The 48,752-nt window shown below is 45.5% G+C and carries 44 protein-coding genes (1 of these 44 running past the window's edge); 24 read left to right on the top strand and 20 right to left on the bottom strand.

The annotated features are described in order from the left end of the window. Positions 1–251: 251 nt before the first annotated feature. On the bottom strand, positions 252–1,559 hold the full coding sequence (tyrS, locus tag IE104_RS14110) for a tyrosine--tRNA ligase (RefSeq protein WP_189419599.1): 1,308 nt from the start codon (positions 1,557–1,559) through the stop codon (positions 252–254). A gap of 180 nt (positions 1,560–1,739) precedes the next feature. Between tyrS and IE104_RS14105 the strand changes: the two genes are divergently transcribed. Both IE104_RS14105 and IE104_RS14100 read left to right on the top strand, forming a co-directional pair. Then, entirely contained in the window at positions 1,740–3,203 is a 1,464-nt protein-coding gene (locus IE104_RS14105; RefSeq protein WP_189419597.1) for a peptidoglycan DD-metalloendopeptidase family protein, read from the top strand. Further along, a complete protein-coding gene (locus tag IE104_RS14100) occupies positions 3,203–4,312 on the top strand; it encodes an anhydro-N-acetylmuramic acid kinase (RefSeq protein ID WP_189419596.1) in 1,110 nt (369 codons plus the stop codon). The genes IE104_RS14105 and IE104_RS14100 overlap by 1 nt, the downstream gene beginning before the upstream one ends. A gap of 34 nt (positions 4,313–4,346) precedes the next feature. Here IE104_RS14100 and erpA read toward each other — a convergent pair whose 3' ends face one another. The 4 genes from erpA to argC all read right to left on the bottom strand — a co-directional run bounded on the left by erpA (position 4,347) and on the right by argC (position 7,099). Beyond that, positions 4,347–4,700, bottom strand: a complete 354-nt coding sequence (erpA, locus tag IE104_RS14095; RefSeq protein WP_189419594.1) for an iron-sulfur cluster insertion protein ErpA — start codon at positions 4,698–4,700, stop codon at positions 4,347–4,349. 59 nt (positions 4,701–4,759) lie between these two features. Then, positions 4,760–5,191 carry a bactofilin family protein gene (locus IE104_RS14090; protein WP_189419592.1) on the bottom strand — a complete coding sequence of 144 codons (432 nt, stop codon included), beginning with the start codon at positions 5,189–5,191 and terminating at the stop codon, positions 4,760–4,762. Between the two features lie 39 nt (positions 5,192–5,230). After that, entirely contained in the window at positions 5,231–5,968 is a 738-nt protein-coding gene (locus IE104_RS14085; RefSeq protein WP_189419591.1) for a DUF6776 family protein, read from the bottom strand. A gap of 84 nt (positions 5,969–6,052) precedes the next feature. Then, positions 6,053–7,099: an N-acetyl-gamma-glutamyl-phosphate reductase gene (gene argC, locus IE104_RS14080; protein WP_189419589.1), complete on the bottom strand. Its 1,047-nt coding sequence runs from the start codon at positions 7,097–7,099 to the stop codon at positions 6,053–6,055. Positions 7,100–7,243: 144 nt separating this feature from the next. On the opposite strand from argC, the gene IE104_RS14075 reads away from it, so the two are divergent. From IE104_RS14075 to IE104_RS14055, 5 genes are all read left to right on the top strand, one after another. After that, positions 7,244–8,992: a chloride channel protein gene (locus IE104_RS14075; protein ID WP_189419587.1), complete on the top strand. Its 1,749-nt coding sequence runs from the start codon at positions 7,244–7,246 to the stop codon at positions 8,990–8,992. A gap of 16 nt (positions 8,993–9,008) precedes the next feature. Continuing rightward, positions 9,009–9,437, top strand: a complete 429-nt coding sequence (gene hemJ, locus IE104_RS14070; protein WP_189419585.1) for a protoporphyrinogen oxidase HemJ — start codon at positions 9,009–9,011, stop codon at positions 9,435–9,437. A 27-nt stretch (positions 9,438–9,464) separates the two neighbouring features. Then, positions 9,465–10,076, top strand: coding sequence for a thiamine phosphate synthase (gene thiE, locus IE104_RS14065; protein WP_189419583.1), 612 nt, complete (start codon positions 9,465–9,467; stop codon positions 10,074–10,076). A gap of 17 nt (positions 10,077–10,093) precedes the next feature. Next, positions 10,094–11,383: a glutamate-1-semialdehyde 2,1-aminomutase gene (gene hemL, locus IE104_RS14060; RefSeq protein WP_189419581.1), complete on the top strand. Its 1,290-nt coding sequence runs from the start codon at positions 10,094–10,096 to the stop codon at positions 11,381–11,383. Between the two features lie 305 nt (positions 11,384–11,688). After that, positions 11,689–13,857, top strand: coding sequence for a carbohydrate-binding protein (locus tag IE104_RS14055; protein WP_189419579.1), 2,169 nt, complete (start codon positions 11,689–11,691; stop codon positions 13,855–13,857). Between the two features lie 482 nt (positions 13,858–14,339). On the opposite strand, the gene IE104_RS14050 is transcribed toward IE104_RS14055, so the two are convergent. From IE104_RS14050 to IE104_RS14035, 4 genes are all read right to left on the bottom strand, one after another. After that, on the bottom strand, positions 14,340–15,422 hold the full coding sequence (locus tag IE104_RS14050) for a response regulator transcription factor (RefSeq protein WP_189419577.1): 1,083 nt from the start codon (positions 15,420–15,422) through the stop codon (positions 14,340–14,342). An 81-nt stretch (positions 15,423–15,503) separates the two neighbouring features. Then, positions 15,504–15,893, bottom strand: a complete 390-nt coding sequence (locus tag IE104_RS14045; protein ID WP_189419575.1) for a c-type cytochrome — start codon at positions 15,891–15,893, stop codon at positions 15,504–15,506. Between the two features lie 228 nt (positions 15,894–16,121). Then, a complete protein-coding gene (locus tag IE104_RS14040; protein ID WP_229837937.1) occupies positions 16,122–18,998 on the bottom strand; it encodes a TonB-dependent receptor plug domain-containing protein in 2,877 nt (958 codons plus the stop codon). Between the two features lie 320 nt (positions 18,999–19,318). Next, positions 19,319–20,035: a glycerophosphodiester phosphodiesterase gene (locus IE104_RS14035; RefSeq protein ID WP_189419573.1), complete on the bottom strand. Its 717-nt coding sequence runs from the start codon at positions 20,033–20,035 to the stop codon at positions 19,319–19,321. Positions 20,036–20,199: 164 nt separating this feature from the next. Here IE104_RS14035 and IE104_RS14030 point away from each other — a divergent pair, with 164 nt between their 5' ends. Both IE104_RS14030 and IE104_RS14025 read left to right on the top strand, forming a co-directional pair. Further along, positions 20,200–20,793, top strand: a complete 594-nt coding sequence (locus IE104_RS14030; protein WP_189419572.1) for a mechanosensitive ion channel family protein — start codon at positions 20,200–20,202, stop codon at positions 20,791–20,793. A gap of 351 nt (positions 20,794–21,144) precedes the next feature. After that, positions 21,145–22,200 (top strand): hypothetical protein, encoded by a 1,056-nt coding sequence (locus tag IE104_RS14025; protein WP_189419570.1) that lies wholly within the window; start codon positions 21,145–21,147, stop codon positions 22,198–22,200. Between the two features lie 68 nt (positions 22,201–22,268). On the opposite strand, the gene IE104_RS14020 is transcribed toward IE104_RS14025, so the two are convergent. Together IE104_RS14020 and IE104_RS14015 are read right to left on the bottom strand one after the other, a co-directional pair. After that, a complete protein-coding gene (locus IE104_RS14020; RefSeq protein WP_189419568.1) occupies positions 22,269–23,459 on the bottom strand; it encodes an amino acid aminotransferase in 1,191 nt (396 codons plus the stop codon). 86 nt (positions 23,460–23,545) lie between these two features. Further along, the gene (locus IE104_RS14015; RefSeq protein WP_189419567.1) at positions 23,546–24,472 is read right to left on the bottom strand and encodes an ROK family protein; all 927 of its coding nucleotides are present in this window, start codon (positions 24,470–24,472) and stop codon (positions 23,546–23,548) included. A 156-nt stretch (positions 24,473–24,628) separates the two neighbouring features. Here IE104_RS14015 and IE104_RS14010 point away from each other — a divergent pair, with 156 nt between their 5' ends. Continuing rightward, positions 24,629–25,318, top strand: coding sequence for a YkgJ family cysteine cluster protein (locus IE104_RS14010; RefSeq protein ID WP_189419566.1), 690 nt, complete (start codon positions 24,629–24,631; stop codon positions 25,316–25,318). A 55-nt stretch (positions 25,319–25,373) separates the two neighbouring features. Continuing rightward, positions 25,374–25,910, top strand: coding sequence for a hypothetical protein (locus IE104_RS14005; RefSeq protein ID WP_189419565.1), 537 nt, complete (start codon positions 25,374–25,376; stop codon positions 25,908–25,910). A 22-nt stretch (positions 25,911–25,932) separates the two neighbouring features. On the opposite strand, the gene IE104_RS14000 is transcribed toward IE104_RS14005, so the two are convergent. The 3 genes from IE104_RS14000 to IE104_RS13990 form a co-directional block, all read right to left on the bottom strand. Then, entirely contained in the window at positions 25,933–27,246 is a 1,314-nt protein-coding gene (locus IE104_RS14000; protein ID WP_189419564.1) for a hypothetical protein, read from the bottom strand. Continuing rightward, a complete protein-coding gene (locus tag IE104_RS13995) occupies positions 27,243–27,977 on the bottom strand; it encodes an ABC transporter ATP-binding protein (protein ID WP_189419563.1) in 735 nt (244 codons plus the stop codon). The genes IE104_RS14000 and IE104_RS13995 overlap by 4 nt, the downstream gene beginning before the upstream one ends. A 94-nt stretch (positions 27,978–28,071) precedes the next feature. Continuing rightward, positions 28,072–28,866: a sulfite exporter TauE/SafE family protein gene (locus tag IE104_RS13990; protein WP_189419562.1), complete on the bottom strand. Its 795-nt coding sequence runs from the start codon at positions 28,864–28,866 to the stop codon at positions 28,072–28,074. A 172-nt stretch (positions 28,867–29,038) separates the two neighbouring features. Here IE104_RS13990 and IE104_RS13985 point away from each other — a divergent pair, with 172 nt between their 5' ends. The 6 genes from IE104_RS13985 (at position 29,039) to IE104_RS13960 (ending at position 34,988) form a co-directional block, all read left to right on the top strand. Further along, positions 29,039–29,350, top strand: coding sequence for a hypothetical protein (locus IE104_RS13985; protein ID WP_189419561.1), 312 nt, complete (start codon positions 29,039–29,041; stop codon positions 29,348–29,350). A 103-nt stretch (positions 29,351–29,453) separates the two neighbouring features. Next, positions 29,454–30,851: an MATE family efflux transporter gene (locus IE104_RS13980; protein WP_229837936.1), complete on the top strand. Its 1,398-nt coding sequence runs from the start codon at positions 29,454–29,456 to the stop codon at positions 30,849–30,851. A 132-nt stretch (positions 30,852–30,983) separates the two neighbouring features. After that, positions 30,984–31,550, top strand: a complete 567-nt coding sequence (locus IE104_RS13975; RefSeq protein WP_189419560.1) for a biliverdin-producing heme oxygenase — start codon at positions 30,984–30,986, stop codon at positions 31,548–31,550. Between the two features lie 5 nt (positions 31,551–31,555). After that, entirely contained in the window at positions 31,556–33,718 is a 2,163-nt protein-coding gene (locus IE104_RS13970; RefSeq protein WP_189419559.1) for an ATP-binding protein, read from the top strand. Positions 33,719–33,981: 263 nt separating this feature from the next. Then, positions 33,982–34,671, top strand: a complete 690-nt coding sequence (aqpZ, locus tag IE104_RS13965; protein ID WP_189419558.1) for an aquaporin Z — start codon at positions 33,982–33,984, stop codon at positions 34,669–34,671. A 62-nt stretch (positions 34,672–34,733) separates the two neighbouring features. Beyond that, the gene (locus tag IE104_RS13960; protein WP_189419556.1) at positions 34,734–34,988 is read left to right on the top strand and encodes a DUF2164 domain-containing protein; all 255 of its coding nucleotides are present in this window, start codon (positions 34,734–34,736) and stop codon (positions 34,986–34,988) included. Positions 34,989–35,709: 721 nt separating this feature from the next. On the opposite strand, the gene IE104_RS13955 is transcribed toward IE104_RS13960, so the two are convergent. The 3 genes from IE104_RS13955 to IE104_RS13945 all read right to left on the bottom strand — a co-directional run bounded on the left by IE104_RS13955 (position 35,710) and on the right by IE104_RS13945 (position 38,329). After that, positions 35,710–36,402 carry an HAD family hydrolase gene (locus IE104_RS13955; protein WP_229837935.1) on the bottom strand — a complete coding sequence of 231 codons (693 nt, stop codon included), beginning with the start codon at positions 36,400–36,402 and terminating at the stop codon, positions 35,710–35,712. An 81-nt stretch (positions 36,403–36,483) separates the two neighbouring features. Continuing rightward, on the bottom strand, positions 36,484–37,275 hold the full coding sequence (locus IE104_RS13950; protein ID WP_189419554.1) for a TIGR01458 family HAD-type hydrolase: 792 nt from the start codon (positions 37,273–37,275) through the stop codon (positions 36,484–36,486). 157 nt (positions 37,276–37,432) lie between these two features. Further along, the gene (locus tag IE104_RS13945; protein ID WP_189419552.1) at positions 37,433–38,329 is read right to left on the bottom strand and encodes a LysR family transcriptional regulator; all 897 of its coding nucleotides are present in this window, start codon (positions 38,327–38,329) and stop codon (positions 37,433–37,435) included. Between the two features lie 119 nt (positions 38,330–38,448). Here IE104_RS13945 and IE104_RS13940 point away from each other — a divergent pair, with 119 nt between their 5' ends. Further along, positions 38,449–39,060, top strand: coding sequence for an NAD(P)-dependent oxidoreductase (locus tag IE104_RS13940; protein ID WP_189419550.1), 612 nt, complete (start codon positions 38,449–38,451; stop codon positions 39,058–39,060). Between the two features lie 93 nt (positions 39,061–39,153). Beyond that, on the top strand, positions 39,154–39,753 hold the full coding sequence (locus IE104_RS13935) for a cysteine hydrolase family protein (RefSeq protein WP_189419548.1): 600 nt from the start codon (positions 39,154–39,156) through the stop codon (positions 39,751–39,753). A gap of 8 nt (positions 39,754–39,761) precedes the next feature. Here the strand turns inward: IE104_RS13935 and IE104_RS13930 are convergent, their stop codons facing one another. After that, positions 39,762–40,436 (bottom strand): YoaK family protein, encoded by a 675-nt coding sequence (locus tag IE104_RS13930; protein ID WP_189419546.1) that lies wholly within the window; start codon positions 40,434–40,436, stop codon positions 39,762–39,764. Positions 40,437–40,603: 167 nt separating this feature from the next. Here IE104_RS13930 and IE104_RS13925 point away from each other — a divergent pair, with 167 nt between their 5' ends. Continuing rightward, positions 40,604–41,089, top strand: coding sequence for a nuclear transport factor 2 family protein (locus IE104_RS13925; protein WP_189419544.1), 486 nt, complete (start codon positions 40,604–40,606; stop codon positions 41,087–41,089). A 77-nt stretch (positions 41,090–41,166) separates the two neighbouring features. Here the strand turns inward: IE104_RS13925 and IE104_RS13920 are convergent, their stop codons facing one another. Continuing rightward, positions 41,167–41,739: a TetR/AcrR family transcriptional regulator gene (locus IE104_RS13920; RefSeq protein WP_189419543.1), complete on the bottom strand. Its 573-nt coding sequence runs from the start codon at positions 41,737–41,739 to the stop codon at positions 41,167–41,169. A gap of 102 nt (positions 41,740–41,841) precedes the next feature. On the opposite strand from IE104_RS13920, the gene fabF reads away from it, so the two are divergent. Next, on the top strand, positions 41,842–43,128 hold the full coding sequence (gene fabF, locus IE104_RS13915) for a beta-ketoacyl-ACP synthase II (protein ID WP_189419541.1): 1,287 nt from the start codon (positions 41,842–41,844) through the stop codon (positions 43,126–43,128). Between the two features lie 99 nt (positions 43,129–43,227). Beyond that, positions 43,228–44,280: a histidinol-phosphate transaminase gene (gene hisC / locus IE104_RS13910; RefSeq protein ID WP_189419539.1), complete on the top strand. Its 1,053-nt coding sequence runs from the start codon at positions 43,228–43,230 to the stop codon at positions 44,278–44,280. A gap of 72 nt (positions 44,281–44,352) precedes the next feature. On the opposite strand, the gene IE104_RS13905 is transcribed toward hisC, so the two are convergent. Then, positions 44,353–44,976, bottom strand: coding sequence for an STAS domain-containing protein (locus tag IE104_RS13905; RefSeq protein WP_189419537.1), 624 nt, complete (start codon positions 44,974–44,976; stop codon positions 44,353–44,355). A gap of 457 nt (positions 44,977–45,433) precedes the next feature. Between IE104_RS13905 and IE104_RS13900 the strand changes: the two genes are divergently transcribed. Together IE104_RS13900 and IE104_RS13895 are read left to right on the top strand one after the other, a co-directional pair. Further along, positions 45,434–47,731 (top strand): sensor domain-containing protein, encoded by a 2,298-nt coding sequence (locus tag IE104_RS13900; RefSeq protein WP_189419535.1) that lies wholly within the window; start codon positions 45,434–45,436, stop codon positions 47,729–47,731. Positions 47,732–48,049: 318 nt separating this feature from the next. Further along, positions 48,050–48,752, top strand: the 5' portion of a protein-coding gene (locus tag IE104_RS13895; protein ID WP_189419533.1) for a YIP1 family protein. Its footprint extends 5 nt past the window's final position; only the first 703 of its 708 coding nucleotides appear in the window; the start codon lies at positions 48,050–48,052; its stop codon lies off the right edge, out of view.

Here is a 48,752-nt window from a genome sequence, read left to right as displayed (position 1 = left end):
TTTTGCCTCTCGCTTTCGAGTTACCCCTGAAGCGAGGCGCGCATATTACGCTATTTTTTCGATTTGTAAACCCTTATTTTCATTCGGTTTTTACAAATTTCGCCGCTCAAGGTTTTTATCCGGAGACCAAAACCGCCTGCTCGGCGAGGGCGCGAACTATAGGCACCCTCCCATTCCAATGCAAGCTTTTTCTGCGCGGATTTTTACTTTAGTTGCGATTTAGAATATTCGCCAACCATAACGAATATTTTTTAAGCAACATCAAACAAGTGATACTTTTTCTTACCCAATTTCACTAAATAGAAGCGCTTGAAAAAAGCTTTTTCAGCAGAGAAGGAAATTGCAGATTGCATGTTGTCGTCAATAGATTTTGCTTCACCATTAATGAAAACCGCATTGCGAACCAAGGCATCTTTAACTTGCTTGCCGGATGACGCCATTTCAACATCAGCCAGAATTTGAGTTAAGGGTATTTCGTCGATATCGGCACGCTGCAATTTAGATGAAGGAAGACCATCCTGTTGTAGCTGTTCGAAATCTGATTCACTTAAACCAGCAAGATCATCACTAAACAATGCCTGGGTGATGCGTTGCGCAGCAAGAAGCCCATCTTCACCATGAACCAAACGGGTCATTTCTTCAGCGAGAATTCGTTGAGCCTCGGGCTTGGCTGCGCGCGCAATATCTTCTGCTTCTATCGCAGCAATTTGGGCGACACTTAAGAAGGTGAAGTAACGCAGGAATTTGTACACATCAGCATCAGCAGTATTAAGCCAGAATTGGTAGAAAGCATAGGGGGAGGTTTTAGACGAATCCAACCACACGGTACCCGTTTCGGTTTTTCCGAACTTGGTGCCATCAGCTTTAGTCACCAAAGGCATAGTCAGACCAAATACATGACCGCCATGCATACGACGAGTGAGATCGATACCGCCGGTGATATTACCCCACTGATCACTACCACCAATTTGCAGGGTGCACTGATTGCGCTCATACAACTCGGCAAAGTCGTATGATTGCAGCAACATATAGGTGAACTCAGTAAAAGAAATACCTTCACCTTCGCGCTCAATACGCTGCTTTACCGATTCCTTATTAATCATATTGTTAATAGAGAAGTGCTTGCCCACATCGCGCAGGAAGCTAAGTACATCAACCTTACCGACCCAATCAAGGTTGTTTACAACATCCGCCGAGATGGCACCCTTATCGAAATCAATAAAACGGGAAACCTGGGTGCGCAACTTATCAACCCATGATGCAACCACATCTGGTGTATTCAACTTGCGCTCTTGTGCTTTGAAACTGGGATCTCCAATCAGACCTGTTGCACCACCAACTAAAGCGATTGGTTTGTGGCCGGCCAGCTGGAAGCGCTTGAGCATTAACAAAGGAACGAGACTGCCTATATGGAGACTATCGGCAGTTGGGTCGAAGCCACAATAAAGGGTGCGACTTGCAGAATTGAGATGCTCAGCTAAAGTATCGCCACCAGTTGTCTGTGCGATTAAACCGCGATCTTGCAATTCTTGCAGGAAATTCGTGTCAATTGTCGTCATAAATCACCGATAAACAGCCTTAGAACCAAAAAAGCAGAGCACCATACCGGATGTTGTGTAGAAATCACACCCCATACATAGACAAGTTACAAAATATGAATTTTAAAGGTGTCTTTAAAAATTTTTTCTGCTATAAATATCTGTCTGATAACGAACATATGCCGAGTTAGCCTTTTAGTTATGCATCCAATAATAAAAACCTCTAAGAAAGTGCTATGCACCGCTTTAGAACAACTCCCGCGTGGCCATTTGGTTGCGGCGAGTTCTTTGGTTGCAAGCTTATTGGTCATATTGGCGTTAAATCCAGAACAACCTCTTCCGCAAGAATCCTTTGAAGTTACCACCCAAGATATTATCACCGACACAGAATTAGCTGATTCGCTGCCTGATACAAGTCTTCTCCTGGCAAAACCATCAAATCAGACTCTTGCTACAGCCATCAATGGCTTGGCATTTTCAGACATCAATAGCATTCTCAAACCCGAAGCTGCTGTTGCTGCTAAAGAAGCCAAACCGGTCAAGCCAGCCATGCAGGAGCTCACTATCAAGTCAGGTGATAACCTATCCAGCGTATTTGCGCGCATGGGGCTTAATGATCGAGATATTTACGAGCTGTTTGATGGTAATAAAAGTGCTAAAGATTTACGAAGCATAGCGCCGGGACAGAAATTCGAATTTCTAGTGGACACGCAAGGCAAACTGCAAGAACTCAAATACTATAAAAACAATTTAGACTCGCTTAAATTTACCCGCAACGAAACCGGTTTTACCAGCCAACAAATTTCGTTAAAGCCTGAAGTTAAACGCACCTTCCGCGAAGGCACCATCAATAGTTCCCTGTTTTTGGCAGGTAAGCAAGCTGGACTCCCGAATACCCTTACTATGGAACTCGCCAATATTTTTGGCTATGACGTAGACTTTGCGCTCGATATCCAAAAAGGTGACCAATTCAAAGTCCTGTTTGAAGAGCAATATCTCAACAACAAAAAAATCGGTACTGGCGCTATTCTCACTGCCGAATTTACCAATGCTGGCAAAACCTACCGCGCAGTACGCTATACCAATAAAGATGGAGTAACACGCTACTACACCCCTGATGGCAAAGGCTTAAACAAGGCTTTCTTGCGTACACCGGTGGATTTTGTACGTATTAGTTCTGCATTTAGCTTGTCTCGTCTTCACCCAGTATTGAATACCATTCGTGCCCATAAAGGTACTGACTATGCCGCTGCTATAGGTACGCCGATTCGTGCTACCGGTGACGGTAAAGTGATTTTCGCTGGCCGCCAAGGCGGTTACGGCAACCTGATTGTTATCCAGCATGGTCAAGGTTACGAAACCCGTTATGGCCATATGAATAGTTTTGCGAAAGGTATCTCTACCGGTTCACGCGTTAGCCAAGGCCAAGTGATTGGTGCTGTAGGTAAAACAGGTTTGGCGAGCGGCCCGCACTTGCACTATGAATTCCACGTCAATGGACAGGTACGCAACCCTGTTACCGTACAACTGCCACAATCTATGGGCATTGCCTCCAACGAAAAAGATCGCTTCAATTCAGCAACCCAAACCTTGGTTGCGCAATTGCAAAGCTCTGAGCGCAATAGCCGCTTGGCCTTGGGCGAGACCAAAACTAAATCCAACTAATGAGCACTGAGTATTATCTTGGTCTTATGTCTGGCACCAGTGCTGATGCCGTAGATCTAGCGCTGGTCGATTTTGCAAACAACCAAGTCCAACTTGCCGCAACCCATTCCCTGCCTTTACCTTCCGATATTCGCCAGCAGATTCACCATCTTGGCAACCCCGCTGATAATGAAATTGATCGTATGGGCGAGTTAGATCGTCAATTGGGCGAAATTTTTGCGGATTCAATTAATCAGCTGTTAAGCACAACAGGCATTAGCCCAAACCAAATTCTGGCGATTGGCAGCCACGGCCAAACGATTCGCCATCGTCCTCCCGGCACAGTGAAATATCCGTTTACCTTGCAAATTGGCGACCCTAATACCATCGCAGAACGTACCGGCATTACCACGGTTGCGGATTTCCGCCGTCGCGATATGGCAGCTGGTGGCCAAGGTGCGCCGCTTGTGCCGGCCTTTCATCAGGCAATTTTCCAGAAACCAAATATAGATCGAGCTGTAGTGAACATCGGCGGCATGGCCAACATCACCTGGCTACCACGCTCGGGGAAAACGCTTGGTTTCGATACCGGCCCCGGCAACGTGCTTATGGATGCCTGGATATTGAAAAATCTGGGAAAAAGCTACGATGCCAATGGCGATTGGGCTGCGTCAGGACAAGTAAATAAAGAACTTCTGGAAGATTTTCTAGCCCATCCTTTTTTTGCGCAGACACCCCCAAAAAGTACCGGGCGCGAGGCATTTAATCTGGCTTGGTTGGATAATCGATTGGCTCAAAAGACGCTTTCACCTGCTGATATCCAGGCAACACTGCTTGCGCTGACGGCTGAGTCTATCGCCAAGGACATCAAGCATTTGACGACATCCGCCTGTGAGGTGTTCATCTGCGGCGGCGGTGCCTATAACCTGAAATTGATGGCGGAGCTTGCCCAGCGGCTGCCGCAGGCCACAGTCGCAAGTACCGCGGCTTTGGGAATTGCACCACAATGGATTGAGGCTATGGCTTTTGCTTGGCTCGCTTACCAGACCATGAACCGCAAGCACGGCAACCTGAGTGCCGTGACCGGCGCTAAACGTGAAGTGGTATTAGGGGGAGTTTATTTCGCGTGAATTCTAACTACCTAGTTATTGAAGTCTTGCGAATTTAGATAGAGAAGGATGAACCGCAACCGCAAGTACTGGATGCATTGGGGTTTTGGATAACAAATTTCGAGCCTTGCAAGCCCTCTTCGTAATCCACTTTGGCACCTACCAGATAGGGATAGCTCATAGCGTCCACCACCACTTTCACGCCATCTTTTTCAACAATTGAATCGTCATCGGCAACGGCTTCATCGAAGGTAAAGCCATATTGGAAGCCAGAGCAACCACCACCCGTCACGTAAACACGCAGCTTGAGATCAGGATTATCCTCTTCCTCCACCAGGCTTTTCACCTTGGCAACGGCGCTATCCGTCACATAGACAACTTGAGGAACAAAAATTTCTGCGGTGGTCATCAACAACTCCAAAAAACGAATACTGCGTCGGTAATTATCCCTTTACCCGACTAAATTAGTCAACTATTAACAAGGTCCGGGTTACCGGCTTTAATAAACTCAACCTGAGGTTCACGGCTGGAAGCTTGTGCTTTAACGGTGGAGTACATCTGACCTATAAGCTGCGCGCCCTTTACCATCTCAATGGATTGATAATGGATTGAGCCTTCGACTACAGCTTTGGCAGCCAGTTCGAGATGCTTACTCGAATAGATAGTACCGCGCACATGACCATTGATAATGGCATTGGACGCATGGATTTCACCCTCAACCAAACCAGTCTCAGTCACGATCAACTTGGCGGGCTTGCCCTCTTCGGTATAAATATTTCCCTTGAGCGTGCCTTCAAGATAAAAGTCGCCACTGAAATAAATATTGCCCACCACCTTGGTCGCTGCGCAAAGCAGTGAGTGATGGCTGGCAAATGCCTTTTTCTTTTTGGAGATAAGCATAGTGACCTCTCTAGTTAAAGTTGGGCTCTAGGTTGTGCTCTATTTAGGTTCAAAGACCGAGACCGGCCAATCCAGTTCAGCCGTAATCAGCGGTGGCGCTTTCTTATCCATAGCCTTAACCACTAACTCCACACTTTGTGGCGTGAAATCAGCAGGTAAAGTCATATCACCTTCCAGGGTTTGGAAATATTTAAAATTGAGTGGAATGCTGGGCGCGGTAACTTGCGATGACACCTGATAAAGCGACAGCTGCAAACTCTTGCCACCCTGCTGGCCAATAATCCTGAACTCAAGTGAACCAGCAAAATCGGTCTCTTTAGTGGAAAGCTTTTGCACTGTCAGGCTATAGCTGAAATGGCCTTTTTCCTTGAGGGGCAAGACCGTAAACACACCAAAGCTTATGCCTAGCGGATTGGTTTTAACGCTGGGCGACAACAAGTCTTTATACACTTTTAAATCGCGTTCGGAAGCGTTGAGCTGCGCCTTTTGGGTCATCACTACTTGACGTAAATCTTCCATGGATTGGCGATCTATCTCCGCGCTAGTGCGCAACTGGGTCAGCTCTTGGGTTAGCTTGTTGGTAGCTTGTTCTTGCTGGTTATTGTGCGAGTTCTCCTGAGCCTGATACTTCTGCTCAATCGAATGAATGCCAAAAAGGTAGCTGGCATAAACACTCAACACAAACACCAACAGCAGCAGACCAACGCGCAACGCGCGAGCCAGCGGGCTATGGGGAATAATTCGCATAGGTGTGACTTTGCTACCTTTAACTGCCACGCGATCACCTTAATGAAGAGCCAATCTTATTGTTAAAATGTAAAAGGGCGATAAATCGCCCTTTTTTACCACTAGCGACTGAAATTACGGCAGCAATGCAACCACATTCAGCCCTGCCGTCTCTTCAAAACCAAACATGATGTTCATGTTTTGGATCGCTTGGCCAGACGCACCCTTGGTCAGGTTATCAATAACCGACAAGACCACAACAGTATCGCGATTTTGTGGGCGCAACACTGAAATGCGGCAAACATTTGAGCCTTTTACACTTCGCGTTTGTGGCAACACGCCTGCAGGCAATACATCCACAAATGGCTCATTGGCGTAACGGGCTTCGTAAAGCGCCTGCAAATCAGGCAAGTTCTCTACATTCAAGGCTGTTGCATAGAGCGTGGCATGAATGCCGCGAATCATGGGCAACAAATGTGGAACAAAGGTCAAACCAACAGGTGCTACGCCTGCGGGTTGGATATCACGCAAGCCCTGCTCAATCTCTGGTAAGTGGCGATGGCCGGCAACGCCGTAGGCTTTAAAGCTATCCATAATTTCAGTAAGCAGGTTATCAATTTTGCCCTGACGCCCTGCACCACTTGCACCACTCGCTGCGTTAGCGATCAAACGAGTTGGGTCGACCAAATTGTTTTCCAGCAAAGGTAAGAAGCCCAACTGGGTTGCAGTCGGGTAGCAGCCCGGGCAAGCAATCAATTTAGCGGTTTTGATAGCGTCGCGGTTTACTTCTGGTAGGCCGTAAACAGCTTGGGCGACCAACTCTGGGGCGCCGTGGGGCTGGTTGTACCATTTCTCCCACAGCTGAACATCGCGGATACGGAAGTCAGCAGAGAGGTCGATAATACGGGTTTTGGTCGCCATCAAGGCTGGCATCATGTTTTGCGCTACACCGTGCGGCGTGGCGAAGAACACCACATCCAGCTCGCCCAACACAGCTACATCAGGCTCGGTAAACGCCAAATCAATATGACCGCGCAAGCTTGGGTACATATCTGCCACTTTCACGCCGGCTTCTGCACGCGACGTAATCACAGCCACCTCAACCTGAGGATGATTGACCAACAACCGCAGCAACTCGACTCCGGTGTAACCTGTACCGCCAACAATACCTGCCTTAATCACTTGCAACCCCTTAATTTACTTGAATCTATTTGCGCGCATTTCATACCGCGCGCTATTTGCATAACGATAAATCTTTGGGCTATGGTGGGAGCCCAAAATAGCGCTCTATGATAAGAGCCTTAACGCCAAACCGAAAGCAAAAATATGAGCCAAATGACGCCACCCGAGACATCCCCCTCGCTAAAACACCGTTGGCACTTGGCCAGCGAGGGTTGGCGCGACCAATTGTCGGGTTTGGACGCACTCCCCCAACTCACCATCCTCGGGCTTTTGACCGGGATTTTGGCGGGAATAGTGATTGTTATTTTCCGCTTGCTGGTCGAAACCCCACTCTCTATAGGATTGCCCGGCCACAGCGAAAACTTTGAAGGCCTAAGTAGCACATGGCATTTCTGGCTGCCCTTTTTAGGAGCCACAGCCTTCGGATTAGTTCTGCAGATGGTCGATAAAAAACATTACACCGCGAGTGTTGGCCATGTAATCGACCGAATCCACAACCATCAAGCGCGCTTGCCCTTGGGCAACTTTATCAACCAACTCTTTGGCGGGGCCTGGTGTTTAGTGACCGGGCAGTCTGTAGGCCGCGAAGGCCCTGCGGTACATTTAGGTGCGGGCAGCGGTAGTTTACTCGGCCAATGGCTGAATCTGCCCAATAACAGTTTGCGTTCATTAGTGGGTTGCGGTGTGGCAGCAGCCATTGCGGCGTGCTTCAACACCCCCTTGGCTGGTGTTATTTTCGCCATGGAAGTTGTGGTCATGGAGTACAGCATCACCGGGTTTATTCCGGTGATTCTCGCGGCGGTCGCCGGCACCATCATCAACCAGCTTGTCTTTGGTTTCTCAACCGTTTTCCATCCGCCGCAAGTCGCACTCAAAAGCTTGTTTGAGCTGCCATTTATGGCACTGGCCGGATTTATAGTCGCCGCATTTGCTGCATTGTTTATTCGCTTACAGGAAGCGTCCTGCCGTTTATCAATCGGCCGCTCCATAGCACTGCGCTTTGCTATAGCGGGATTGATTGCCGGTTGCGCATCCATCTTCGCCCCCCAAATTATGGGCGTCGGCTACGACACTATTGATAGCGCCCTTGCGGGCAATATGGGGCTTTGGCTGTTGTTGGGTATTCTGGCGGCCAAGTTATTGGTCACAGGTGTAAGCCTGGGTGTGGGAATGCCGGGTGGTGTGATTGGCCCCCTATTATTTATGGGCGCCTGCGTGGGCGGCGCAGTGGGGATCATTGCCCAGATGATCATGCCCGATTCTGCCAGCGCTATCGGTTTTTACGTGCTGCTGGGAATGGGCGCAATGATGGGTGCCGTATTAAACGCACCACTCGCCGCCATGATGGCAATTTTAGAACTGACCTATAACCCCAACGTTATTTTCCCCAGCATGCTAGTCGTTGTAGTTGCCTGCCTCACAACGCGCTGGGCGTTTAAGTGCGAAGGTTTGTACCAAACTTTACTCGCCGTTCACGGCAAAAAAAGCAGCCTCACCGCACACGAACAATTATTAAGCAGCACGGGCGCGCGCAGCTTGGTTGATAGAAAAATCAAAATTTGTTCCGCCCAAACAACGGCATTACAAGCTCGAGAATTACTTGCAGTGCATCCGCATTGGATTGTTTTACTTGAACAAAAACTCTTATTACATCCAACAGACCTGGCAAATTATCTCAGCGACAACGCCGCTCCCGCTGATACACTGCTAGACCTATTAGCAATTCCCGCGCGTCGGTTGAATATGATTGAGCTGGAAGACCACACCAATCTGTATCAAGCCTTGATCAACATGAACAATGCGCAGGTGGATGCAGCTTTTATCAAGAGTTCGCAATCATCCGGTTTAGGGGTGATAACTCGCGAGAGTATTAACAATTTCTACAAGCTTTAATGTGGCAGTTTTTACTATGACATTTCTTTGGATCAAAGCATTTCACATTGTCGCCGTTATCGCCTGGTTTGCGGCGATCTTTTATTTGCCGCGATTATTTGTGTATCACACATTAAGCGAAGACGAAGTCAGTCGCGAACGCTTTAAAATTATGGAGCGCAAATTATTACGCGCAATCGCTAACCCCGCACGCAGCGTAGTTTTTATTTTGGGCGCATGGATGAGTTATTTAAACTGGGATTATTACTCCCACGCCAAATGGTATTGGTGCAAATTAGCCCTGGTTGCCTTAGTCAGCATCTATCACGATATGTGTGCCTATTACGGAAAGCAGTTGCGGGAAGACAGATGTACCAAGAGCGATAAGTTTTTTCGTATCTTTAACGAAATCCCCGTGTTTTTATTAGTTGGGATTGTGATTATGGTTGTGGTTCGGCCTTTTTAATTTTTTCAAATCGTACGTATTTATTAAATGAATTACCTCTACGCTATTACCGACTCAACACTCATGCCAGGCGAAGCATTATTTACTGGTGTTGAATCAGCATTAAAAGGCGGTTGCATGCTTGTGCAGTATCGCGACAAATCAAATGACGCTGCGAAACGTTTGCATGATGCAACTCATTTATTAAACGTGTGCAACCAATATAACGCACAGCTGATTATTAATGATGACGTACAACTCGCCCATCAAATAAAAGCTCACGGCGTACATTTGGGCCAAGGTGATGGCGACGTAAAAGCAGCGCGCACATTATTAGGTGAAGCGGCTGTCATAGGCGTAACCTGTCACAACTCATTGGCGTTGGCAGAAAAAGCAATTGCCGACGGTGCAACTTATATTGCGTTCGGGCGTTTTTTTTCATCCAATACAAAACCCGATGCCCGTCCTGCCCCATTAGGATTACTAACGGAAGCAAAAAAACAATTTCCTAATACCATGATTGCCGCTATAGGTGGAATCACCCACGAAAATGCAGCCTCAGTTACAGATGCTGGCGCCAATCTAATTGCTGTCTGCCACAGCTTATTTGCCGCACAAGATATAGAAGCACAAGCAAAATTATTTATTGAACGCATTTAATTTCACAGGATTTAACCATGTCTCGCTCCGAAGAATTATTTTCCCAAGCACAGCATTACATTCCCGGTGGTGTTAACTCACCCGTACGCGCTTTTCGCTCCGTCGGTGGCACACCAATATTTTTTGAAAAAGCGCAAGGTGCTTATGTATGGGATGCCGATGGAAAACGCTACGTTGATTATGTGCAATCCTGGGGACCAATGGTGCTCGGTCACGCCCACCCGGAAGTCATTAATGCTGTTATTGAAACAGCGAAATTTGGTTTAAGTTTTGGTGCGCCAACTGAACGAGAAACAACACTGGCAGAAAAACTGTGCTCGCTTATTCCCAATATGGACATGGTACGTTTTGTTAGTTCAGGCACAGAAGCAACCATGAGCGCAATTCGTTTGGCACGCGCATTTACCAAACGCGACAAAATTGTAAAATTTGAAGGCTGCTACCACGGCCACTCAGATTCTTTGCTAATTAAGGCAGGCTCAGGCGCACTCACCTTAGGTGTACCCAGTTCGCCCGGAGTACCCGCCGTTTTGGCAGAGCACACAATCACTCTTGACTACAACAACATCCAGCAAGTACGCAATTATTTTTCCAATCATGGCAATGAAATTGCCTGCATTATTGTCGAGCCAGTAGTAGGCAATATGAACTGCGTGCCACCTATTCCCGGATTTTTAGAATGCTTGCGTGAAGTGTGTGATCAATCTGGCGCCTTGTTAATTTTCGATGAAGTGATGACCGGTTTCCGCGTCGGCCACAAAGGTGCGCAAGCTCACTACAATATCAAAGCCGATATTATTACTTTAGGCAAAGTGATTGGCGGTGGAATGCCGGTTGGCGCATTTGGTGGACGTCGCGATGTTATGCAAATGATTGCTCCGTCCGGCCCGGTTTATCAGGCGGGCACCTTGTCGGGCAACCCGGTTGCTATGGCTGCTGGATTAAAAACATTAGAGCTATTAGAGCAATCTGACTTCTATAAAAACCTGAGCGCACGTACCACACAATTGGTGGAAGGTTTACAAAAACTGGCCGATGAAGCAGGCATCCCCTTTACAACAAATCACGTGGGCAGCATGTTTGGTTTCTTTTTTACCAGCGAGAAAAAAATTACCAACTTCAAACAGGTTATGGCTTGTGATATCCCACTCTTCAATAAATTTTTCCACGGATTACTAAAACGTGGCGTGTATTTAGCGCCCGCCTCTTATGAAGCAGGCTTTATGTCTGGCGCACATACTGACGAAGACATCCAAAACACCCTGCAAGCAGCTAAAGAAGTTTTTGCTGAACTTATCGCTGGCTAACCTAAAGCCATAAGTTTGTCATAATTTTCTTGTATGTTAACCGCAAAAAATAAGGGAGTATTTTTTGCGGTTTTATAAAAAATAATTTAAATACCAAAAAACTATTTAAAAACGATTAAAGCGCTAATAAGCTTTTTATTATTCTTAAATGCGTATAAACAAAAAAATTACCATTTCAAAATATTGCTATTTACCAACGTCTATTTAACTCCTTCCGCACAAATATCTCTTACACTTGTAGTTGCTTCTGATCCAATTCCGATACCTTTTTTACAGGATGATTTTATTAAGACGTGGGGGATACCATGTTTAAGAAAAAAGAATCAACTCGTTTAGGTGAGATTCTCGTCAGCAAAGGACTTATTACACCTGAACAGCTGGCGATAGCCACCCATGAACAAACCAAACGAAATCGCTTATTTAACGTAACCGATGCAAAAGCGCCAAAAGGCGTAATGATCGGTGAGATTTTGGTTGAATTTGGGTTTATTGATCAACTCGAATTAAAACGCGGACTGAACTGGCAACAGCGTTTACGCCATGTATCCATCGCAATGGCGTTATGCGCTCCATTTATGGTTTTTGCACCAACGGGTGCGAGTGCACAAACCGTTTCATCCTCCTCAAAGAGCAGTAGCGCGTCAACAAATTTCAATCCAGTTATCATTCAAGCCGAAAACTACGCAACCATGGGGGGAGTCTGGAATGAATCTACCACTGACGTGGGAGGGGGCAAGGACACCGGCAATATAGATACGGCTGATTGGATGTCGTATACAAATTCACCGGTTGATATTCCAGCTACAGGAACCTATAAAATCACTTATCGCGTAGCTAGCTTAAATAAAGCTGGCATTTTAGCGTTGAAAGAGGCAAGCACTGAAGCAATCCTGGATACAGTTCCACTCCCTATAACAGGAGGTTGGCAAACTTGGGTTGACGTGACTAGAACGGTTACCTTAGCGCAAGGTAGTCATAGCTTTAAGCTCGTAGCAATAGCGGGAGGATTTAATCTTAACTGGTTTAAAATTGAGCTGGTGAGCGCGTCAACAGTATCGTCGAGCGCGGCCTCATCTACAGCACCAAGTGCCACCAGCAGTACCGCCTCCTCCATCAGTTCTGTCCCTAGCAGCACGGCATCGTCAGCCAGCTCAAAAACAAGTAGCGCCGCGTCATCTATAAGCTCAAATATTAATACCGCTACGTCATCCACAAGTTCAAACACTAGTACCGCTGCGTCATCCACAAGTTCTAGTACAGCAAGTGTAGCCAGCGTGCCGCCATGGATAATTGAGGCTGAAAATTATACAAGTATGAGTGGCGTCTGGAATGAACCGACAGCTGACGTTGGCGGAGGAAAAGATACAGGCAATATAGATACAGGCGACTGGATGTCTTATGCGAACACCAAAGTTAACATTCCCACTACGGGCCTTTATAAAATAACTATGCGAGTCGCAAGTCCAAATTCAACCGGGCGTCTTGCGCTCAAGGAATCTGGCACAGAGGCAACATTAGATACCATATCTATTCCCCTCACCGGCGGTTGGCAAACGTGGACCGATGTAACACGGACAGTATCTTTAACCCAAGGTGCACACAGCTTTAAACTTCTTGCAGAAGTAGGTGGGTTCAATATTAATTGGTTTAAAATCGAACCAATTGCATCCCAAACAGCACTCACGATTCAAGCTGAAAACTATTCCGCTATGAAAGGAGTTTGGAACGAATCGACAACTGATGTTGGCGGTGGCCAAGACACCGGTAACATTGATGCTCTGGATTGGATGGTTTACTACAACGTGGACGTATCAATTCCTACAACGGGAAATTATAAAATCACCTATAGAGTCGCTAGCCCTAATGGAGGAGGAAGCTTTACCCTAAGCGAAGCAGGAACAACCAAAATTTACGACACCATTCCTGTGGCTAAAACGGGAGGCTGGCAACAATGGGCAAATGTAGAACGCGTAATCCAACTTCCTGCCGGAAAACATAATTTCGGTATTAACGCGATTATCGGAGGATTTAACCTAAATTGGTTTAAAATTGAACCCGTAACAAGCACGGCCTCCTCCAGTTCACAAGCCTCATCTGCAGCATCAAGCATAAGCACATCCACCCCGGCAAGCTCTTCGAGCTCATCAAGCTCATCTCCATCCACCGTTACAAGCTCAAGTAGTTCATCCCCAACTACCACCAACGTCGCCGTTACGGTGAAGGGTCCAGTGGGATTAAGTTGGGATGCGCCTAGTCAGCGAGAAAACGGCAATCTTCTAGACATTACAGAAGTAGGGGGTTATGAAATTCGGTATAAGTTAGCGAGCGCCGCCAGTTACACCTACATCACAATTAATGATGCTTGGACTAGCCAATACAATTTCACTTGGCTGGAGGGAGACTATATCTTTCAAATCGCGGCATTTGATAAAAATGGGATATACAGCAACTTTGTCGATATTCGTCCAAAGTGATTTGATCAAGTCATCTGAGTTAGCTAGTCAAGTTTAAGGCAAAAAAAAGCGGGCCTCTCGGCCCGCCAAACGTGCAACCCCGTTAGGGATTCTTTTGAGGTCTTGGGGTACACCCAAGCTTTAACTGTTGGTCGCCTTCGCGGCCAATATCAATTCTGGAAGATCACTCATTTGCAACATAAACCGCTCGCTGGCATTTCAGTGCGATCTGTTTGCGCAACCATATCTTAATAAAAAAACGAGCCGTAATAACTTCCTGTTGCCAAGCCCGTTAATCGTTACAATTTCCTTAATAGCAACGTGTATTTCGACTTAAAAAGTTAGTCAATTTACAAGGGGAAGTCATACAAAACACTTAGCCAACAATATTGCACGAATACAATGATTGCGCTAACAGGACAATATCAAAAAAAAGCACCAGTGCCAATTGCAAATGGTGCTTTTTACATTTCCCAACACACATTTTTAAAAAATGTGATCGGCTAGAAAAAATCAACGTCGCTGGAGAAAATTTCGTCAGCGAGCTCCGTATTTGAGCCTTGGTTAGAACTGCTGGTCAACAATGCCTGGATTCGCTCCTGCTCCTTTTTCATGCCGTCTAATAACGCTAATGAAGAAACTAACAGCGCCTTTGCGTTACCCAATTCAGCCTGATCCACTATATCCAATGCTTTATGTAAATCGGTAGACAAGACTGAGATGGATTCAGATACGTATTGGTGCTGCGCAACCAGAGCCATTTGCGCACTCAGTGCGCCCACCTTCCCGTCGACAGTGCCTAGTATCCATGGAACAGCATCTTTGATTCTTCCATAGCGCTCAGGGTCTGACTCGGGCATATTTTTAATCAATAAGGATACGCGCTTGAAGTTGCAAAAGGTACGATGGCCAAAATCGCAGAATCGCCCTTCCTGATGAATCGCCAAAAACATATCTTTTTCAAGGAGAGACAATTCGTATTTGTTGTGAGAATAAAACTGCGGGCCAGAATCGCCCATAAACATAACTGAGGTTTCCAATCCGAATTCCGCCATAGTCTGGAACAAACCTTCGGCTAACTTATCAAAGCTGTCCATGGCGTAAGTTCGTTCGGCAAAACGCACGGACCGACCTAAATCCGCACTGCTATTCATAGCTTCAAATGCGAGCACCTGGGCACCAGTGGCTTTTTCATCAAGGGTCTTTTTTTCGCGATAAAGTTGCACGCTTCGCGCGGCTTTGGCGTTGAGCAATTCCGCTTCACAAGGTTTGATAAGGTAATCATCCGCCCCTAGCTGAAAGCCAGCAATTTTTTCTTGCAGACTGGATTTCGCTGACAGGAAAATCACGGGAATATCACGGAGTTCTGGGTCGGCTTTGAGCTCAGCGCAAACTTGATAACCGTTTTTGACAGGCATTTCTATGTCGAGAAAAATCATATCTGGCCGCCATTCACGCGCCAGTTTCAACCCTATAGCACCATCGTATGCAGCCACAACATTGTACTTATCCTGCAAGCTCGCCAGTAAAAAAGCTTGCCAGGTTTTGTCATCGTCGACGACTAATATTTTTTGACGTTCTGTCATATCTAATTCCTCGCCCAACCCTAGTCTGTAAAGTGTAGGCAGGGCTTTTAACAGGCGCTAGAAATATTCAACATTTCCCCCTTAATGATTAGAACCGGCTTGTGCCTCTTGTTGTGAAATAGTTTTTATATAACGAGTGAGCTGCCAAATTTCGTCTTCCTTCAATATATTTTTCCACGCTGGCATAACACTTGTACCCGCTTTAATTCTCATCGCAATCAAACCTTCGGGCTTGTTTTTCAATTGGCGCAAATTAGCCGGCTTTGAAGCCAGACTCGACGCCGCAACACCATCGCCGCGCCCTTCACTGCCGTGACATAACTGGCAATGTTGTTCGAACAGGTTTTTACCCGCCGCAACCACCTCAGGCGTATTAGGTAAGGGATTGGCAGTCATCGACATTTTTACAGGGTTATTTGGAAAGCACGCGACTAGAGTTAGTAAAAGGATTATGAAAATTACAATACGCATAGAGTTTCCTTATGTGAGCAACCAGAAGATTACTGGTGCTTGGAAACATTGTGCCGCGAGCAGACTGCTTACAACATACCTATGGCGGTATGGGGGTTATTCATCTATGTATAGCTCGGTTATCCATAAGGTTAAATAGGCAAAAAAAAAATCGCCACCTTTTTACAAAGATGGCGATTTGGATTTATCTAGCCTCATCTTCCTTAAGTGAGACCTGTTGGTTTGCAATTAGAACTGGAAGCGCAAACCTACGCGATACATACGACCAATCAAATCATAAATCATTGGGTTAGCAACAGTACCTGTACCAGGTGATACAGCTGGATCTTTATTCAACAAGTTGTCGATCTTGCCGTACAGAGTAAAGTTGTCAGTCAACTTGTAGTTAGCACCCAAATCGAAACGCAAGGTGCCGTCCATATGGTTGAATGCTGCTGTCGGATGAGTAACTGTACTCACTGGGCAGCCAGTTTGACACACAATCACTTCGTTGTTGAAAACACCATCGCTGATCCAGTGTTCGGTCAAGCTAACACCCCATTTGTCGGTATCCCAGCTTTGAACAGCCATTACTTTCCAATCTGGAGTACTACCAACGTTCACACCTGCCGCATCGGTAGGAATGGTATTCGGTAGACCAGATTCAGTGATGAAGCTGATATTGTGGGTTCCCAACGCACGCAAGGTCAAAGTGCCATCACCAATAGTCATACGGTAAGACGCTTCAATGTCATAACCTTTAGTGTGCATAGTTGCCAGGTTAAACGGCTGCAGGCGAACGTAGTTGGTGTTCGGCACAGTACTAGTCAGCAACATGGCTTTACACAGATCTTGGTTACCTTCTTTACACAAATCAACTTCTTGTTGAGCGCCCAGAGTACCGATTACGTCGTCAACTTTGATATCGAAATAGTCGAAAGAAAGGCTCAAGCCTGGCGCCCAATCTGGTTGAGAAAGAACAATACCAAACTCGTTGTTGCGCGCTTCTTCTACACGTAGATCAGGGTTACCCACGGTGCGTTGCTGAACAGTGATATTGGTACCGTTGTAGTTAACGGTACCGTTAATCACAACCTCGGCAGCAAACAGTTCACTCAAGTTTGGTGCACGAACGTCTTTTGAGCTTACCGCACGGAAACGAAGACCGCTTACAGGCGTTTTCCAGGTTGCACCCAGCTTCCAGGTATCTACATTACCTGCAGTACTGTAATCAGTACCGCGAACCGCCATGTTGACGTTAGCTTCACCCATGGTATCGGAATCGAGAATGGGCACGTTTGCTTCAAGGTAAGCTTCTTTTACGTCGTACTCGCCTTTAGCCCAGTGATAGTTACCTGCAAACCAGTGGTTACCAATTGGGTTTGTTAACACTGGGTCAGCTGGATAATCCGCGTTATTTGGGCTTTCTGGACGGTTACCGTTACCGTATGGATCACCTGTTACGATGTACTGCTCTTTACGGTATTCCAAACCAGTCGCGATACCGATTGGGCCCGCCCATGAAGAGAATGGCTCACCCGAAATGTTGAAGCTGGCTACGTTTTGCATTTGTGGAGAATGCTGATGCGGGCCATTTTCCGGGAATACATAAGCGTAAGAAGCTGCTGACGGTGCTACGTTGCCAAAAATGTTCATTGGCACACAGCCGGCTGCTCGCGCCGCAGTGTTGCGACAAACGATAGTACCGTTTGGCCCAGCGACGGCATCAATAGCCGCGTTGTAGCGGTTATTCAGCATAATGTCGTGAACTTTAAGGTCAGTTACGTTTCTGCCGTATTGATAATAAGTGTCATAACTCCAGTCAGTATCAAATGCACTGAACTTGCCGTTAGCACCTACTACGATACGCTCTTGCTCACGCACTGGGTGAACGTTTTGGCGCGGTTCGATTTGCGCGTTCACAGTACCGTATTGGAATGAAGTAATGTTGTTAGCCGCGCAAGCTGCTTTAACGGAAGCAGGTAGATAAGGGTTGTCGCACTGCATGGTCAAGTTAGCGTTTTTAGCCGCACCCAAAATTGGGTAGTTAACTGACGTAACACGCGCCTTGTTGATAGTGGCGTAAATTTCGTTGTTTTCGTCCACATCGAAACCAATACGGGCATAGCCTACGTTACGCTCAATAGCCGATGCCAAGCTTTTGCCACCGCTGTTCAAACCGCTTAAATCACCACCTTCACAGAGGTTAGAAATACAGTTTTTACCGTATTGGAACTGGTATGGCTCACCGTTTTCACCAAAAGCTATACCTTTCAAAGGGCCAGCGGTAATCAAACCATATTTCGCATATTGATTATTTTGCGCACGGTCTATCAAATAACGTTGTGGCTTGCCGTCAGTAGTTTCACTAATTTGACGGTTTGCAATTTCAGCACCGGTGTACCAATCACGACCACCTGGACCTTCCAAACCGAAATCACCTGGCGGAATACCGTCTTCTTTACCGTGTTCACCGCTCAATTGAATGTGCAATCTGTCATCCATGAAACTACCGCCCCACGCGATTTGACCGAGAACACCTTCGTTGTCAGCGTAGGTTGATTGACCAGCCTGGATATTACCTTTCACGCCCTCAAAGCGTTTATCGGTAATGAAGTTCACCACACCACCAACAGCGTCAGAACCGTAAGATGCAGAAGCACCACCGGTTACCACATCTACGCTCTTGATCAACAATTGTGGGAACTGGCTTACGTCGGTAACGCCAGTCACGTTAGCGCCAACAACACGTTGACCATCCAACAATGTCAAGGTGCGGATAGTACCCAAGCCGCGGAGACCGAAAGAGCTCAACCCTTGCAAACCACTACTGGTACTGTAGGTCATCGCCTGAGTACTGGCGCTACCTTGCAATGATGGCAATTGAGCAATAGCCGCGAATACGTTGGGCTGTGCAGACTTTTGAATATCTTCAACAGTCATTGAAGTTGTTGGAGTAGGCTGTGTAAAGCTACTCGAAACAATACGTGAACCTGTAACAGTTACCTCTGTAACTGCGGTGTCATCTGCTTTTTCCTGTGCGAAGGCCTGAAGACCAAAGGACAGAGTCGCTAGTGCCATACAGGCAGGCAAAAGCTTACGCTTGAATTGTATTTCTGCATTCATCTCATAATTCTCCAAAATTTTTATTGTTAGTTCGCGCCACCTGTTTCCAGATGTTTGCGCTACCATTCGATGGCCAAAAAAAGGGGCTCTCCCTTATCCATTCGATCAAACCCCAAAACAGCATTCAAACTGGAAACACAACCTCGATAAATTGCAAAAAATCGGATGACGCTAAAATCCTCTTTAGCGGTTTATCCAAAAAATCGGCAATTACCATACCCCTTAAATGGTTGCGCTACCAAAACAATATCAAAAAAAAACCTCCAGACCAAGCACTTCTGAAAGGTTTTTTGTATGATTATAAACAAAGATCTTATAAATCAGTGAGTTAACGTAAAGTTTTGTAAGCGATCCGGCTTGTCGGTGAACACTCCGTCCACCCCCAATTGGGCTAACCAAGCCCAATCATCCTCGTGGTTAACGGTATAAACCCAATTTTTCAGGCCTCGTTTACGTGCATCGTCAATCAGGTTTGGGGTAATAAAACTAAGGTGAGTATTAAAAGCGTAAGCCTTAAGAGGCTCGCAACACTGCGCATAATCGAGCGGAATACCTTCAATCAAGGCTGCGCGTTTAATTGCGGGTATCAGCTGTAAGGATTCAAACAATTGCTGATGATCAAAGCTGGACACTATGTAATGATCAAGCCCCAACTGATGATCATGCGCAAAAGCCTCAAGCTGTTGCTTCAAGGTCGGCACGCAATTCAAACCTTTGATTTCGATATTTAACAGAGCGCGATCTTTTACCAGAGCCAAGACATCACGCAAAGTGGGTAGTAATTCGCCATTTTCCAGTTTTTGTTCGCGCAGATAAGCCAAGGGCAAATCGGTGATAATCCCCTGCCCCGACACCACACGCCCCAAGCGGCGATCGTGAGTGACCAGCAGCTCGCCTTCAACCTGGTAAATGTCGATCTCGACAGCATCGACCCCTGCATCCAAAGCACGCGCTATTGCAGCAAGGCTATTTTCGGGAAGCGGTTGATTGTTCATTAAGGGGCCGCCACGATGGGCAATGCAGGTCATCTTTGACATATAATTCACAACACATTCAGATTAAAGGTTTTATACTGCACGCTCATTTCGCGCAACTGCAAAGAGTATGGCAGCGCCACCCGGCTTCAGCAATTCCCGTTTAAAAGACATTCAGAGAGTAGAGTTTTTCCGTGTTATCCCTATATACCATTGACGAAAAAATTATGAGCGAAAGCCTAACCACAAAACTCTTATTAGCATGTACTTGCATTGTGGTGTTTTATTTAGCGTCACGATTATTAGACAAAATCATTCACGATGTGAGTGTGCGCAAAGCACTGGGTGACGGACGAGTGCCTTACATTACCAAACTGATGAATATCGGTATGGTGTTTTGTTGCATAGTCATCATGTGTTTACTGCTTGGCCTCGGCTATAGCGAAGTCTCGGTTTTTCTATCGTCGATATTCGCCGTAGTCGGCGTTGGTTTATTCGCGCAGTGGTCAATCCTCAGCAACATTACCGCGAGTATGATTATTTTTTTCGGCTTCCCTTATCGTATTGGTGATCGCATTAAAATTGCCGACAAAGACGATGACATGTGTGGCCTAATTGAAGAAATCAGTATGTTCCATGTGATACTGCGCCGCGACGATGGCAATTTAATTACCTACCCAAACTCAATGCTGCTGCAAAAAGCTGTGATTAAGATTGAACAACCTTATGCAAAGCCCGTTGAAAATGAAACTGATGAAATCGAAGCCGTAGAGAAACCTGCAACGGATTATTTTAAAGGCCTGAAAACAGTGCGCGATTAATCAATATTGAATAAATACTAAAGGCGAGCTAAATGCTCGCCTTTTTTGTTTCCATGGGATGTGATTATCATTATGACTATGTTGTTAAACAATAGGCTGCAGGTGATTGAAGATGCTCCCAATAAAAAACATATCATGGGACATCATATTTGATGATATGAAATGATTGCGCATGATTCGCATCATTTAAATTAAATGCCCCGTCCTAAAACTCTCATCATTTGTAATGCTTTTTTGCTATTTGTCCGAACTTGGTACAGCGTATTTTACGCATTGCATTGCTCTCGCTATATTTCGCGCGGGAAAACCCCGGTGGTTATTACAATAAACAACAATTTTCACGGATGCGCTATGAAAAAAAACCAAATTAGCTTTTGCCTACTCTTCGCTCTCTCATTATCAGTTACCGCCTGTGGAGGCGGAGGTGGTGGCTCATCTACGCCTGCCCCTACACCTTCAGAAACAAGCAGCTCGTCGCCGTTACCATCAAGCAGCAGTTCTTCCACATCCAGTAGCAGTTCTTCGTCTAGCAGCAGTTCAGTTGCAAGCAGCTCATCATCTGCCGTGCCAGACAAAGACACTGAAAACCAAATTCTCGGCGAATATCACACCACGCATACTATTTATACCCTGGAGAATTGCGGAAAAAATATCAGCTTGGCAACCAATGCCACCAGCCTATTTGCCGACTATGATTCAGCCAAACAGAATCAAGCGCTAGTTAATCTAACGGGCTGGAACCATGTAACAAATGGTAGTGCGACTGAATGGAAAAACACCAAGCTGGCAGCAAGTGATTACAATAACCCGAGTTCAGGGAAAGCCAACAGCGAGTGTAATAATGTGGACACCTTGAATATGGTGTTGGTAAAAAAATATGCAGATTGGGATCACCAGCACGCTAACGGCTTTGAACATCACATAGCGACCAAAAACATTACCTTTGGAAAAGTGGATTCGATCGTTGTGGATTTAAAAATTAATACAGCAAGAACTTCCATCCCCACACAGAAAACATTGCTTGACACCTATAGCACTTACACGGCAGAAAGTAATATTAAAAATGTGGATGCCAGTAAAGTGAATATAGGTTTTACGCTTTATGATGGCGCATCACTAAATGCTGCCGATATTATTGAAATCGACCAAGCGCTTTATGGCGATAAATGGATTAGGGTGGTAATAAAAATGGATAGCATTAATTACTATTCCGAAACCAACTACGTTCGAACACCCAAAAAGGCGGAAGATTTAGCAAATGCCGTGATTAAGGGCCTATTGGTAGTGGGCGAAACAAAAACAGGAAATGTTCTGCGCGGCAATATATCCAACTGGAGCGCCAGCGTACCTGAGACATTTAAAGAAATGGATGTTAACGTCAAAAAAATCGAATTTGTATTGAAATAAAAAAAGCAATAAAAACACAATAAAAAAGCCCACACCAGAAAATGATGTGGGCTTTTTTATTTAAACGATTAAAGCACAGACACAATCGCCTTGCTTACATAGTCCATTTTTTCTTTAGTCAAACCCGCCACACTGATGCGGCTTGTGTCGGTCATATAAATACTAAAATCATTTTTTAGTTTGTGCACTTGCTCAACACTCAACCCCAAAAACGAAAACATGCCGCGCTCATTGGCGATAAAACTAAAATCGCGTTGCGATTGCAATTGATTTAACGATTGCACCAGGTCCACCCGCAAACCGGCGATACGTTCACGCATAGTCGTTAACTCATCGCTCCATACTTTAGTTAATTCGTTGCTGTGCAAAATAATATCAACCAATGCAGCACCGTGGGCAGGTGGCATGGAATAGATTGAGCGAGCAACACTTAATAAATTACTCAAACCTGCGTTAGCTTGTGATTCATCAGCAAAGACAAAACTCAAGGCAGCAGTACGCTCGCGATACAAACCAAAATTTTTGGAAAAGGAAGTTGCAACGATCACTTCTGGCAAACGCGCAGATAACATGCGCAAACCGTAGGTATCTTCTTCCAACCCTTCGCCAAAGCCTTGGTAAGCCATATCTACAAATGGAATTAAGCCATTGGCTTCACACAAATCTGCAACTTGATCCCATTGGGCACGCGTTAAATCTGCGCCGCTGGGGTTGTGGCAGCAAGCGTGCAATAAAACCAAGTCGCCGCGCGGCACTTGTTTTAATGTATCCATCATTGCGGTGAAATTAATGCTGTGCGACGCGTAATCGTAGTAAGGATATTCACGCAGTTTTAAACCAGCGCTGCCGAGCAATGGAATATGGTTCGCCCAGGTTGGAATACTCACCCACAAATTTGAGCCGGGTTTGGCGCGTTGAATTAATTCCGCTGCAACACGTAGCGCACCGCAACCGCCCGGCGTTTGTACGGTACGGACGCGGTTAGCCTCAACAGCAGGATGGCCTTCACCAAACACAAGCTTGGTAGAAGCTTCGTTAGCACCGGGGTAACCCGCCGGCGGTGTGTATGCCTTACTCGTTTCTTGCTTGAAACGAATTTTTTCTGCTTCTGCAACCGCCGCCATAATCGGCGTTACACCCGCATCGTTTTTATAAACGCCCACGCCCAAATCCACCTTGGATGGATTGGTGTCTTTAGCGTAAGCAATACTTAAACCGAGGATTGGGTCATTAGGCAATAAAGGCAGAGTTTCAAACATGGCGGAATCCAGATATGAGTGGCTTTGAAAGTGCGCGATTATACACAGACAAAGCAACTCGACCCTAGACATACGCCTCTAAATGGCTAGGAATTACGCGCTTCCAAATAAGCTCTTCGTGCCAAGGACAGCGCTCCGGTTATACCTGCGTTTCCCCCTAATACTGTAGGAATAATGTAGCTATTCATATCTTTTAACACCACATCGTGGGCGTAACCATTAAGCATGTGCTTAAGGTTGGCGCGGATTTTCGGGTATAGGAAATCGCGCGACATCACGCCTCCACCAAAAATGATTTTTTCCGGCGCATACATCCACGTCAGGTTTACGCACATCACCGCCAAATAATAGGCCTCTATATCCCACGCCAGATGATCCGGCGGCAGGTGTTTGGGATGCGTTTGCCAACGTTTGTGAATAGCGGTTCCCGATGCCAGCCCTTCCAAACAGTGGGTATGGAACGGACAACAACTATCGAAGTGATCATCCATAGCTTGCGGAACCATCATGTGCCCCACCTCAGGATGACTAATGCCCTGCATCAACTTTCCGCCCGCAAAAATACCCGCGCCTATGCCGGTTCCAACCGTCACATAAACAAAGTTTTCGCAATCCAACCCCGCACCTTCAGTAAACTCGCCCACCGCCGAGCCATTCACCTCAGTTTCAAGTTCAACCAAGATATTGAGTGATCGCTTGAAATAGCCGATAAGATCAATTTGCGACCAGGCCGGCCTGGATGTTTTGGTGATATACCCGTAGGTGGGAGAACGACGATCCAAATCCAACGGACCAAAACTCACTACCCCTAATGCAGCAAGCTGGCCAAATGCGGGAGCACTTTGTAAGAAAAAATCACGGACAGCAGCCAAAGTAGTGTCTGGGGAGGATGTCGGAATCTCTGTGCGCGCTTTAATAAACCCACGTGAATCTGCCAGCACACAAATAAACCTGGTTCCACCCGCCTCTACCCCACCAAACAGCGGCTGTGCATTGTTTTGCGACTGACTCATAGCTACACCTCATTAACTAGCTTGCCTAGAGTGTAGAACATTGAGCCAAAACCACAGAAATTAAAACATGTACAATTTACCGGACGCCTAGGTAAAAATACTCTCCATAGGCTGTGCTATTTTTGATCAGCAACATTTACGCATTGGGTAGAAGACATGACTGACGTATATGAACAGGCCGCCGTAGGTGAATACGAGCGCGCCGTAGTAGACATCAAAAAATTAAAAACGCCCATCGTGCCCCTGCAAAAATCCTATCAACGCTTCGATAAGATTATCGCTAAATCTATTGAAGAATCCCCCACCAAACCGGCCTGCAAAGCGGGATGCTTTTATTGCTGCTATTACAAAGTTGAAGTGAAAGCACATGAAGTGTTACTCATTCGTGAACACATGCAAAAAAATCTTGCGCTGGAATTACGCAACGAGATTTTAACCAGTGCAAAAGCTAACGCTGCTCTTATTAGCACGCTAACGCCCACAGAGCATTTATCCACCAATATTAAGTGCCCTTTTTTAATTGCCAACCAATGCAGTATTTATGAAGCACGCCCTTTCCGGTGCAGAAGTTTTCACGCGGTACAAGTGGATGCCTGCGAAGCCTCTCATGCAAACCCGAGCGACTTTAGTATCGCAACAGAATTAATTGAAGACGTATCGCATTACAGCGATGCACTCTCACAAGGTTTTGAAGCAGCCATTATGGATTCCGGTTTAGATCACCGTACCTACGATTTAAATACAGCCCTGCTGGAAGTTTTTGCGGATGACAGCATTGAAAAACGCTACAAGCGCGGAAAGAAAGCGTTTAAGACGGCGATTGAGGTTATAGATACAGAGGAATAGGCTTATCCAAGTCAAAATTTATCCAGCACAGCTACAAATTAATTGGTAAATAAGTATGGCAAGTATATACATAGAAATACTTAAGTTTGGTAAAAACCAAATAAGCACAAAAGAATCCGGTTTTAAAAAAGAGGAACTTACTAATCACCTTAAAGTACTTGGGTATGGAGATAACGATCTAGTTAATATTCAGTATTTTTTAGATAACGCATTTGTCTTAGATACATCGCCACCCAACCTTTATAAGATTAGGCTCACAGCCCTCGAGTATCTGATTGATTATGACGAGCTTGAAGAAGCAAGAAATTCCTCAAGGTCTGCTCTTAATTTCGCAATGGCAAGCTTAATTATCACAATACTAGGTTCTGTGGGGGCAATGTATATGTCTCATATTCAAATTAATTCAGATGTAACAATCAACAGAAATCAATTTGATCTTCTATCATCAGATTTGAAAAATATTGGTTCTACTTTAAAAATCACCAATGAGAATGTTGATCATGTTTCAGCTGAATTAAAAGGATTAAGAGGTGAAGTAAAAACTGAAATATTACGAATGGAATCGACACCAAAATTAACTCCAAAAAACTAACAAGCGGCCGCAGCCTCAACAATTATATGAGTTTTTTAATTATATCTAGCTTTAAAAATAGTTTTCGTGCTGAATACAAAGAAAAAATAGCTGCAACACCAAACCAAAGTATCAATGGTTGGCGGTGAACGTTTGCCAATGCGATAACACTAACAACAATACCCATAAATATAAGCAACACATAAAATGCAGCTCGCTGTGTCAGTTGGCCTTTTAAGGTTAATATTATTTGCTCAAGAAAAAGCATCATAAACCATAAGAGAGTACTAACGCCTAAAAGCCAAAGCGCCGTTATTGGATAAAGGCTCACAACAGGCACGCACCATAATGCAAAACAAAAAGCCATGGCCCATCGTTCTCTTGCCAATACTTTTTGTGCTATTTGATTTATTTGCGCTCGGCTTCCCCCAACACGCAACCAAATAAAACGTTTTTTTGCACGAACGCTAAAGGCAAAATGAATCTGAACCATTACACCTGTCATCAAACCTATCAATATGAACTGTGGATATTGAAAGAATTGCGCTACTGAATACTTACCTGTCAGCACAACTGAGCAAATCAATGCGATTGGGAGCAAGAATGCTGTGAAGAACGCGCGAAAAAAGCGCGAGGCATTACCATCTGACATTCCAAGCAAAATGCTGCCGACTGCTGTCACACCCGATTCTTGAAAACTACCATGCATCCCCGGTAGATATTTTGTTAAAGAGACCGTTTTTTTGGTGTAAAAGATCGGCTTCTTAATCATTCCAAAAAAATAAATGAAACAACAAAGGCCCACTATTGCTATCGCAATAATTACTGATAACAAAAGCCCAATTGGTATCGCACTGAATTTCTGACTATTAGCTACACAAATAATTAACAGTAACCATAACGGATAGCGTAAGTATCCCGGCAAGAAACCAAAGAGGCTTGCAATCAGAATTAGACTAGATAACGATAGCCATTTTACTCCTATCGATATTTTTTCCAGCTGAATGAGCTGGACCAGATTTTGTTTTTCTAAAAGTATTACGCCAAGAAGTAAAAATATGGATAAGGACGCTAGCGCCATCAGATAACTAACGATGAGATATTTTCTAAAGTTAGGTAATAATCTATGTCGCCTAAGGCTGGCAAGCTGACGAAAATGAGGACCGGCAAACATGAGAGTAAATCCAACCAAAAATGCGGTACCTGATGTAGTAAACAATTCCGCATGGTTTGTGCCTTGCTGAAAGAATCCCAACACCATAAGCAAAAAACCAATGGTGATCAAACCTTTTTGCCCTGGAACCGCATCAAAAAAACTTTTATATAAAACCCATGTGGAAGTCGTAGTTATTTTCATACATGCATCGCCTTGCGATACACCTGCTCTAAACTTGCGGTATCTGATAAACCGAAAGCCTGACCAACTTGTTCAACAGGACCTTCCCATTGCACTTTCCCATCTTTTAATAACCACAGCGTGTTAATGAATCCTTCCAGGTCTGCAACTATATGTGATGAAATAATCAGCGCGCGTTGCTGCACAGACACATGTTTGGTGAGTTGTTGTAAAAACAACGAGCGCGCAATGGGGTCCAGGCTGGCAACAGGTTCATCTAAAACAATTAACTCCGGTGATATAGCTAATGCATGAACAATGGACAACTTTTGTTTTTGGCCGCCAGACAATTGATTGATTTTTTTATTCTTATCAATGTCCCAACCAGCCAGCAGTTCTTCTACTAAATCATGATTCCATTGCGTGTAAAAGGAACTGTATAAACTTAACGAGTCCTTAACCGACATGTTTTCTGGAAATTCGTCTTGCTGAGGTACATAAGCTATTTTTTGCTTTTCTGTTGCGGATAACTGATCAACATCAACACCCCATAAATTAACTTTACCCGATGTAAATTCGCAGAAGCCGAGCATAGTTTCCATTAAGGTCGTTTTGCCAGAACCGTTATGCCCCAAAATGCCAATAACTTGCCCAGGGTGAACGGTCAAATTCACATTATTCAAAACAGTTTGCTGCGCCTTTCGCACACAGAGGTTTTCAATTTTTACCGTGGGGTGAAGTTCGTTATTCATCAATCATCCTTTGAGTAAATAAAGGCTTCTTCAAAGCCAGAACAAATAGAATTTATAACATATCTGTGGCGTTGTTATCTAAATCATGTAAAAGCTATTTTATGAATAGCGACACCACGCCCATCAAACTTACGCTTAGCAAGCTAACACCAAGTACTCGATAGAAAATTTTCGGGTCACCATCCACAATTTTTTGGTGGAAGCGCAATCCTATTAAATGGCCAACGGTGGCACAGGGCAGCAACCACAAGTGATGAATCAATTGCAAATCAACACCTGCAATTAAGAAGGCAATCATTTTGATAACAACTAAAATAAACCAAAGCACAAAAAGTGTATCGCGCAGTTGGTATTTGGAAACATGGGTGCTGTACACAGAAATAATTAGGGGCGCACCTATAAGGGATGTGCCGCTGATATAGGCACCCAGCATTAAAAATAATTTATCCAGCAGCGGGTTAGTGCTTTTAAACGGCTTATTTAAAATGTAGGTGACGGCATAAACAGAAACAATAGAAAAGATAATACCTGTCATTACGCTTGCGGGAATTGTGAGCAAACCCGCCACGCCAATTAATTTAGGCACAATCATAATTTTCATGGACTTTTTTAAATAAGCCCAATCAATAGTGCCGCTCTCTACTCTCTCGTTGGCTCCAGTCAAACTTTGTTTGCGATGTTTCTGGTAATTTTGCCAAACGGTAATTGACGAGAAAAATAATAGATGCACCGCAATGATCGGCAGATACACCAAAGGACGATTATCAATCAATAACAAAAAAGGCAGTGACATAACCGCACCACCAAAGCCCAAGCCCGAGCGAACAAATCCACTCCACACAAATACCAGTGCTATCAACACATATTGATAATTTTGTAACTCAGCCATAACCCACTCTTGCGTAATTGTTGTGCGTTTTCGATGTAATTGCACAAAGAATGTGGATGCTACGCGAGAACGCGAACGGAGTGAAGTTTAGTATGTCAATCAAGAAGCGCTGTTGTTGCAACGTGAATTAACAACGGATCTGCAAACGTCAATAAATTAACGAGGAATTTTTATGAGCAACCGTATGTCCCGCCTGCTAGCCGCCATGACCTGTGCTGCTTCCCTAAGCGTTTATGCAGCCGAAGAACCAAACCAACCGGGCGGAAATGACCGCCCGCGCCAGCCGCCACAAGCTGCACTGGACGCCTGTAAAAATTCCGTCGAAAGTGCTACATGTCAGTTCACCGGCCGCGATAACGAAATTGTGTCTGGCACCTGCAAAGCACCACGGCACAGTGAAAACAAATCACCCCTTGCATGCCGCCCGGATCGTAAAGATTGGAAACCCAAAGATGGCGCCGAAAAAGATCACGTCCACCATTAATTTCACGTCATAGGCTCCCGATACAACATGTCGCGAGCCTTTCTTTTTTACGTTAATCCTATATATTGCCAGGCACCTTCAGTTGTACGCTTTGGTAATTTTTGTGATTTCATCTCCTTCAACATCATCTCCCAATCTCATTACGCAAACACTGCAAGAGTGGAAAGCATTGGCGCTACTCGGTGGCCCCATTATGGTTGCGCAACTCGCACAAATGGCCAACGGTGTGGTGGACACCATGATGGCAGGCCATGCGAGCGCACGTGATCTTGCAGCCGTGGGAATTGGCACGGGCATTTGGGGGCCTGTGCTCTTGTTTTTTATTGGCGTACTCAGTGCGCTACAACCGCTGGTATCTGGTCATCGCGGTGCAGAAAATCATTCACGCATAATGCCTATTACCTGGCAGGGTTTGTACATTGCCTGCGTGGGTGCAATTTGTATGGCAATTATTCTCACCCACGTGCGCCCGATTTTTGTTTTGCTGGGATTGGATGCGCAGACAACGGATATTGCGCAGGGATATTTAGATGCGCTCGCCTGGGGAATTCCCGCCGTATTATTGCTCAACGCCCTGCGCGGCCTTACCGACGGTATGGGGCATACGCAAATTATTATGGTGTTTTTCTTAATCAGCACTATTTTAAATGTGCCATTTAATTATTTATTTATTTTTGGTTTTTCTATTGGCGATTGGCAATTTCCGGCGTTGGGCGGCGTTGGTTGCGGCTGGGCGACAACAGCTTCCAACTGGATTGCAGCCATCGCATTGTTATTTTATTTAAACCTCAACAAAGATTATAAAAATTTCCATTTAATTGGCGATTGGGCAAAACCTGATTGGCTGGAAATAAAACATATACTCACACTGGGATTACCTATCGGCTTCGCCATGTTTGTTGAAGTGAGCATGTTTTGCATGATCGCTTTATTTTTATCGCCACTAGGGCCCAACGTGATCGCTGGTCACCAGGTTGTACTTAATGCTATTTCGCTATTTTTTATGGTGCCCTTAAGTTTGGGCATGGCATTAACTCTTCGTGTGAGTTTTTTAATCGGAGCAGAAGAACATTTTAAAGCGCGTTTGTTAGCGCGCAGCGCAATTTTTCTTGCGTTGGGGATCTCGTGCATTAATGCACCGATTTTATTTTTTGGCCGCGATCTGATTTCATCGCTGTATACCAATGAAGTAGAAGTACAAGTTATAGCTGCGCAACTATTCGCACTGGGCGCAATTTTTCAAATTGCCGATGTAACCCAGGTCACCATGATTAACGTATTGCGCGGCTACAAAGACACCAAAATTCCTATGTTCATTATGTTATTTTCATTTTGGTGTGTGTGTTTGCCGCTGGGTTATGTACTTACCTTCACTGACTGGTTACATGAACCTATGGGTGCTGCTGGTTTTTGGACAGCACTTATCGTGGGATTAGCTTGCGCAGCAGCACTTTTGACGACAAGAGTCTTACGATATAAACCCGCTCAAGCCAATGATTAATGGCTGGCATCTAATATCCCACTATTTGATTGCATTTACCTATGCAAAATGTTCTTATGAACGCTCACTAAAATAAATTTAATAGCTTTTAGCGCCAGGAGCAGGCTTATTAATTTAGACCATGCTCAAGAGGTGCAGAGCCAAGCTCTCACACCTAAATTAGCGCTCACCCGTTTGCGTGCAGAGACCAAAAGTCGTCACCAGATTTTGGACAGCTCCATGCCTTTGGCGAACCCAAATGCAGACTGGCAGGACTACCTCGAACACTTGCAATTGCTTTCCGCTTGGCTACAGCCCATTGAGAATTGGTTAATTCATTTTTCAGATGGTCCACAAGGCCCACGCGCACCAGATTTTATTTGTTACACCGATATTATTCGTAAAGATTTAGCTAACTACATGGCTCCGAAATTGCAACCTATCACCTGGATGCAAGACAATTGCGCAGCTTATCGCTGGGGCGTTAGCTACGTGATTGAAGGCTCCCAACTCGGAGGCGAGTTTCTCTACAAGCGTCTTGCAGACAGGTTAAAGCCACACGAACTTTTTTATTTGCAAGCAAAACAACCAGGGCGCTGGCCAGCATTTTTAAATTGTTTGGCTACCGAACTTACAACACATGAACACATCGATTTAGCTTGTGCAGGTGCCAGGGATGCATTTGACGCTTTATTAATGCTACTCCCGCATCGAGAATAATTTTTATGAACGGCGTCCAAGAGTTACCCACACTGGCGAATTGCGCAAGCGAACCCATACACATCCCCGGTTCAATTCAACCGCACGGAGCCATGCTCGTTCTCAATCTCGCGCAAGAGCTTATAGGCTGGAGTGCAAATAGCGAGGAAATGCTAAACCTGCAGTTGTGTTTAGGCGCACATATAAATACGTTGAAACTAGATGAAGAAATTTATTTAAGTCTACAAGATTTTTTGGGTGACCTGGAAGAAGCCGGTAGCGCGCCCGTGGCAGTGGAAACAGCAATTAATCAGAAAATTTTTGATGTTGTTATACACACTTATTTGGATCGCGTAATTATTGAATTTGAAACACGCGAACAAACTTCCGATGAAGTTGCCAGCTTTGCACTTAAAGCGCATCGCGGAATTGATCGCCTTAAACGTCAAAAATCGATTAATACTTTGTTGCAAATGGCCGTTGAGGAAGTGCAAAAACTTACCGGCTTTGATCGTGTTATGGCTTACATTTTTCGTCACGATGACAGCGGTGATGTAGTCGCAGAAAAACACTCTCCCGGTCTTCATTCGTATCTTGGCCGACGTTATCCCGCGAGTGATATTCCCGCACAAGCGCGTCGCCTTTACACGCTCAACACGCTGCGCCTCATTGCCGATATTGGCTACACACCTGTGTCACTGGTTGGAAAAACCGACGAAGCACCGCTAGACATGAGCTATTGTGTGTTGCGCAGTGTATCGCCTATTCATATTGAATATCTTCGCAATATGGGCATAGGCGCGTCCATGAGTGTGTCCATCATTATCAATGGGCGCCTGTGGGGAATGCTTGCCTGCCATCACATGTCGCCGCGACAAATTCCCTACTCTATTCGCATGGCATGCGATGTACTTGCGCAAATTATTGCCGCAACTGTTTCGAATATTCAGGAGCACGAGCGAACCGAAGCTACACGTTTCGCCACTAGCGTTCGCACTGCTTTAATGGAAACACTCATAGACGAAGACGACATTACTCATGCAATAGGTTTGCATGCACAAGGATTAAAAAATGTTTTAGGTGCGGATGCTCTTATCGTTGCCCAGAACAAAAAAATGGAAGTGTTTGGCGATATCCCTCAATCGCTCGCTGAAAATATACTCGAAAATTTACCTACTGATAATGAAGACTTGGTATTGTGGCAAGCGCGTAACCAGTGGCCAGAAAATTTGCAAGAGCCTATTAAAAAATGGGTGGGCTTATTAGCCTTACGATTTGACCCCTCAAGTAACGGGTGGTTAATTGCACTTCGCGTAGAGCAAATTGAAACAATTAATTGGGGTGGCGATCCGGAAAAAGATATGAAGCCCGGCCCGCTCGGCGCACGCTTAACACCTAATGGATCATTTGAAGAATGGAAACAGGTTGTGCGCGACACATCTATTCCCTGGGATTCAATACAACTGGATTCTGCGCGTGAATTATTGAACGCACTTTTGCGCTCCAGCAATCGCCGCCACGCCGAAATTGATCGCGCTCGCACGCAGTTAATGGCTATTTTAGGTCACGACTTGCGCGACCCCTTAAACAACATCAACATCGCGGCGCACTTGCTTGAACAAGCCAGCGGTGAAAATAAAATGGGCACAATTATTCGCAACTCCAGCAGCCGCATGCAGCGCTTGATTGAACAAGTGCTCGACATGAGCCGCATAGGAACAGGAATTGGTTTGTCCATTAAACGCAAAGATATAGATGTTGCATCCATGATCAGGGATCTAATCAGCGAAACACGTTTGGGTTACCCCGGGTCTGACTACCAAATCACCATGCCAGATTCACTTATGTGGCACCTTGACCCTGATCGGCTCGCACAAGCTGTTGGCAATTTGCTAAGTAACGCACGTCATCATTGCATCGCAAACACCGGGATTCATCTGAACACCAAACATCATAATGACAATTTAATTATTGAAGTGCGCAACGAAGCTCCTGAAATTGATCCAGAAGTGGTAGAACGATTGTTCTCGCCTTTTAAAAAATCTTCATCAACTCGCGGTCGTACAGGATTAGGGTTGGGCCTGTATATTTCGCATGAAATTATCAAAGGTCACGGCGGTGAGCTGGTTTATGAATACCAGGAACCGCATGTTGTTTTTCGTATTAACCTTCCCATGCATGCTGCTTAATGTCGATTGATCAGGGCCGCTTTTTCAGCGGCCTTTTTCTGAGTTCCGTTCGTCTCTTATCGTCTGGCTACAAAGAATTTTTAAACCCTAAAAGCACTGATTCAAACTGATAACTTCTTCTCCTACAACCTACTAGGCAAGGCGTCAAAATCCGCCTATAGTCAAACCGTTTTTATCTGCTTCACGCAGAAATGGAAACAGTTAAAGATTGCCAAACGATAGATTAATAATGTCGGTGCATCTACGAATGCAAAGGAGCTTTTATGAAGAAGTATGTTGCAGAATTATTCGGAACTTTTTGGTTAGTGTTAGGTGGGTGTGGCAGCGCAGTTTTAGCGGCAGCATTTCCGCAAGTCGGTATAGGTTTGCTTGGCGTTTCACTCGCTTTTGGCTTAACCGTTTTAACCATGGCTTTTGCGATTGGCCATATTTCAGGCTGCCATTTAAACCCGGCAGTTTCCATCGGCCTTTGGGCAGGCGGGCGTTTTCCAGCTAAAGAATTATTACCTTACATCATTGCTCAAGTTGTTGGTGGTGTAATCGCTGGTGCGGTTTTATTTGCAATTGCCAGCGGTAAAGCAGGCTTTGATGTATCAGCAGGCTTTGCCTCTAACGGTTTTGATACGCACTCACCCGGCGGTTACTCCATGCACGCCGCGTTAATTACCGAAGTGGTAATGACCATGATGTTTTTAATCGTCATTATGGGCGCAACCGATAAACGCGCACCACAAGGCTTGGCACCTATCGCCATTGGATTGTGTCTCACCTTGATTCACCTTATCAGTATTCCCGTTACCAACACATCAGTTAACCCTGCACGCAGTACGGGTGTTGCCGTTTTTGTAGGCGATTGGGCGGTAGCGCAATTATGGTTATTCTGGGTGGCGCCGATTGTTGGGGCTGTGCTCGGCGCGGTAATTTATAAATTTATTGGCAGTGAAAATAAATAGAAATGTGTGCGAGCCGGGTGAGTCTCCGGCTCGCGTTTTAAAAATCAAGATATTAAACGATTATGGCTAAAATAGAATTTTCAAAACCCGAAAAAGAATTGATCACCCGCAAAGTACAAATGTATTTTAGGGAAGAGCTGGATCAGGAACTTGGGCAATTCGATGCAGAATTTTTGCTGGATTTTTTTGCGGAAGAAGTTGGCGCTTATTTTTATAACCGTGGCGTGAGGGATGCGCAGGCGGTGATTGAAGCTAAAGTTGCAGATATTAATGATGCGCTTTATGAAATTGAGAAGCCTACAGAGTTTGTGCGGTAAAATTTTATTAGTATCTTAAGTCGCACCCGCTTCATACCATTTTTATCGACTCTATTTCGCCTGCTGGCGAGTCACTTTTGTTCATGAAAGCCATCCATGGCTTCCACCCTTCGGGCAGCTTCGCTGTGCAAAATTACTTTCCTGTAATTTTGTGTTTCGCCAAAGAAAAGTAACCCAAAGAAAAGCGACCCAGCGAGCACTGTTTCCTTGCTCGCTTCAGAAATTTTCTGTCGTTCCGACGAGCCATCCATGGCTCGACGTCACTAAAACAAACTTCCTGTTTGTTTTACACCAAATTTCTTCCAGTGCTCGGGTGCTCACATGGGATAGTAGTGCCACTTCCTGATACGAAAAATAAACCTATTTTTAACTGCCACAATAAAGCTTTTGCTTTTGCTTTTGCTTTTGCTTTTGCTTTTGCTTTTGCTTTCAATTATCCCATGCGAGCGCCCCGAGTATCGCAGGAAAATCGGTGGCAAGCGCACAGGACGTGCGCTTGAGTTACGTCGAGCCATGGATGGCTCGTCGGAACGACAGCGATTTTCTGAGAAACGCAGGATTAGGCGCGAACTGGGTGCCCTTTCTTTTGGTTACTTTTCGTTGGGCAAGCAACGAAAAGTGACTCGCCAGGAGGCGAGACAAATCTTCAATAAAAATCAAAAGCTGGATCCCCGGTTCCGCCGAGGATGACGACTCTCAAATACGAAACAACAATTGGAAGCTAAACATTCGGAATCTCCAACGAATGAAACACCCGTTCCCTCAATTCCCCCGGCGTCTTCGAAATAATCTCCTGCGGAATCTCAAACTTCTTCGTCAATCTTAAAAAATTCTCAAACCCGTAAGACACCATAAACGGATGCATCCCCGTATTAATCGCCGCCACATAATCTTTATTCTCATCCCCACACACACCTGCGCGCGCCGGGTTTACGCCAAATTGCTCGCGCACCGCGCGAAAATGTGGTGTCTTTTTTTCTTCCAGTGGTACATGAATAAGAAAATCAAACTCAGCGATATTAATATCATGCCGCGCAAACAATTGGCGCAAGGTTTCCAAGGGCTCGTTAGTAATATTGCGAGTGATCATGCCCACTATAACGTCCGGTGAAGCGATCAATGTGCGAATAAATTCAGGAATGCCAGCATAGAGTGCAGCTTCATTGCGATATACATCTGTAAGCGTATCTACAATTTGCTTGCGATTACTTTTGGTAATATTTTTACGAAGATTGGAGGGGAATTGTTTTAGGCCACCCAAATATTTAAAGATGTTATGACGTTTTTGAAAACTTTCTTCATCACCCAAATCCATTCCATGGTGAACAAAGGCTTTTTCAATGGCATTGTAAGCATCAATGGTGGTGCCATCGGCATCCAGAATAATCAGTTTTTTGTTATTGCTGTAAATCATTCAAGCCGCCTTTGTTGCCACCTTACCCAAATGCTTCCCAGTATAAGAAGCAATTGTGACAGTTTTGCAAAAGGCGTTAAATCAAGAAGCAGCCAGCACTTCTGGCAAATCGGCAATACTTGCCAGTACCCAATCGGGCTTTACGGAAGATGCATCGAAATAGGCTTGTCGGAATTTTCCGGTTTTAACCAAACAACCTTTCATCCCTAATAGCTGCGCACCACCAACATCGCTGTCTATGTCATCGCCGACCATGATGGTTTGCGCGGGGCTAACCCCCACTGAATCCAACACGCGTTTAAAAAAATCTGCGTTGGGCTTACCCATAATGAGCGCATTTTTACTACATACATATTCGAGGCCGGCGACAAAAAAACCTATATCTGCTTTTAATCCGTCTTCTGTTTGCCAAAAGCGATTTTTATGCAAAGCAATGAGTTCTGCCCCGCCGTGAATGAGATTAAAAAGTTTGTTAATCAAGGCTAAATCCCATCGCTCGCCTATGTCACCCAAGACAACAAAATCTGGATTCACATCATCGTATTCAAATTCGGCAAAATCCGGCTTTATGGCGTCTGCTACCACCGGCCAAATACGCAAGGGGCGATTACGCTTTTGTTGGATTGCTTGTAACTCCAGCTTTGCACCTATGGGCGCACTGATAAGTTCTTCTGGGGCCAAACGAAAACCTAGTGAAATCATTTGCCCGAAAAGTTCTGCATGGGATTTGGTGGTGGTATTGGTGAGAAAACGCAGTATGAATCCTTGTTCGCGCAGGTGGGCGATGCTTTTAACGGCACCGGGTATTTCCTGATTGCCCACAAACAAAGTACCGTCGAGATCGAGAAGAATTAGTTTGTGCTGATTGGCCATAGGTATCTCCTTAGATTAACCCAACATCTCTGACTCAATACCTTGAAACTATAGCTCCATTTCAACTCGCAAGATAAAAATCCGGCTTCACAATTTCATTGCATGATGCGAGCCACGTGCAATTCAATGAACATGCGCCCCAATTCAAAAAAAGGCGTCAGGCATAGCGAGCTTTTAATGCTTCAATTAAAACGCTGACTTTTTGCGAGCGTTGGACAGATTGCGGATAGACCGCATAGATTCCGCCGCCGGGTAGGGACCACTCGGGTAGCAATCGTACCAGCCGACCTGCTGCAACCTCTTCTCTTACGAAAATATCGGGATGTACCATCATGCCCGCTCCAGCCAAGACCGCAGCCTTAACCGCAGACGCGGTATTCGCCATTACACTTGCGTTAAAACGCAGGCTTTGGGATGACGAACCGGCCTGCGTAAAAGTCCAATAGGTTGGGTTAGGCAACACAGAAAGCCCCACAAATGGCAGCTCCGCAACATCCTGTGGCGAGCGCGGCATTTCTCCTTGCAACACTGAAGGATGAGCAACCAGCCAATCCTCAAAGTAAGCAATCAAGGCAGCGCGATGGCTGGAATCTGCCAAGCGACCGATACGAATTGCCACATCAATTCCGGCACTCACCATATCCACGCGCTCATCACTGGACAAAATTTCAATGCGTAACTCTGGATGTTGCCTGGCAAGTTCAGCAGTCAAAGGGGCGATAACGCTAGCGCCAAAATCAATGGACGTGGATATACGCAGTTTGCCGCGCAATTGCTGGGTATTGCTGCTCGCTTGGGTAATCGCGTTCTCGGTATCTAACAGGATTTTCTGGCAAGCCTCGTAAAACAAGGTTCCTGCCTCAGTGAGATGCAAGCGCCGCGTCGTTCGCACCAGTAAATGGCTGCCGATTTCCGCCTCCAGCTTTTGCATATGGGCACTCACCATGGTTTTTGCCAAGCCCAAACGTTTGGCCGCTGCCGTAATAGAACCGGTCTCCACCACAGCAGTAAACACCACCAAACGGTTTAAGTTGATATCGAATAATTTGCTCATTGCGCCATTGTCCACTTTAAAAGAACAAAGAATTAATATTTAGCCATCTTATCAGAACAATAAATCGGGCCGATACTGACCTCGCTGAAGTAAACATCAATCTCAACGAGGAATAGATCATGAAAATTGCAATCGTCGGTGCTACCGGTTTTATCGGCCAACATATTTTTAACGAGGCCGTATCACGTCAACACGACCTAACCGCACTGGTACGCAACCCAACCAAAGTGGCGGCATCAGCAAAAGTAAAAGCGCAGCAGCTAAGCCTGCAAGATTACGCAGCTTTGAGCGCAGCACTCGCCGGCCACGACGCTGCGGTATTGAGCGTGCACTGGGAAGAGCAAGACCTGCACAAAATCATCAACGCGGTAAAAGCTTCCGGGATTAAGTACGTGCTCTTTGTCGGCGGCGCAGCAAGCCTCGAAGTCGCACCCGGCGTGCAATTGTTTGATACGCCAGAGTTTCCCGACATGTGGAAAGCAACCGCCGGAGCAGCACGCGATTTGTTAAACATACTGCGCGGCGAAAAAGAATTGAACTGGGTTTATGCATCACCATCCGCATTTATCGAACCTGGTGAGCGCACCGGAAAATTTCGTTTAGGCAGCGAGCAACTTTTAGTAAACGAAAAAGGTGAAAGCAGAATTTCGAATCAAGATTTCGCGGTTGCCGTGATCGACGAATTAGAAAATCCATCGCACCAGCAGCAACGTTTTACGGTGGGTTATTAATATTTAGCAAGCGAATCGTCATCCTCGCAGAAGATGACGATTCCCAAATGAATTTTTATCTAAATTGTTATAAGTTTTCTTAGGAAACTAAAAATGAACAACAAAACTTTTGTAGAAATGTTTGGCTTCGATCATCCGGCTGCTCGCTTAAGCGAAGCTGTGGTCATTATTATCGATATGCAACGCGAGTATCTCGATGGATCCGTGCCCGTACCCGATTTACACGCCGCCGTAAAAGGTGCAGCAGAATTAATTGCGCGCGCTCACCAACATGGCACACCTGTGATTCACGTGCTTAACAAAGGTCCAAGCGGAAATTTATTATTTAATGAGCAAGGCCCCTACTACGCCGAACTACCGGAGATAGCAGCTAAACCCGGTGACCAGATTGTTGTAAAGCATTTACCCAATGCCTTTGCTGGCACAAATTTGCAAGCGCTGATTGAAAACACCGGGCGCAAACAATTAATTATTGCGGGCTGCACCACACACGTTTGTATTTCTGCCACAGCGCGTGCTGCTTTGGATTTAGGTTATAAAAATACCATTGTGGCCGATGCAACTACTAGCCGTGATCTTGATGATGGATTTGGTAATAGGATAGCCGCCACTGTTGTAAAACAAGTTGCCTTAGCTGAATTGCGCGATGCATTTTCAGTAATTGTTAAAAGTGCAGACGATTTGTTGATATAAACTGAACTTTAGCTGGAAGAACTTTGTATTAGCTTTTGTCGGCACACAAAATAAATACCTGCCAAAAGCGCAGCTAGCGCGGCAGGAATTAACATCGCATAAAAAGTTAAATGAGTAAAACTGATTGCACCAATCAAACCGCCAACAATAAAACCCGTTATGAGAATTAAATAAAGTATTACGCGACGTTTGTCAGGGCTGTGCCCACGCAACCACAACCCAATAATAATGCCCAGATCAGTAAACAACCCCGTCACATGGGTTGTTCGCATGAGTGCGCCACTAAAAGTGCTCGTCATAGCATTTTGCAAACCGCAAGCAGCCGACGCCAAATAATGCCCAAGGTTGCTACTCAAATTTAAAAAATACATCGACAAGACTAACAACAGAGCAACGCACAACAATGCAAACCCATAACGACGGCCATAACGCAATGATTCATTGCCAATCGCAAAACCACTCAGCCCCGCACCTACAACAAAGCTGAGAATAATCCAGCCCAAATGAATCACTTCGGCGTAATTTGCTTTCGCCAACTCCACACCCAACAGTGACGAGCTTCCCGTAAGATGCGAAACGCCTTGATGGTTAAAACCCAAAAGCGCTATAGCATTGACACTGCCAGCAATAAACGCGAGCACGAACGCACTCGCCTCAACCCATTTAGGTAATTTGCTTATCATAAAAACTACCAATCAAAAATTTACACTAGCATTTGCAATTGCTATGCCGACAATCAACCCGGCTCACAAATGTCATTATCTGAAACAATACTGTTAACAAGCTTATCAAAGTGGACTAGTATCAACCGCCCTCGCGGTAATCTACTCTCGATTTGAAAGGAATTTTTATGCACAAGTTAATCCTCGGCCTTATTGGCACCTGCGCTTTATGCATTTCATCACTTGGATTTGCTCAATTGCCCGTAACAGCCAATCCAGACCACACCGCCATGTTGGCTAGCAAAGATCCAAAACTCGCCGCTAACAAAAAATTGGTTTACGACTTTTGGCGTGAAGTATTTGAAGCCGGCCATTTGGAACTAGCGCCAAAATACATGACTGAAACCTATATCCAACACAATCCTACTGTCGCAACCGGGCGCAAGGCATTTGTAGATTTTTTTGGTCAATTTAAAAAGCCGCAAGCAATTGCAGATAAAGTTAACGCACCTCTGGTATCCATCACCGCCGAAGGTGATTTGGTCACCTTGGCTTTTGTTAGCGAACGAAAAGATCCTAAAGACCCGAGCAAAACTTACACAACCACCTGGTTTGATATGTTCCGTATTGAGAACGGAAAGATCGCAGAGCATTGGGATCCGATGGCTAAATAAATTCACTGTTAAAGCTGTGCCCGTAGCATTTATGGGCACAGCTTAAGTTCAAACCACGCTTTAGGATTTGATCACTATCAAGAAATTTCCTTCGCTTTTTTTAGCACCAAAGTCAGCACCTCCTGCGAAACCTCTTCATCATCCATTGCCCGCGCGATAGTTTGTGCACCAACCAACATGGACAAGGTTATCAAAGCATTTTCACGTGCTTTTTTCTTGTTGGCTGCGGGGATAATTTCAATTAATGCGGATGCCAAACGTTTCGCTGATTGCGTGAACGCAGAGCGCACCGTTGAATTTTGGCGAGCTGCTTCGGCACCTAAGGCTGCCATAAGGCAACCTGCACCTGGTTTATCACGGTGTTCAACGGACAGGTAATTTTTTAGGAACGCATGATATGGCGAGTCTTTCGATTCTTTTCGGCGCGCTTCACCGGCTTGCAATAATTCATCGACTGCACGTTCACAGGCTTGCGCCATTAAATCTTCTTTGGAACTGAAATGGCCATAGAAGCCACCATGGGTTAAGCCAGCGGCTTTCATTAAATCAGCCACACCTATGCCATCAAAGCCTTTTTCGCGAAACAATTTTGCGGCTATGGTAATTATTTTTTCGCGGTTCTCTGCCGCCTGCTCTCTGCTGACTCTCATCAATAGCTACCCCAATACAAATACTGATTGACAGTATACATGATGAACATCATATAATTTTATAAATGACGATCATCATTTAAATTAGCAAAGGGCCAAGCTATGAGCACTTATCAACACCCCACCCGCATTGTAATTACCGGTATGGGAATAGCCTCGCCTTTGGGTTGTGGGGTAGAAAATGTATGGCAGCGATTGCTATCCGGTCACTCTGGTATCAGGCGTTTACCCGAGGATATAGCTGCGGATTTGCCAGCAAAAGTCGCCGGACTCGTGCCCGACATTGCTGAAGATGCCGAAGCTGGGCTTGATCCAGATAAAGTCGCATCTCCCAAAGACCAACGCAAAATGGATCGATTTATTTTGTTTTCACTGGCGGCGGCTGAAGAAGCTTTAGCGCAAGCCGGTTGGAGTCCGACCACTGGTATCGAACAGGAAAGCACGGCAACAGTCATCGCCTCGGGTGTTGGCGGTTTCCCCGCAATTGCGGATGCAGTGCGGACCGCAGATAGTCGCGGTACTCGCAAACTGTCACCCTTCACAATCCCCTCATTCTTAGTGAATTTGGCCGCAGGGCATGTCTCCATCAAATACGGATTCAAAGGCCCGATTGGTGCGCCCGTTACCGCGTGTGCGGCCGGCGTACAAGCTATTGGCGATACTGTCCGTATGATTCGTGCAGGTGAAGCAGAGATTGCGTTGTGCGGTGGAGCCGAGGCAACCATTCACACCGTAAGCCTTGGCGGTTTTGCTGCTGCGCGAGCGCTCTCCACAAACTTTAATGATATGCCCGAGCGAGCATCGCGACCCTTTGATCGCGACCGGGATGGTTTCGTGATGGGAGAAGGTGCCGGGTTACTGGTCGTGGAATCTTTGGAGCATGCACAAGCTCGCGGAGCAAAACCCATTGCCGAAATCATTGGTTACGGCACCAGTGCCGACGCCTATCACCTCACATCCGGAGCAGAAGATGGCGATGGAGCCAAACGTGCCATGAGTGCAGCCTTGCGCCAGGCCAGGTTAAAACCTGAAGAGATCCAACACCTCAACGCCCACGCGACCTCCACACCCGTTGGGGACAAAGGTGAGCTAGCCGCTATCAAAGGCATTTTTGGCGAGAACAGCAGTTTGCTTGTTACTTCTACAAAATCGGCCACCGGCCATTTATTAGGAGCGGCAGGTGGTATTGAAACGATTTTTACCGCGCTAGCATTGCGCGACCAAATCGTTCCACCAACCTTGAACCTGGAAAATCCCGACGAGGCTGCAACCGGCATAGATATAGTTGCTGACAAGGCTCGACCTGCAGAAATTGAACATGCGCTCTCTAACGGGTTTGGTTTCGGCGGCGTAAACGCGAGTATTTTGCTTAAACGTTGGTTAGATTAATTGCTCCAAGCCTGTAAGAAAACGGGCGCTTGCGGTTATACTGCTCGGCCTTTTCACCCGTTCTTGCTGTTCGGTTTTTAGCTGCTTTGAGGAGCAATCATGTCGAAGTTTTGGAGTCAGGTGGTGCGCGAGCTGGAGCCTTACGTGCCCGGTGAGCAACCGCAAATTGATGGTTTAATCAAATTGAATACTAACGAGAGTCCTTACCCGCCCTCGCCAGAAGTAATCAAACTGATGACCCATGACGCCATCGACCGCTTGCGCCTTTACCCTGATCCAAATTCCAAAAAGCTAAAAAATACCATCGCGAATTATTACGATGTTACCGCCGAGCAAGTGTTTGTTGGCAACGGTAGCGATGAAGTTTTGGCGTTGCTTTTTATGGCATTTTTTCAACAAAGCAAACCTTTGTTGTTTCCGGATATCAGTTACAGTTTTTATCCGGTGTATTGCAAATTGTTTGGTATTGAATACAAAACACCTACGTTGCGCGACGACTTTACTATCAACTTTGATGATTATGCGAGCGAGAACGGCGGAATTATTTTCCCGAACCCCAACGCACCTACCGCAATTGGAAAACCGCTCGCAGAAATAGAAGCATTGCTACAAAAGAATACTGAATCGGTGGTGGTGGTGGATGAAGCCTACATTGATTTTGGTGGCGAAACGGCAATCAGTCTTGTCGATAAATATCCAAACTTATTGGTCGTGCAGACTTTATCGAAATCTCGCTCTCTCGCCGGTATGCGCGTAGGTTTTGCAGTGGGAAATGTCGATTTAATTACCGCGTTGGATCGCGTTAAAAATTCATTTAACTCTTACCCGCTAGACCGCCTTGCTGAAGCAGCCACCATTGCAGCATTTGAAGATGATGCTTATTTTAAAGCCTGCCGCGATAAAATTATTGCCACTCGCGAATGGACAGTAAAGCAATTGGAAGCCCTGGGCTTTAATGTATTGCCATCACAAGCCAACTTTGTTTTTGTCAAACCATCCAAAAATAACGCAGCCGAACTCGCGCAAAAATTGCGTGAACATAAAATTCTGGTTCGCTATTTCGGCGCTGCTCGTATCAACGAGTTTTTGCGGATTACAATAGGTACGGATGAACAAATGCAACGTATGGTTGAGGTGTTGAAAAGCGCTTAATATTGTCATCCAAAACAAAAAAGCCCGAGCTGAAAACTCGGGCTTTTTTGTTTTGGATAACGCAATGTCGCACTAATTTTCGGGCACACCTTGAATGGTGAAATATTTATCCATCCCGGTCCACTGCAACATTTGCCATACATCTTTATTGCAATGGCAAAGTTTTATATCGCCGCGCTCAGAACCTTTTTGCTCTTTAAACAACAGCAACATACCTAAGCCTGTAAGAGTTAAAGTTGGAGCCTCAGTTAAATTAAATTCAAATTGACCAATTCCAGAGCGCTCAGTCTCCTCAATTAAACGGCGCCATTCGGCGCGCAGGTTTTGATCCAGGCTTCCACTAATATTGATTCTTAATCCATGGCCACTGTTAATGGGTAGCCAATCTATAGAAGGCAAAGTGGAGTCTGAATAACTGCTCTCAATAATCGCTTTTTTAGGCACAGGCCCCGGTGTAACAGGCACGGTTTTTGGCCGAGCAGGTTTTGGGGGCGCAACGTGGGGGCGCGACACCTTTGGTGGGCCGCCAATTGGATCGGGGTAATCGCTTGCAACCAAATCATCCCATGTGCTGGGTTGCTTTTGGGTACTCAAAACGTCGTCAATCAAGGTCCCACGAGCTTTTTTGGCTTGCGCCGCCTCGTCGTCTGCTCGTGCTATACGCTCTTCGCCCATAAAGGGCACTTTACGCCTCATTTGGCGCCTCCAACCTTAACCATCGTTATTAATAACTATTATTGCCAGGTCATTTCCCAGCCAAAATGGCATAGGGCTGCCTCTAGTATAGATAAGATTTACAAATTGGCATGCAGATTGTTTTTTGAACAAGTGTTTCCCTATGTAACCGAAACACCCAGGTTTTCTTTTTATTACAGACATCATAATGTTTTTTGTTTATGATGAGGAAAAGCTATATGTGCACTGATGCGCATTATGCAATAAGAAAGTGGATGTAAGGCCCCTGATATAAGCCTTGAATGAGTTTGCAAGGCAGCTAGGCCGCCAACGTGCTTTCGGACGAAAGCAGTCAGTTGAGCTAGCACAGTCCCCGGCGTAGGGATTTCCTGTGCTCGCGGCTATCACTATTTATGTATTAAGTGATGAGGGCTGGCAGATCCCCTGCCGCCCCGATAATCATCCCTAGTGGGCAGCTATGCAAAACAAAAATAATGCGGTGGAGTTAATAAAAAAGTTCCAGCAACTTTTTACCAATTTGAATCACAAAGAAATCGCGGAGCGATTGGTTAAATTAGTTGTTGCGAAAGCCGTTATCAGCCGCGCCGTTTTGGTAGTGGAGCGCGATAGCCATCTCTACGTTGAGGCCATTGCCTCCCAGCAAGAATCCGAACTATTGGTTAATGGCATCACCACCTCGCTCAATCGCCTTAACTATCTACCGCACCAACACATTCATCAGGTTTTTGATTCTGGCAAACCCCAAGCTTTGGATACCGATCAAATCCAGCTGATGGGCGCGATGTTTACCAAGAAAGGCTGCAATGCCTGTTATCTCCACCCGATTTTGGAAAACAATAAAACCATCGCTGTGTTTTATATGGAAGCCGAACATGGCTTAACGAGCTTGATTAAAGCAGTTAATGAGCTGGATTCAGTCTGGACTTTCAGTTCGCTTTTGGTTCGCCAGGTTATTGATATGTGGCACCACGAGGAGCAATCCGAACGCTTCCGTTTAGCGGAACAAGCACTGTGGGCCAGTGAAACTTATCTCAATGCGATTTTACGTTTTTCCCCTGCATTGATTTCAGTAAAAGATTTGGATGGCAACGTGGTACTCGCTTCTGAACATTTCAAACAGATGGCGAATATCGACGACACCGGCTTTGTGGGAAAAAATGTTTTTGATGTTTATCCCAAAGATGTTGCGCAATCCATTTGCGATATTGATACAGCGACGAAAACCAAGCAACAAACCTACGAAGTCGAATTGGATTTAATGCATAAAGACGGCAGCATGCACACCTATTTAATGGTGAAGTTTCCGCTGCGCAGTAAAGACAATCGCGTGTTTGGTGTGTGTACTATCGGCACCGATATTTCCGAGCGCAAGCTCGCTGAAAACGCACTGCGCGAACAGCAATCGCGCTTGAATTATATGGCGTTCCACGATTCGCTTACCGGATTACCTAACCGCTCGCTGTTTTATGACCGCATTTATCATGGCCTTGCACGCGCACGCCGCGGCAACTCCAAAGTTGCTTTAATGCTGCTCGATATCGACCGATTTAAAAATATTAACGACAGCCTCGGTCACGACGCTGGCGACCTTATGCTTAAAGCCATTTCCACTCGCCTAAATGAAGGCGTACGTGATATGGACACAGTTGCGCGCTTGGGTGGCGACGAATTCGTTGTGGTACTAGAAGGCGTACACGATATTGAAGACGTTATGTTTGTCGCCAACAAATTACTGGTAACGCTAGCGCGCCCCATGGAAATTAGCGGTCACGAAATTACATCGACAGTCAGTATCGGCGTAAGTATTTTTCCTGAAGATGGCGAAGATACTGACGAGCTTCTTAAGCACGCCGACATCGCCATGTATAAAGCGAAAGAGGCAGGAAAAAATAATTGCCAGTTCTACACCAAAGGTATGAACGCAACCGCCGTTAATTATTTGCTGCTGGAAAATGATTTACGTCGCGCACTGGAATTAAATCAATTTACATTGCACTACCAACCGCAAATTGATTTAAAAACTGGCGAATTAATGGGTGTAGAGGCGCTAGTGCGCTGGCAACATCCAGAGCGTGGTTTGGTATCTCCTGCGCATTTTATTCCGCTCGCTGAAGAAACAGGCTTGATTGTGCCCATTGGCGAATGGGTTTTGCGTGAAGCTTGCCGCCAACAAAAAATATGGTTGGATGCCGGCAAAAAAGTAGGCAAGATTGCCGTGAATTTATCGCCGCGCCAATTCCGCCAAAAGAATTTCCCTGGCAAGGTAGAAGCGATTTTGCGAGAAACACAACTCGCACCGGAATATTTGGAGCTGGAGATTACCGAAAGCTGCGCAATGGAACACGCCGGTGAAACCATTAACCAACTCAACCAGCTCAACCAAATGGGTATGTATTTGGCGATTGACGATTTCGGTACTGGTTATTCATCACTCGCCTACTTGCAGCGTTTCCCCATCCAAAAATTAAAAATTGACCGCAGCTTTGTGAATGATATCCATGACGATATGAACGATGCTGCAATCACCAAAACCATTATTGGTTTGGCGCACAGCATGCAATTGCGGGTGGTAGCAGAGGGCGTTGAAACCGAGCATCAAGCCGAGTGGTTACGCCAACGAGGTTGCGATCAAGCACAAGGTTTTCTCTACGCTAAACCCATGTCGCCAAAACAATTTGAAAGCCATTTCCACGGTGGCCGCTTCTGTTTTGACGGCACCGTAATTCCACTCGAAAGCTACAAAATGGGCGCTTAATTAATTTGCACGCACGCTCAAGGCCGCTAATCACTTGGTGATGCGGCCCAGCCGCTCAGCTGCTATTACCTCCTTTCAGGCGCCACTGGCGTCCTCTTATCATTTTTTCGTCATTCCAAAACCCCATCTAACTTAGGCTGCGCAGCTGGGTTATTGCTAAATCAATCCGTCATACAGTCGAGCCATCTAAATCCAACAACCACAAAAGTGTTTGCAATCAACACAATTGTGTATTAGTGTAATAATACACATGGATAAAAGGGTGGCCCACTCTTGATCCGTTAGATAAAAATATAACTTTTTAAGAAGGAGTCTCACATGACGCAATCTGCATCTAACACTTTTATGAATATTATCACCGCCCCTAAACAGGCCTTTCCCGCCATTAAAGAAAAGCCGAGTGTGCTCTTCCCGCTGGGTTTAATTCTTGCGGCAGCTATTAGCAGCATGGTTTATTTTTACGCGACTGTAGATTTCGCCTGGATGATTGAGCAGATGGTTAACGCGCAAACTGCCGGAAAAACTGACGCTGAACGCGAAGCCATGCATAAAGCTATGAGTTCAATGTCTTCCACTGTGATGGGTGTTAGCTCAGTAGCTGGATTGGTGATTGGCATTTCGATTTTTTACTCGATTATGGCCGCCTATTTAATGCTCGTGAACAAATTGTTGGACAGCGATAACCTCGGCTTTAAAGCATGGTTTTCGTTTATCTGCTGGTGCTCTATTCCCGCGATATTCACCTCACTCGCTTCACTCATCAATGTAATGCTGGCCAGTAACGGGCAAATCACGCTCGAATCCCTTAATCCTATTAGCTTTAATAATTTATTTTTGCACATTGCCCCAAACGATCCACTCTTTGGTCCAATCAACGCATGGGATCCTATGATGCTCTGGAGCATGGGCTTAATGATATTTGGCTTCAATCAATGGACCGGAAAATCACTCGCAAAATCAGCTGCAATTGTTTTAGCGCCCAGCGTGATTATTTACGGTATCTGGATTGCTGTAGCGCTCA

The organism is Cellvibrio zantedeschiae (genome assembly GCF_014652535.1).
In the GTDB taxonomy this organism is placed as follows: Bacteria; Pseudomonadota; Gammaproteobacteria; order Pseudomonadales; family Cellvibrionaceae; genus Cellvibrio; species Cellvibrio zantedeschiae.
Note: the sequence above shows the minus strand (reverse complement) of the source record. Positions and strands in the feature narration are given on the sequence as shown.

Coding starts and splice junctions, on each gene's coding strand:
- tyrS (WP_189419599.1), bottom strand. CDS start 1,559: ATGACGACAATTGACACGAATTTCCTGCAAGAATTGCAAGATCGCGGT.
- IE104_RS14105 (WP_189419597.1), top strand. CDS start 1,740: ATGCATCCAATAATAAAAACCTCTAAGAAAGTGCTATGCACCGCTTTA.
- IE104_RS14100 (WP_189419596.1), top strand. CDS start 3,203: ATGAGCACTGAGTATTATCTTGGTCTTATGTCTGGCACCAGTGCTGAT.
- erpA (WP_189419594.1), bottom strand. CDS start 4,700: ATGACCACCGCAGAAATTTTTGTTCCTCAAGTTGTCTATGTGACGGAT.
- IE104_RS14090 (WP_189419592.1), bottom strand. CDS start 5,191: ATGCTTATCTCCAAAAAGAAAAAGGCATTTGCCAGCCATCACTCACTG.
- IE104_RS14075 (WP_189419587.1), top strand. CDS start 7,244: ATGAGCCAAATGACGCCACCCGAGACATCCCCCTCGCTAAAACACCGT.
- hemJ (WP_189419585.1), top strand. CDS start 9,009: ATGACATTTCTTTGGATCAAAGCATTTCACATTGTCGCCGTTATCGCC.
- thiE (WP_189419583.1), top strand. CDS start 9,465: ATGAATTACCTCTACGCTATTACCGACTCAACACTCATGCCAGGCGAA.
- hemL (WP_189419581.1), top strand. CDS start 10,094: ATGTCTCGCTCCGAAGAATTATTTTCCCAAGCACAGCATTACATTCCC.
- IE104_RS14055 (WP_189419579.1), top strand. CDS start 11,689: ATGTTTAAGAAAAAAGAATCAACTCGTTTAGGTGAGATTCTCGTCAGC.
- IE104_RS14050 (WP_189419577.1), bottom strand. CDS start 15,422: ATGACAGAACGTCAAAAAATATTAGTCGTCGACGATGACAAAACCTGG.
- IE104_RS14045 (WP_189419575.1), bottom strand. CDS start 15,893: ATGCGTATTGTAATTTTCATAATCCTTTTACTAACTCTAGTCGCGTGC.
- IE104_RS14040 (WP_229837937.1), bottom strand. CDS start 18,998: ATGAATGCAGAAATACAATTCAAGCGTAAGCTTTTGCCTGCCTGTATG.
- IE104_RS14035 (WP_189419573.1), bottom strand. CDS start 20,035: ATGTCAAAGATGACCTGCATTGCCCATCGTGGCGGCCCCTTAATGAAC.
- IE104_RS14030 (WP_189419572.1), top strand. CDS start 20,200: ATGAGCGAAAGCCTAACCACAAAACTCTTATTAGCATGTACTTGCATT.
- IE104_RS14025 (WP_189419570.1), top strand. CDS start 21,145: ATGAAAAAAAACCAAATTAGCTTTTGCCTACTCTTCGCTCTCTCATTA.
- IE104_RS14020 (WP_189419568.1), bottom strand. CDS start 23,459: ATGTTTGAAACTCTGCCTTTATTGCCTAATGACCCAATCCTCGGTTTA.
- IE104_RS14015 (WP_189419567.1), bottom strand. CDS start 24,472: ATGAGTCAGTCGCAAAACAATGCACAGCCGCTGTTTGGTGGGGTAGAG.
- IE104_RS14010 (WP_189419566.1), top strand. CDS start 24,629: ATGACTGACGTATATGAACAGGCCGCCGTAGGTGAATACGAGCGCGCC.
- IE104_RS14005 (WP_189419565.1), top strand. CDS start 25,374: ATGGCAAGTATATACATAGAAATACTTAAGTTTGGTAAAAACCAAATA.
- IE104_RS14000 (WP_189419564.1), bottom strand. CDS start 27,246: ATGAAAATAACTACGACTTCCACATGGGTTTTATATAAAAGTTTTTTT.
- IE104_RS13995 (WP_189419563.1), bottom strand. CDS start 27,977: ATGAATAACGAACTTCACCCCACGGTAAAAATTGAAAACCTCTGTGTG.
- IE104_RS13990 (WP_189419562.1), bottom strand. CDS start 28,866: ATGGCTGAGTTACAAAATTATCAATATGTGTTGATAGCACTGGTATTT.
- IE104_RS13985 (WP_189419561.1), top strand. CDS start 29,039: ATGAGCAACCGTATGTCCCGCCTGCTAGCCGCCATGACCTGTGCTGCT.
- IE104_RS13970 (WP_189419559.1), top strand. CDS start 31,556: ATGAACGGCGTCCAAGAGTTACCCACACTGGCGAATTGCGCAAGCGAA.
- aqpZ (WP_189419558.1), top strand. CDS start 33,982: ATGAAGAAGTATGTTGCAGAATTATTCGGAACTTTTTGGTTAGTGTTA.
- IE104_RS13960 (WP_189419556.1), top strand. CDS start 34,734: ATGGCTAAAATAGAATTTTCAAAACCCGAAAAAGAATTGATCACCCGC.
- IE104_RS13955 (WP_229837935.1), bottom strand. CDS start 36,402: ATGATTTACAGCAATAACAAAAAACTGATTATTCTGGATGCCGATGGC.
- IE104_RS13950 (WP_189419554.1), bottom strand. CDS start 37,275: ATGGCCAATCAGCACAAACTAATTCTTCTCGATCTCGACGGTACTTTG.
- IE104_RS13945 (WP_189419552.1), bottom strand. CDS start 38,329: ATGAGCAAATTATTCGATATCAACTTAAACCGTTTGGTGGTGTTTACT.
- IE104_RS13940 (WP_189419550.1), top strand. CDS start 38,449: ATGAAAATTGCAATCGTCGGTGCTACCGGTTTTATCGGCCAACATATT.
- IE104_RS13935 (WP_189419548.1), top strand. CDS start 39,154: ATGAACAACAAAACTTTTGTAGAAATGTTTGGCTTCGATCATCCGGCT.
- IE104_RS13930 (WP_189419546.1), bottom strand. CDS start 40,436: ATGATAAGCAAATTACCTAAATGGGTTGAGGCGAGTGCGTTCGTGCTC.
- IE104_RS13925 (WP_189419544.1), top strand. CDS start 40,604: ATGCACAAGTTAATCCTCGGCCTTATTGGCACCTGCGCTTTATGCATT.
- IE104_RS13920 (WP_189419543.1), bottom strand. CDS start 41,739: ATGAGAGTCAGCAGAGAGCAGGCGGCAGAGAACCGCGAAAAAATAATT.
- fabF (WP_189419541.1), top strand. CDS start 41,842: ATGAGCACTTATCAACACCCCACCCGCATTGTAATTACCGGTATGGGA.
- hisC (WP_189419539.1), top strand. CDS start 43,228: ATGTCGAAGTTTTGGAGTCAGGTGGTGCGCGAGCTGGAGCCTTACGTG.
- IE104_RS13905 (WP_189419537.1), bottom strand. CDS start 44,976: ATGAGGCGTAAAGTGCCCTTTATGGGCGAAGAGCGTATAGCACGAGCA.
- IE104_RS13900 (WP_189419535.1), top strand. CDS start 45,434: ATGCAAAACAAAAATAATGCGGTGGAGTTAATAAAAAAGTTCCAGCAA.